This window comes from Microbacterium testaceum, assembly GCF_001476285.1.
GTDB lineage: Bacteria > Actinomycetota > Actinomycetes > Actinomycetales > Microbacteriaceae > Microbacterium > Microbacterium testaceum_B.
Genome location: NZ_LDRU01000101.1, coordinates 1 through 52,373, shown reverse-complemented (window position 1 = coordinate 52,373; position 52,373 = coordinate 1). Strand labels below are relative to the sequence as shown.

Annotated in this window: 55 protein-coding genes and 1 tRNA gene; 34 read left to right on the top strand and 22 right to left on the bottom strand. The window is 69.8% G+C overall.

The features are described 5' to 3' along the window. Positions 1 to 246 precede the first annotated feature (246 nt). From NS283_RS16000 to NS283_RS15990, 3 genes are read left to right on the top strand one after another with little or no spacing between them, the layout of a single operon-like run. Positions 247 to 903, top strand: a complete 657-nt coding sequence (locus NS283_RS16000) for a trimeric intracellular cation channel family protein (protein ID WP_058597845.1) — start codon at positions 247 to 249, stop codon at positions 901 to 903. Beyond that, entirely contained in the window at positions 900 to 1,526 is a 627-nt protein-coding gene (locus NS283_RS15995) for a trimeric intracellular cation channel family protein (protein WP_241492273.1), read from the top strand. The genes NS283_RS16000 and NS283_RS15995 overlap by 4 nt, the downstream gene beginning before the upstream one ends. Before the next feature lie 31 nt (positions 1,527 to 1,557). Then, positions 1,558 to 2,157, top strand: a complete 600-nt coding sequence (locus NS283_RS15990) for a gamma carbonic anhydrase family protein (RefSeq protein ID WP_058597844.1) — start codon at positions 1,558 to 1,560, stop codon at positions 2,155 to 2,157. 277 nt (positions 2,158 to 2,434) lie between these two features. Here NS283_RS15990 and NS283_RS15985 read toward each other — a convergent pair whose 3' ends face one another. Continuing rightward, positions 2,435 to 5,107: a phosphoenolpyruvate carboxylase gene (locus NS283_RS15985; protein WP_058597843.1), complete on the bottom strand. Its 2,673-nt coding sequence runs from the start codon at positions 5,105 to 5,107 to the stop codon at positions 2,435 to 2,437. Between the two features lie 285 nt (positions 5,108 to 5,392). Here NS283_RS15985 and NS283_RS15980 point away from each other — a divergent pair, with 285 nt between their 5' ends. Both NS283_RS15980 and hisS read left to right on the top strand, forming a co-directional pair. Continuing rightward, complete coding sequence (locus NS283_RS15980; protein ID WP_241492274.1) at positions 5,393 to 5,986, top strand: MazG family protein; 594 nt, start codon at positions 5,393 to 5,395, stop codon at positions 5,984 to 5,986. A gap of 93 nt (positions 5,987 to 6,079) precedes the next feature. Beyond that, positions 6,080 to 7,327 carry a histidine--tRNA ligase gene (gene hisS, locus NS283_RS15975; RefSeq protein ID WP_058597851.1) on the top strand — a complete coding sequence of 416 codons (1,248 nt, stop codon included), beginning with the start codon at positions 6,080 to 6,082 and terminating at the stop codon, positions 7,325 to 7,327. Between the two features lie 18 nt (positions 7,328 to 7,345). Here the strand turns inward: hisS and NS283_RS15970 are convergent, their stop codons facing one another. Next, positions 7,346 to 8,203 (bottom strand): helix-turn-helix transcriptional regulator, encoded by an 858-nt coding sequence (locus tag NS283_RS15970; RefSeq protein WP_058597841.1) that lies wholly within the window; start codon positions 8,201 to 8,203, stop codon positions 7,346 to 7,348. Between the two features lie 125 nt (positions 8,204 to 8,328). On the opposite strand from NS283_RS15970, the gene NS283_RS15965 reads away from it, so the two are divergent. From NS283_RS15965 to NS283_RS15915, 11 genes are all read left to right on the top strand, one after another. After that, positions 8,329 to 9,774, top strand: a complete 1,446-nt coding sequence (locus tag NS283_RS15965; RefSeq protein ID WP_058597840.1) for an MFS transporter — start codon at positions 8,329 to 8,331, stop codon at positions 9,772 to 9,774. Positions 9,775 to 9,985: 211 nt separating this feature from the next. After that, on the top strand, positions 9,986 to 10,798 hold the full coding sequence (locus NS283_RS15960) for an SGNH/GDSL hydrolase family protein (protein ID WP_058597839.1): 813 nt from the start codon (positions 9,986 to 9,988) through the stop codon (positions 10,796 to 10,798). Between the two features lie 207 nt (positions 10,799 to 11,005). Next, positions 11,006 to 11,797 (top strand): cytochrome c oxidase assembly protein, encoded by a 792-nt coding sequence (locus tag NS283_RS15955; RefSeq protein WP_241492272.1) that lies wholly within the window; start codon positions 11,006 to 11,008, stop codon positions 11,795 to 11,797. A gap of 31 nt (positions 11,798 to 11,828) precedes the next feature. After that, positions 11,829 to 12,506, top strand: coding sequence for an O-methyltransferase (locus tag NS283_RS15950; RefSeq protein WP_058597837.1), 678 nt, complete (start codon positions 11,829 to 11,831; stop codon positions 12,504 to 12,506). Positions 12,507 to 12,745: 239 nt separating this feature from the next. Further along, positions 12,746 to 14,026 carry a phosphopyruvate hydratase gene (gene eno, locus NS283_RS15945; protein ID WP_058597836.1) on the top strand — a complete coding sequence of 427 codons (1,281 nt, stop codon included), beginning with the start codon at positions 12,746 to 12,748 and terminating at the stop codon, positions 14,024 to 14,026. A gap of 183 nt (positions 14,027 to 14,209) precedes the next feature. Beyond that, positions 14,210 to 14,893, top strand: coding sequence for an FtsB family cell division protein (locus tag NS283_RS19270; RefSeq protein WP_241492271.1), 684 nt, complete (start codon positions 14,210 to 14,212; stop codon positions 14,891 to 14,893). Positions 14,894 to 15,162: 269 nt separating this feature from the next. Further along, entirely contained in the window at positions 15,163 to 15,681 is a 519-nt protein-coding gene (locus NS283_RS15935; RefSeq protein WP_058597835.1) for a DUF501 domain-containing protein, read from the top strand. Further along, entirely contained in the window at positions 15,678 to 16,979 is a 1,302-nt protein-coding gene (locus tag NS283_RS15930; RefSeq protein WP_058597834.1) for a S8 family serine peptidase, read from the top strand. Before NS283_RS15935 ends, NS283_RS15930 begins: the two co-directional genes overlap by 4 nt. Then, positions 16,976 to 18,373 (top strand): NAD(P)/FAD-dependent oxidoreductase, encoded by a 1,398-nt coding sequence (locus tag NS283_RS15925; protein WP_241490513.1) that lies wholly within the window; start codon positions 16,976 to 16,978, stop codon positions 18,371 to 18,373. The genes NS283_RS15930 and NS283_RS15925 overlap by 4 nt, the downstream gene beginning before the upstream one ends. 422 nt (positions 18,374 to 18,795) lie before the next feature. Continuing rightward, positions 18,796 to 18,868, top strand: a tRNA-Leu gene (locus tag NS283_RS15920). A 105-nt stretch (positions 18,869 to 18,973) separates the two neighbouring features. Further along, positions 18,974 to 19,543 (top strand): LemA family protein, encoded by a 570-nt coding sequence (locus tag NS283_RS15915; RefSeq protein WP_058597833.1) that lies wholly within the window; start codon positions 18,974 to 18,976, stop codon positions 19,541 to 19,543. Between the two features lie 36 nt (positions 19,544 to 19,579). On the opposite strand, the gene NS283_RS15910 is transcribed toward NS283_RS15915, so the two are convergent. Further along, positions 19,580 to 20,821, bottom strand: coding sequence for a winged helix-turn-helix domain-containing protein (locus tag NS283_RS15910; RefSeq protein ID WP_058597832.1), 1,242 nt, complete (start codon positions 20,819 to 20,821; stop codon positions 19,580 to 19,582). Between the two features lie 70 nt (positions 20,822 to 20,891). Here NS283_RS15910 and NS283_RS15905 point away from each other — a divergent pair, with 70 nt between their 5' ends. Beyond that, positions 20,892 to 22,082, top strand: coding sequence for an AI-2E family transporter (locus NS283_RS15905; RefSeq protein ID WP_058597831.1), 1,191 nt, complete (start codon positions 20,892 to 20,894; stop codon positions 22,080 to 22,082). Then, positions 22,079 to 23,308: a threonine ammonia-lyase gene (gene ilvA / locus NS283_RS15900; protein WP_058597830.1), complete on the top strand. Its 1,230-nt coding sequence runs from the start codon at positions 22,079 to 22,081 to the stop codon at positions 23,306 to 23,308. The genes NS283_RS15905 and ilvA overlap by 4 nt, the downstream gene beginning before the upstream one ends. Positions 23,309 to 23,481: 173 nt before the next feature. Here ilvA and greA read toward each other — a convergent pair whose 3' ends face one another. Then, the gene (greA, locus tag NS283_RS15895; RefSeq protein ID WP_058597829.1) at positions 23,482 to 23,973 is read right to left on the bottom strand and encodes a transcription elongation factor GreA; all 492 of its coding nucleotides are present in this window, start codon (positions 23,971 to 23,973) and stop codon (positions 23,482 to 23,484) included. Between the two features lie 102 nt (positions 23,974 to 24,075). Then, positions 24,076 to 24,471, bottom strand: coding sequence for a DUF4307 domain-containing protein (locus tag NS283_RS15890; protein WP_058597828.1), 396 nt, complete (start codon positions 24,469 to 24,471; stop codon positions 24,076 to 24,078). A gap of 63 nt (positions 24,472 to 24,534) precedes the next feature. On the opposite strand from NS283_RS15890, the gene NS283_RS15885 reads away from it, so the two are divergent. Further along, complete coding sequence (locus NS283_RS15885; RefSeq protein WP_058597827.1) at positions 24,535 to 24,810, top strand: hypothetical protein; 276 nt, start codon at positions 24,535 to 24,537, stop codon at positions 24,808 to 24,810. 134 nt (positions 24,811 to 24,944) lie between these two features. Here NS283_RS15885 and trhA read toward each other — a convergent pair whose 3' ends face one another. After that, a complete protein-coding gene (trhA, locus tag NS283_RS15880) occupies positions 24,945 to 25,637 on the bottom strand; it encodes a PAQR family membrane homeostasis protein TrhA (protein ID WP_058597848.1) in 693 nt (230 codons plus the stop codon). A gap of 154 nt (positions 25,638 to 25,791) precedes the next feature. Here trhA and NS283_RS15875 point away from each other — a divergent pair, with 154 nt between their 5' ends. Together NS283_RS15875 and NS283_RS15870 are read left to right on the top strand one after the other, a co-directional pair. Then, a complete protein-coding gene (locus NS283_RS15875; RefSeq protein ID WP_058597826.1) occupies positions 25,792 to 26,574 on the top strand; it encodes an isoprenyl transferase in 783 nt (260 codons plus the stop codon). Between the two features lie 212 nt (positions 26,575 to 26,786). Beyond that, complete coding sequence (locus NS283_RS15870) at positions 26,787 to 28,136, top strand: PhoH family protein (protein ID WP_058597825.1); 1,350 nt, start codon at positions 26,787 to 26,789, stop codon at positions 28,134 to 28,136. 290 nt (positions 28,137 to 28,426) lie between these two features. Here NS283_RS15870 and NS283_RS15865 read toward each other — a convergent pair whose 3' ends face one another. The 7 genes from NS283_RS15865 to xseA are packed head-to-tail and all read right to left on the bottom strand — an operon-like array spanning position 28,427 to position 34,851. Beyond that, entirely contained in the window at positions 28,427 to 29,083 is a 657-nt protein-coding gene (locus tag NS283_RS15865) for a response regulator transcription factor (protein WP_058597824.1), read from the bottom strand. Then, a complete protein-coding gene (locus tag NS283_RS15860; protein ID WP_058597823.1) occupies positions 29,080 to 30,495 on the bottom strand; it encodes a sensor histidine kinase in 1,416 nt (471 codons plus the stop codon). The genes NS283_RS15865 and NS283_RS15860 overlap by 4 nt, the downstream gene beginning before the upstream one ends. Before the next feature lie 41 nt (positions 30,496 to 30,536). Then, a complete protein-coding gene (locus NS283_RS15855) occupies positions 30,537 to 31,931 on the bottom strand; it encodes a class II fumarate hydratase (RefSeq protein ID WP_058597822.1) in 1,395 nt (464 codons plus the stop codon). Positions 31,932 to 31,963: 32 nt separating this feature from the next. Beyond that, a complete protein-coding gene (locus tag NS283_RS15850) occupies positions 31,964 to 32,611 on the bottom strand; it encodes a carbonic anhydrase (RefSeq protein WP_081317466.1) in 648 nt (215 codons plus the stop codon). Positions 32,612 to 32,646: 35 nt separating this feature from the next. After that, entirely contained in the window at positions 32,647 to 33,279 is a 633-nt protein-coding gene (locus NS283_RS15845) for a DUF4245 family protein (RefSeq protein WP_058597820.1), read from the bottom strand. Continuing rightward, positions 33,279 to 33,509 carry an exodeoxyribonuclease VII small subunit gene (locus NS283_RS15840; RefSeq protein WP_013586103.1) on the bottom strand — a complete coding sequence of 77 codons (231 nt, stop codon included), beginning with the start codon at positions 33,507 to 33,509 and terminating at the stop codon, positions 33,279 to 33,281. The genes NS283_RS15845 and NS283_RS15840 overlap by 1 nt, the downstream gene beginning before the upstream one ends. Positions 33,510 to 33,519: 10 nt before the next feature. Further along, positions 33,520 to 34,851: an exodeoxyribonuclease VII large subunit gene (gene xseA / locus NS283_RS15835; RefSeq protein WP_058597818.1), complete on the bottom strand. Its 1,332-nt coding sequence runs from the start codon at positions 34,849 to 34,851 to the stop codon at positions 33,520 to 33,522. A 57-nt stretch (positions 34,852 to 34,908) separates the two neighbouring features. On the opposite strand from xseA, the gene NS283_RS15830 reads away from it, so the two are divergent. Genes NS283_RS15830 through NS283_RS15810 form a run of 5 tightly spaced genes read left to right on the top strand, consistent with a single transcriptional unit; the run spans position 34,909 to position 38,323 of the window. Beyond that, a complete protein-coding gene (locus tag NS283_RS15830) occupies positions 34,909 to 35,970 on the top strand; it encodes a 4-hydroxy-3-methylbut-2-enyl diphosphate reductase (protein WP_193751282.1) in 1,062 nt (353 codons plus the stop codon). Further along, entirely contained in the window at positions 35,967 to 36,509 is a 543-nt protein-coding gene (locus NS283_RS15825) for a DUF6264 family protein (RefSeq protein WP_058597817.1), read from the top strand. Before NS283_RS15830 ends, NS283_RS15825 begins: the two co-directional genes overlap by 4 nt. Before the next feature lie 54 nt (positions 36,510 to 36,563). Further along, the gene (locus NS283_RS15820; protein WP_058597816.1) at positions 36,564 to 37,070 is read left to right on the top strand and encodes a sigma-70 family RNA polymerase sigma factor; all 507 of its coding nucleotides are present in this window, start codon (positions 36,564 to 36,566) and stop codon (positions 37,068 to 37,070) included. Continuing rightward, a complete protein-coding gene (locus NS283_RS15815) occupies positions 37,067 to 37,768 on the top strand; it encodes an anti-sigma factor family protein (protein WP_058597815.1) in 702 nt (233 codons plus the stop codon). The genes NS283_RS15820 and NS283_RS15815 overlap by 4 nt, the downstream gene beginning before the upstream one ends. A 9-nt stretch (positions 37,769 to 37,777) precedes the next feature. Then, entirely contained in the window at positions 37,778 to 38,323 is a 546-nt protein-coding gene (locus NS283_RS15810) for an MOSC domain-containing protein (protein WP_058597814.1), read from the top strand. Positions 38,324 to 38,415: 92 nt separating this feature from the next. Here NS283_RS15810 and fbaA read toward each other — a convergent pair whose 3' ends face one another. After that, on the bottom strand, positions 38,416 to 39,444 hold the full coding sequence (gene fbaA / locus NS283_RS15805) for a class II fructose-bisphosphate aldolase (RefSeq protein WP_058597813.1): 1,029 nt from the start codon (positions 39,442 to 39,444) through the stop codon (positions 38,416 to 38,418). Positions 39,445 to 39,620: 176 nt separating this feature from the next. Here fbaA and glpX point away from each other — a divergent pair, with 176 nt between their 5' ends. Both glpX and NS283_RS15795 read left to right on the top strand, forming a co-directional pair. After that, positions 39,621 to 40,610: a class II fructose-bisphosphatase gene (glpX, locus tag NS283_RS15800; RefSeq protein WP_058597812.1), complete on the top strand. Its 990-nt coding sequence runs from the start codon at positions 39,621 to 39,623 to the stop codon at positions 40,608 to 40,610. Between the two features lie 256 nt (positions 40,611 to 40,866). Beyond that, positions 40,867 to 41,076: a hypothetical protein gene (locus NS283_RS15795; protein ID WP_058597811.1), complete on the top strand. Its 210-nt coding sequence runs from the start codon at positions 40,867 to 40,869 to the stop codon at positions 41,074 to 41,076. Between the two features lie 34 nt (positions 41,077 to 41,110). Here the strand turns inward: NS283_RS15795 and NS283_RS15790 are convergent, their stop codons facing one another. Together NS283_RS15790 and NS283_RS15785 are read right to left on the bottom strand one after the other, a co-directional pair. After that, positions 41,111 to 42,454, bottom strand: coding sequence for a DNA recombination protein RmuC (locus NS283_RS15790; protein ID WP_058597810.1), 1,344 nt, complete (start codon positions 42,452 to 42,454; stop codon positions 41,111 to 41,113). A 53-nt stretch (positions 42,455 to 42,507) separates the two neighbouring features. Next, positions 42,508 to 43,104, bottom strand: coding sequence for an exonuclease domain-containing protein (locus tag NS283_RS15785; RefSeq protein ID WP_058597809.1), 597 nt, complete (start codon positions 43,102 to 43,104; stop codon positions 42,508 to 42,510). Positions 43,105 to 43,317: 213 nt separating this feature from the next. Here NS283_RS15785 and NS283_RS15780 point away from each other — a divergent pair, with 213 nt between their 5' ends. Continuing rightward, positions 43,318 to 44,067 (top strand): class I SAM-dependent methyltransferase, encoded by a 750-nt coding sequence (locus tag NS283_RS15780; RefSeq protein WP_058597808.1) that lies wholly within the window; start codon positions 43,318 to 43,320, stop codon positions 44,065 to 44,067. Positions 44,068 to 44,107: 40 nt separating this feature from the next. Continuing rightward, entirely contained in the window at positions 44,108 to 45,181 is a 1,074-nt protein-coding gene (ychF, locus tag NS283_RS15775; protein ID WP_058597807.1) for a redox-regulated ATPase YchF, read from the top strand. A gap of 101 nt (positions 45,182 to 45,282) precedes the next feature. On the opposite strand, the gene NS283_RS15770 is transcribed toward ychF, so the two are convergent. The 3 genes from NS283_RS15770 to NS283_RS15760 form a co-directional block, all read right to left on the bottom strand. Continuing rightward, entirely contained in the window at positions 45,283 to 45,549 is a 267-nt protein-coding gene (locus NS283_RS15770; protein ID WP_058597806.1) for a Txe/YoeB family addiction module toxin, read from the bottom strand. Continuing rightward, the gene (locus NS283_RS15765; protein ID WP_058597805.1) at positions 45,546 to 45,794 is read right to left on the bottom strand and encodes a type II toxin-antitoxin system Phd/YefM family antitoxin; all 249 of its coding nucleotides are present in this window, start codon (positions 45,792 to 45,794) and stop codon (positions 45,546 to 45,548) included. Before NS283_RS15765 ends, NS283_RS15770 begins: the two co-directional genes overlap by 4 nt. 97 nt (positions 45,795 to 45,891) lie before the next feature. Next, positions 45,892 to 46,851 carry an ADP-ribosylglycohydrolase family protein gene (locus NS283_RS15760; RefSeq protein ID WP_081317462.1) on the bottom strand — a complete coding sequence of 320 codons (960 nt, stop codon included), beginning with the start codon at positions 46,849 to 46,851 and terminating at the stop codon, positions 45,892 to 45,894. 102 nt (positions 46,852 to 46,953) lie between these two features. On the opposite strand from NS283_RS15760, the gene NS283_RS15755 reads away from it, so the two are divergent. Beyond that, positions 46,954 to 47,694: a hypothetical protein gene (locus NS283_RS15755; RefSeq protein ID WP_153003399.1), complete on the top strand. Its 741-nt coding sequence runs from the start codon at positions 46,954 to 46,956 to the stop codon at positions 47,692 to 47,694. Between the two features lie 9 nt (positions 47,695 to 47,703). Here NS283_RS15755 and NS283_RS15750 read toward each other — a convergent pair whose 3' ends face one another. Both NS283_RS15750 and NS283_RS15745 read right to left on the bottom strand, forming a co-directional pair. Continuing rightward, positions 47,704 to 49,017, bottom strand: a complete 1,314-nt coding sequence (locus tag NS283_RS15750) for a D-alanyl-D-alanine carboxypeptidase family protein (RefSeq protein WP_081317461.1) — start codon at positions 49,015 to 49,017, stop codon at positions 47,704 to 47,706. After that, entirely contained in the window at positions 49,014 to 49,652 is a 639-nt protein-coding gene (locus tag NS283_RS15745; RefSeq protein WP_058597802.1) for a hypothetical protein, read from the bottom strand. Before NS283_RS15745 ends, NS283_RS15750 begins: the two co-directional genes overlap by 4 nt. A 134-nt stretch (positions 49,653 to 49,786) precedes the next feature. Between NS283_RS15745 and NS283_RS15740 the strand changes: the two genes are divergently transcribed. Together NS283_RS15740 and NS283_RS15735 are read left to right on the top strand one after the other, a co-directional pair. Next, positions 49,787 to 49,957, top strand: a complete 171-nt coding sequence (locus tag NS283_RS15740; RefSeq protein WP_013586135.1) for a CsbD family protein — start codon at positions 49,787 to 49,789, stop codon at positions 49,955 to 49,957. Positions 49,958 to 50,042: 85 nt separating this feature from the next. Further along, on the top strand, positions 50,043 to 51,011 hold the full coding sequence (locus NS283_RS15735; RefSeq protein WP_058597801.1) for an aldose 1-epimerase family protein: 969 nt from the start codon (positions 50,043 to 50,045) through the stop codon (positions 51,009 to 51,011). A gap of 60 nt (positions 51,012 to 51,071) precedes the next feature. Here the strand turns inward: NS283_RS15735 and NS283_RS15730 are convergent, their stop codons facing one another. Next, positions 51,072 to 51,479 (bottom strand): hypothetical protein, encoded by a 408-nt coding sequence (locus NS283_RS15730; protein WP_058597800.1) that lies wholly within the window; start codon positions 51,477 to 51,479, stop codon positions 51,072 to 51,074. Between the two features lie 174 nt (positions 51,480 to 51,653). Between NS283_RS15730 and NS283_RS15725 the strand changes: the two genes are divergently transcribed. Then, the coding region (locus NS283_RS15725) for a flotillin family protein (RefSeq protein WP_193752699.1) at positions 51,654 to 52,373 on the top strand (720 nt) is incomplete at its 3' end.

The window sequence follows — 52,373 nt, the reverse complement described above, 5'->3', positions numbered from 1 at the left end:
GTGCTGCCCTGGGCGGCGTTGGCGCTGCCCGCAGCGGCGCGCGAGCCCGCGATCGCCGTCGTGGTCCTCGCCGGGATCGCCGCGCTGATCGGCTTCTCGGTGCGCGCGGGCGTCGTGGGGCAGCGCGCCGCGCGCGCCGTCAGCGAACCGCTCTGAGACACGTTCCCTCCGCGGCCGGCGCCGCATCCGAGTCCTGCCGCCGGAGGGCGAATCCGGCACCTGCCGCGCCACTGCCAGAATGAGCGCATGAACGACCTCGCGCCCCGCCGCTCGGACGCCCTCCGCCCGACGGTCGGCGCCCGAGCGTTCGATGCGCTCGACATCGCGGCGACGGCGCTGTTCGGTCTGGAGGGTGCCGCGGCCGCCGCGCACGCGGGTTTCGATCTGTTGGGCGTCGTCGTGGTGGGTCTCATCGTGGCGCTCGCGGGCGGAGTGCTCCGGGACGTCCTCCTCGGCGACCTTCCGCCCGCCGCGCTGCGTACTCCCAGTCGCATCGTCGCGGGCCTGACCGGTGCGCTGGTCGCGTTCGTGTTCATCGAGGTCGTCGACGCGTTCCCGGTTCTGCCCCTGCAGATCCTGGATGCCATCGGCCTCGCCCTCTTCGCCGTCACCGGGGCGCAGAAGGCCTCGGCATCCGGAGCGAACCTCTGGGTCGTGACGATCCTCGGAACCCTCGCGGCGACCGGTGGAGGCGTCATCCGCGACGTGCTGCTGGCGAGGACCCCGTACGTTCTGTCGGAGAGCATCTACGGCACCGCCGCCGCCGCGGGCGCCGTCGTCACCGGCATCCTGCTCAGGGCGACCCGACGTCCCCGGCTCTCGCTGGCGATCGGCTTCGCGGTGGCTCTCGCGCTCCGGCTGGGCGCGGTCATCTGGGGCTGGTCCCTCCCGAGGATCACGTGACGTCGGTTCGCCCCCTTTCCGGACGGCCCTCGCTCGGTGCCCGAGCGTTCGCGACTCTCGACCTCCTCGCGACGGCCGTGCGCGGCGTCGAGGGGGCCGCTCTCGCCGCGCACGCGGGTTTCGACCTTCTCGGCGTGCTCGTCGTCGGTTTCGTGACCGCGGTGGTCGGTGGCATCCTGCGCGACGTGCTCCTGGGAGATCTTCCGCCGGCCGCCCTTCGATCGTCGAGCCGCATCGTCGTCGCTCTCGGCGCGTCCGTCGCCACCTTCGTGCTTCTGGCGCTTGTCGACGAAGTCCCGTCGACGGTGATCCTCACCCTCGACGGCGTCGGCCTCGCCCTGTTCGCCGTGATCGGGGCGCAGAAGGCCTCGGCTCACGGGGCGAGCCTCTGGGTGGTCGTAGCGGTCGGAGTGGTCGCGGCGACCGGCGGCGGGGTCGTGCGTGACGTGCTCCTCGGGCACACGCCCGTGCTTCTCACCCAGAGCGTGTACGGCGTCGCCGCCGCGCTCGGGGCCCTGGCCACCGGCATCCTGCTCCTCGCGACGCGCCGCGCGCACCTGTCGATCGCGGTCGGGTTCGTCCTCGCGTTCGGCCTCCGCGAGGCCGTCCTGCTGATCGGCTGACGTCCGCCGCCCGCGGGTCTACGCTGACCGCATGCGCTTCGCTCACCTCGGGGCCGAGCCCCGCATCCATCCCGACGCGGTGGTCGCGCCCACGGCCGTCATCAGCGGTGACGTCACGATCGGCGCCGGATGCCAGGTGCTCCACGGCGCTGTTCTCACGTCCGAGGGCAGTCCCATCGTGCTGGGCGAGAACGTCATCGTGATGGAGAACGCCCTCGTGCGGGCCAGTTCGACCCATCCCGTGCACGTGGGGGCGCACTCCCTGGTCGGCCCGATGGCGAGCGTCGCCGGCGCCGATGTGGGCGAGGAGGTGTTCCTCGCGACGGGGACGCGCGTGTTCAACGGTGCGGAGATCGGCGACCGCAGCGAGGTGCGCATCAACGCGGTGGTCCACCTGCGCACCGTCCTCCCCGCCGAGACGGTGGTGCCGATCGGATGGGTCGCCGTTGGTGATCCGCTCCAGATCCTGTCGCCGGACCGGCACGACGAGATCTGGGCGGCGCAGAAAGAGCTCGACTTCCCCGGCTACGTCTTCGGCCTCGACCGCGAGACCCCCGACCTGATGGTGCAACTGACCGAGCGGTACGGCCGCAGCCTCGCGCGCCACCTCGGCGACCGTCGCCTCGACTGAGGCCGACCTGCCCGGGTGTGCCGTCGTGCGGAGTTGGCGGGCGACACGCCGGTTCGGTGGTGGTCGTGGCGGTGTGTCGGGGCCGATCTCCGCGTGACGGTACGGGGACCCCGGGGTGTGCCGTCCCGCGGAGTTCAGGGGCGACACGCCGGTGCGAGAATGGTCGTGGCGGTGTGTCGGGGCCGACCTCCGCCTGACGGCACGATGCCCACCCCGCACAGCGGCGCGCCGACCCCCACGAGGGGAGCCGGCGCGCCGAGGATCGAGCGGATGCCGCTCAGCCGGTGTTCTGCAGACCCGCCGCCACACCGCTCACCGACAGCAGCAGGAGGCGCTGGTGCTCGGCATCCGGGGTCTCGGACTCGGTCGAGGCGTCGCGGAGCGCGCGCAGCGCGCGCAACTGCAGCAGAGACAGGGCGTCGACGTAGGGGCTGCGCATCTTCACCGCGCGCTGCAGCACGGGCTTGTTGCCGAGCAGACCACCGCCGGTGATGCGCTCGACCCACGAGCGGGTGAGGAGCATCTCGTCCATCACGAGCTGCGCCAGGTCGTCGCGGTCGCCGAGCGCGAGGTAGCGGCGGGCGATGCGCTCGTCGGCCTTCGCGAGGCTCATCGCGACGTTGTCGATCATCGTGCGGAACAGCGGCCACTGCTCGTACGCGTCGCGCAGGCGCTGCTGGTCGCCCACGGCGTCGAGCGCGGTGCCCAGGCCGAACCACCCGGCGAGGTTGATGCGGGCCTGCGTCCACGAGAAGACCCACGGGATCGCGCGAAGGTCCTCGAGCGACTCGACCGACAGGCCCCGACGCGCGGGGCGGGAGCCGAGCGCGAGGTGACCCAGCTCTTCCATCGGGGTGACCGTGGCGAACCACGGCGCGAAGCCCGGCGCCTTCACGAGCGCGAAGAAGCGCTCCCGCGAGGCGACGTCCATGGTCTTCGCGACATCGGCGAATGCCTCGGCGGCCCCGCGGTTGCGGCGCTCGATCGAGGGAGAGGATGCCGTGAGCACGGCCGCCGCGACCTGGTCGATGTGGCGCATCGCGATGTCGGGGTCGCCGTAGCGGGCGAAGATGACCTCGCCCTGCTCGGTGAGCTTGAAGCGGCCGTCGACCGAGTGCGGCGGCTGCGCGAGGATCGCCGAGTTGGCGGGTCCACCGCCGCGACCGAGCGCGCCACCGCGGCCGTGGAAGAGCGTGAGCTCGATGCCCTCGGCCTCGGCCCACGTCGAGATCTTCGCCTGCGCCTCGTACAGGGCGAGGTTCGCGGCGACCGGCCCGACGTCCTTCGACGAGTCGGAGTAGCCCAGCATGACCTCGAGGCGTCGGCCGGTGGCATCCAGTCGGCTGACGAAGGAGGGGTGCGTGACGATCTCGGCGAGGATGCCGGGCGCCGCCTGCAGGTCGGCGAACGTCTCGAACAGCGGGATGACGTCGAGCACGGGCAGTGCCTCGCCCGGGCCCATCGCGTAGGAGGCCAGCTCGTGGACGTTCGCGAGGTCTTCGGCCGACTGCGTGAACGACACGATGTAGCGACCGGCCGCGCGGGGGCCGAAGCGCTCCTGCACGTAGGCGATCGAGCGGAAGACCTCGAGCACCTCGTCGGTCTGCTCGCTGCGCTCGCCGCCCGCGCGCAGTTCGTCGAGCACCTTGCGGTGAACGGCGGAGTGCTGGCGCACCTCGAGCTCGGTCAGGTGGAAGCCGTACGTCTCGACCTGCCAGACCAGACGCTGAAGCGCCCCGTACGCCTGACGTGCGGCGCCCGCGGCGACGAGCGAGTCCTGCACGACGCGCAGGTCGGCGAGGAGGTGCTCGGGGTCACGGTACGCGAGGTCGGCGTTGCGCGTGCGGGTCGCGGCGATCTTGCGCGCCAGGAGCAGCATGATGCGCCGGTGCGGTTCGTCCGGCGACCGCTCGGCGATCTCCTTCGCCGCGTCCTCGTCGGCGGCGCGCAGGCGGTGCCACAGGGCGACCAGCGCGTCGCTGGGCGGCGTGGTCTCGGCATCCAGGGTCAGACCGCGCCCCACGCGCTGCGTCGTGCGCTCGAGGCCGAGGAGCACGTGCTCGCTCGCGATCGCGGCAGCTTTGCGGGTGACGGATGCCGTGACGAACGGGTTGCCGTCACGGTCGCCGCCGACCCACGATCCGACGCGCACGAACGGCTTCACGATCGGCGCGCGCGATCCGGCGTTCTCGCCCTGCAGGATGTCGTCGATGCGGCGGTACACGCGCGGGACCGCGGTGTAGAGGGTCTCGTCGAACACCGACATGACCGAGCGGACCTCATCGACCGGTGACGGTTTCTCGCGGCGCAGGGGAGCGGTGCGCCAGAGCGTGTCGATCTCTTCGAGCATGCGCCGCTCGGCACGGCGGCTCTCGGTGCCGCCCTCGGCGGCGGCGTCGTGCTCGGACAGCAGCTCCGAGAGGCGACGGATGCTGGTCGAGATCGCGCGGCGGCGGGCCTCGGTGGGGTGCGCCGTGAAGACCGGGTGGAAGCGCAGGGCCTGCAGGCGAGCGAGGGCGGTGTCCGCCCCGACCTCTTCCGACAGGCGTTCGAACGCTGTCGCGATCGTGTCGGGCGTGCCCGAGCGCGAGGGACGGTCGCCGCGCTCGCGCAGGATGCGCACGCGCTGGTGCTCCTCGACGAGGTTGACGAGGTGGAAGTACGCCGTGAAGGCACGGGCCACCTCGTCGGCCCGCTCGATCGAGAAGCCGTCGGCGATCGCCGCGGCCCGCTCGAACGCCTCGGGCGTCTCGTCCGTGTAGGCCTGGATCGTCGCCGTGCGCAGCCGCTCGACGTCGTCGTACAGTCCGGGGGAGCCGCTCTCCTGAAGCACACGGCCCAAGAGCGATCCGAGCAGGCGCACGTCGGCGCGCATCTGTTCGGGCAGCTCCTGGCCGGCTTCGAAGCGGCCCACGAGGTCGATGGCCTCGGTCGGGGTCAGTTCTCGCACACGCCCCAGATTATCGGCGTCCCGTGTCGAGCAGATGACGCGCGGACACAGTGGTACACGTCCGGTTCATCGCCGCCGTGTCGAACTCCGGACTTTTCGCCGCTCGACGCACGGATGCCGCGGGTTTTTGCGGTCGCCGTCGCGTGGCATCCGAGATCTTCCGGAGTTCGGTCCGTTGTCGGTCCGCCGCATGCTCGAGCGGGGCATACTCGGGACAGCGGCGTTCTCGCCGCCGGGGAGGGAGACGCCGTGACCGACGACGCGCTGCGCCAGGCCGCCGACACCATGCGAACCGTGCGCGAGCGCTGCGCATGGACGCGGACGATCGACCACCGCGATCTCGTCCCGTATCTCGTGGAGGAGAGCGCCGAGGTCATCGACGCCGTCGAGTCGGGCACGCGCGCCGACCTGCGTGAGGAGCTCGGGGACCTGCTCTGGCAGGTGCTCTTCCACGCCGAGATCGCCGCGGGCGACCCCGACGATCCGTTCGACATCGACGACGTCGCTCGCGGGCTGACCGAGAAGATGGTGCGACGGCATCCTCACGTGTTCGCGGATGCCGTGGCCTCCACCCCCGAAGAGGTGCTCGTGCACTGGAACGCGGCGAAGGCCGCCGAGAAGAGCGACCGCACCAGCGTGCTGGACGGCGTCAGCGACCACATGCCGTCGCTCGCCCTGGCGCAGAAGATGATGGGCAAGGCGGAGCAGGTGGGCGTGTCCGCTCCGCACCACCGTCTCGCCGATCCGGCCTCCGAAGCCGAGCTGGGTGATGCCCTGCTGGCTCTGGTGCAGCTCGGGCGTGAGCGCGGGTGGGATGCCGAGCGTGCCCTGCGCGAACGTCTGCGCGCGCTGCGCGCCGACGTGCGCGCCGCCGAGTAGCCCTGATCGCCCCCGCGTGGACGAGCCTGAGCCGGGCCACCGGCGGGAGCCTGGAACAATGGACCCGTGGCATCCGTGAACCCGCCGCGCGGCATGCGCGACTTCCTCCCCGCCGACAAGGCCCGTCGCGAGCGCGTGCTCGCCGTCATCCGTGAGCGTTACCGCGCTCACGGCTTCGACGAGATCGAGACCCCCGTCATGGAGGAGTACTCGCGTTTGCACGCGGGGCTCGGCGGCGACAACGAGAAGCTGTCGTTCAGCATCCTCAAACGGGGAATGAATGCCGAGGCGATCCGCGCCGCGGCCGACGACCCCGCAGCCCTCACCGACCTCGGCCTGCGCTACGACCTGACCGTCCCGCTCGCGCGGTTCTACGCCACGAACCGCGCTCAGCTGCCGACGGTGTTCCGCGCGATCCAGATGGCGCCCGTCTGGCGGGCCGAGCGGCCGCAGAAGGGGCGCTACCGCCAGTTCATGCAGTGCGACATCGACATCATCGGCGACGCTTCGGCACGCGCCGAAGCCGAGCTGATGACCGCGAGCCTCGACGTGCTCGACGCCCTGGGACTCGAGGGCGGGTCGATCCGCGTGAACGACCGCCGCGTGCTCGACGCGATGCTCGACGTGTTCGGCTTCGTCGTCGAGGAGCGTCCGGGCGTGCTCATCACGATCGACAAGCTCGACAAGATCGGGCCGTCCGGCGTCGTCGCCGAGCTGCGCGATCGAGGTGCGACCACGGGCGCCGTCGATGCTCTCGCGGCCTACCTCGACCGCCCTTCGAGCGCCCCGTCATTCGACGAGGCCGGCATCCGCGCGGCCCTGCCGACGGGCATCCCGGACGAGGTCATCGCGCACCTCGTCGCCCTCGGCGAGACGGTTGCTGCCGCCCGGGGCGCCGACGCCCCTCTCGTGTTCGACCCCTTCCTCGTTCGCGGCATGGGCTACTACACCGGCACGATCTTCGAGCTCGCCCACCCGAGCGTCGACTACTCGCTCGGCGGCGGCGGTCGCTATGACGGCATGATCGGGCGCTTCCTCGGTCAGGACGTCCCGGCGGTCGGGTTCTCGATCGGCTTCGAGCGCATCGTCGATCTGCTTCAGGATGCCGCGGACACCGGCGAGCGATCCGTCGTCCTCGTGCACGACCGAGACGTGCCGCTCTCCACCCTGCTCGCGCTCAAGACGGCGCTGATCGCCCAGGGCGTGCGCGTGCGCGTCGAGCAGCGGGCGAAGAACATGAAGGCGCTGCTCGAGCGCTCCGCCGCCGACGGGTATGCGTCGTTCGCGAGCGTCGGGGTGGACACCACGGCCGAGTCTCTGGAGCTTCGCCCGCTGAACTGAGAGCACGCGCGGACGGGGCTAAGCGACCGCGCTGATCAACGCCTCCGTCGGGTTCTCGGCCGCGAGGCGTTCCAGACGCGCCGCCGTATCGGCATCCCGGGGTGAGAACCAGACCACCCGAGAGCCGAGGCCGTCGTCGATCCACAGGCTCGACATCTCGAGGTTCAGCTCGCCGACACGCGCGTGCACGAGGTGCTTGACGGCATTGCGCTCGCCGCCCACGTCGCCCAGACGCCAGAGCTCGGCGAACCGCGGTGACTCCTCTTCGAGCTCGGCGACGAAGCGCTGCCAGGACGGCTCCTCGTGGTGCCGTCCGTACGCTGCGCGCAGGCGCGCGGCGATCCGCCGTTGGGCGTGGTCGAGGTCGACGTGCGCGCGTTGCCACACGGAGTCGGTGAACAGCAACACGGCGCAATTGCGTCGCTCCGCGGGCATCTCGTCGAGGTCGTCGAACAGGTAGCGGTACGAGCGGTTGTACGCGCGGATGTCGAAGCGCGCGGTCTGGACTGCCGCGGGGTAGGGGAGCAGCTTCTCGAGCAGGTCGAGGTGCGTCGCTCCCACGCACAGGCGCGCCCCTCGGTCGGGTACAGGGAGATCGGCGAGGGCGAACAGGTGGTCGCGCTCGTCGTCGCTCAGGCGGAGTGCGCGCGCGATGGCTGCGACGACCTGGCTGGATGCCGCGATCGGCCGGCCCTGCTCGAGCCAGGTGTACCAGGTGAGCCCGACACCGGCGAGCTGGGCGACCTCTTCACGGCGGAGCCCTGCGACACGGCGCCGCGTGCCCTCGGGCAGCCCCACGTCTGCGGGGCGAAGACGCGCGCGCCTACTGCGCAGGAACCCCGCGAACTCGGCGCGGGCGTCATCGGATCGGGTCACGGCATCCTCCTTCTCCGGTGATCATAGGGCGGTCCGCCGGCGCCGAATCGCCGCAGGGGAGTGGTGCCAGTACCAGGATGAGTGCACTCCTGGTACCAGGATGCCGCGGTCTCCATGCTGGCACCATGACCACTTCCGCACACCCCGCCACCGGCACGGCTCCCGTGCCGATCCGTCCGGGAGCCTTCGCCGACGTTCCCACCTGGCGCTACCTCGGGTTCCTCCTCGGGCCGGGCGTGGGAACGTTCGCCTTCAACGCGGTCACCGTGATCCTGCCGACGCTGCGCGAGCGCTTCGGGGCGGGCGACGTCGCTCTCGAGCTCGTCATCGCGGGATACGGCATCCCTTTCGCGGTGCTCCTCATCCTCGGGGGCCGGCTCGGCGACCGATTCGGGCGCCACCGCCTGTACGTCGTCGGCATGGGACTCTTCCTCGTCTCGGCGATCGCGTGCGCCCTCGCGCCCTCGATCGAGACGCTCATCGCTGCCCGCATCGTGCAGGGTGTGGGCGCGGCCCTGTGCACACCCCAGGTGCTCGCCACGATCCAGGCCACGTCGCAAGGACCCGCCCGAACCCGCGCGATCGCCGCGTTCGGGGCGAGCGGCGGAATTGGTGCCGCCGTCGGCCAGGTCGCCGGCGGGGCGCTCGCCGCGCTCTCCTTCGGCCCGGTCGAGGGGTGGCGCGCGGTGTTCGTCGTCGTCGCGCTCATCGCCGTCGCGGCGATCGCGTTCGCGCCGCTGGCGCCGCGGTCCCGCGCACACGAGGTCGTCGCGATCGACCTGGTCGGCACCGCGGCGCTGGGACTCGGCATCCTGGCCGCCTCCCTCGCCCTGACCTTCGGTCCGGCGTGGAACTGGTCGTGGCCGGTCGGTGTCGCCCTCGTCATCGCGGCGGTGTCGCTCGTGGCGATGTGGAAGCACCAGAACGCGATCGAACGCTCCGGGCGGGTGCCGCTCCTGCCGCCGAGTGTCCTGCGCCTCCGGCCCCTGCAGCTCGGCCTGATCGCGGCCGGCCTCTTCTTCGCCGGGTACTCCGCTCTGCTCTACGTCTTCCCGCGCGCGGTCGAGACGGGCGGACTGACTTCCCTCCAGGCCGGCCTGGCGCTGCTGCCGTTCGCGGTCGTCTTCGCGGGCGTCTCGCTGGCCGTCGCGCGTATCCAGAGCCGACTCGGCGACTCCACGCTGATCCTCGGCGTCTCGCTGCAGATCGTCGCCCTGGTGGCGATGGCCGTGACCCTCGCGCTCGCGTGGGGCAGTGAGATCGGGCTGTGGCTGCAGCCCGCGCTCCTCGTGCTCGGCGCTGGTCAAGCGCTCATCTTCTCGCCCCTCACGCAGCTCGTGGTGCGCGAGGTCCCCGTCGAGGCCGCCGGGCTGTCGGGCGGAATGTTCAGCACCGCCCAGCAACTGGCCCTGTCGTTCGGCGTCATCGTGATCGGGGGTGTCATCACCCTGACCGGGGTCGCCGGCAGGGCTGAGCTGCTCGCGGGCCTCGCCCTCGACATCGCGCTCGCCGTGGCGGTCCTCGCCCTGGCGGTCGCCCTCCGTGCGCGGAGCCGCCGCGCGGAGGTGTGAGCCGTCCGGATGCCGGGAGCCCGTCGGTCACGGTGGGGCATCCGGCGGCCGGCCGCCGCAGCACGGCGGTGCGAGCCCCGCGGATGCCGGGAGCCCGTTCGTCACGGCGCCGCCGCACGGGCCCGAGCCCCGCGGCTGCCGGGAGTCCACCGTCGCCCTCCCGTCACGGCGCGGCCACCCGCCGTTCACCGCAGGCCGGTGTCATCGGAGGATGCGCACGCGTCGACCGGTGACCCTGGCCGCGGCCTCCGTCGTGGCGCTCGCCGGGGCGGGTGCCGTCGGTCTGCGGACGCTCCTCATCCGCCAGGCGGCGGTCGCCCGACGCCGCATCGGCAAACCGCTCGGTGAGCAGGCTCTCGATGCCGATCGCGTGTGGCGCCGGAAGAAGCACCCCGGCGAGCCGGTCGAGCTGTTGCTGCTCGGCGACTCGATCGCCGCGGGTCTCGGAGCCGCCCACCGGCGCGACACGCTCGGTGCGCGCCTCGCGAAGGGGATCGCGCGGCAGGCGGGTCGGCCGGTGCGGCTGCGCACGGCGGCGGTGGTGGGGTCGGAGACGTCCGCCCTCTCCGCCCAGGTCGCGTCGCTCCCCGCTGAGTACGTGCCGGACGCGGCGGTCATCGTTGTCGGCGGCAACGACGTCACCCACCGCATCCCCGCGGCACGCTCGGCAGATCAGCTGGCCGACATCGTCCGCGAGCTGCGGGAGCGCGGCGTGCCCGTGATCGTCGGTACGTGCCCCGACCTGGGGACGCTGCGAGCGATCCCGCAACCCCTGCGTGCGCTCGCCGCGCGCTCGTCGAGACAGTTGGCGTCGGCGCAGGCGGCGGCGGTCCACGGCGCCGGAGGGCGCGTCGTCGCGCTCGCGCAGGCCGTGGGGCCGATGTTCGCCGAGCGTCCCGACGAGATGTTCAGCATCGACCGCTTCCACCCCAGCGCCCTCGGCTACCGCCGCACGGCCGACGCGTTGCTCCCCGCCGTGCTCGCCGCGCTCGCCGAACCGGCGCGCCCCGGGCGAAACTCCTGATCGTCCCGCGCTCGCGCCGTTCCGACCCCCGATTTCACGCGGCGAGGCGTCGCATGAGCTCGCGAAACTCAGGAGTTTCGCACGGCCCCGGGTCGGTCCGCTCCTCGGCCGATCCATAGGTCGCGGCCCTACTTTTTCCCCACGCCTCCCATCGATGTCTTCCTCACCACCTGGCGCGCCGATCCGATCACGCTCGGCGTGCTCTTCGTGGCATCCGTCGCCTATCTCCTCGGCGTCCGTCGCGTGCGTCGCGGGGGCGAGCCGTGGCCGGTCCGCCGCACGATCGGCTTCTTCGCGCTCGGGCTGCTTCCCTACGCGGTCATCGAGCTCGGCTTCCTGGGCGTGTACTCCTCGGAGCTGCGCTGGGCGTTCTCGACGCGCATCGCCCTGCTGATCTTCGCCGTGCCCGCGGGAATCGCCGCCGGTCGTCCCCTCGACCTCGTCCCTTCCGCCCTCCGCGAGCGTGTTCTCGCCTCCCGCGTCACCCGCATCTTCGGCAACGCGATGGTCGCCACCGTCGTCATCGCGGCGGTGTTCTGCCTCTTCCTCACGCCGGTGGCCGGCATCCTGCGCGTGAATCCCGTGGTCGAGGCCTCGCTCGGCATCGTCGTGCCGCTCGTCGGGCTCGCGATGGTGCTGCCGATGATGGCCCTGGGCGCTGTGCACACGGGCACCTTCATCGCGATCGAGTTCCTTCTCGCGTTCGTCGAGCTGCTGATCGACTCGGTTCCGGGCTTGCTCATGCGGCTCAACGACAACGTGCTCGACCTGATCCCGGATGCCACGCGTGCGGTGTCGTGGTGGCCCTCGACGCTGCACGACCAGCACCTCGCCGGAGACTGGATCTGGTTCATCGCCGAGTTCGCCGACGTCCCGATCCTCGTGATCCTCATGATCCGGTGGATGCGCAGCGACCGCGTCGAGGCGAAGAGCTTCGACGACCTCTCCGACGAGGAGTACGACGAGATGACCCGCGCTCACCTGCGCGGGGAGCGTTGACCCGCCGCCGGCGCGCCGACAGGCTGGGGGAGTGCCCACTCACGACGACGTCGACGCGTTCCTGACCGACACCCTGGTCGGTGACGACCCCGTTCTGGATGCCGTGCTCCAGACGCAGCACGACGGTGGCCTCCCATCGATCGAGGTCGCGCCCGTCAACGCCAAGTTCCTTCACCTCCTGACCCGCATCGCGGGCGCGCGTCGGGTCCTCGAGGTCGGCACGCTGGGCGGCTACTCGAGCATCTGGTTCGCCCGGGCGGTCGGAGCGGGAGGACGCGTGATCACGATCGAGGCCGAGCCCGCCAACGCGGAGATCGCGCGCGCGAACCTCGATCGCGCCGGGGTCTCCGACCGGGTCGAGGTCCGCGTCGGTCGCGGGGCCGACGTCCTCCCCACCTTGGAGGGCGAGGAGCCCTTCGACCTCGTCTTCATCGACGCCGACAAGGAGTCGAACACCGTCTACCTCGACTGGGCGGCGCGTCTCGGGCGCCCCGGCACGGTCGTCGTGCTCGACAACGTCGTGCGCGGTGGAGAGGCGGCCGACGCCGCCACCACCGATCCCAAGGTGCGTGGCGCCCGCGCCGGCCTGGTGATGCTGGGGCAGGATCCCCGATTCGACGCCACGGCGTTGCAGACCCTCGACCGCAAGGGCTGGGACGGCGTGGCCGTGGCGATCGTGGTGGATCCCGTGGCAGGGTCCGGAGCCTGAGGGGGTCCCCGAGCGCGGTGAGGTCCCTGTGCTCGAGAGGTCCCTGAGCGCGCACAGGTCCCTGAGCCTGTCGGAGGGACCGGAACCCGCGTGCACCGGCGGCTGCGACGAGCTCAGCCACCTCGCGCTCGCGGGCCGGCCCAACCCGACCCAACGCCCGCCGAACGACATCACTAGACTCGACTGCGGACCGACGACGCTCCGCCCTCTTCCACCCAAGAACCAACGAGGAGTCCTTCGTGGCACTTATCGAGGCTGTCAACGCGCGCGAGATCCTGGATTCGCGCGGTAACCCGACCGTCGAGGTGGAGGTGCTCCTCGACGACGGCATCGTCCAGCGTGCGGCCGTCCCCTCCGGCGCGTCCACCGGCGCGTTCGAGGCCTACGAGCTGCGCGACGGCGACAAGAGCCGTTACGGCGGCAAGGGCGTGCTCAAGGCCGTCGCTGCGGTCGTCGACGAGCTCGGCCCCGCCATCGAGGGCGTCGAAGCCAGCGAGCAGCGCATCATCGACGAGATCCTCATCGAGACCGACGGCACCGAGAACAAGTCGCGTACCGGCGCCAACGCCATCCTCGGCGTCTCGCTCGCGGTCGCCAAGGCCGCCGCCGACAGCGCCGACCTGCCCCTGTTCCGCTACCTCGGCGGCCCGAACGCGCACCTTCTGCCCGTGCCGCTGTTCAACGTCATCAACGGTGGCGAGCACGCCGACAACGGCATCGACTTCCAGGAGTTCTTCCTGGCCCCCATCGGCGCCGACACCTACGGCGAGTCCCTCCGCTGGGGCACCGAGGTCTACCACGTCCTCAAGGGCGAGCTGAAGTCGGCCGGCTACAACACCGGCCTGGGCGACGAGGGCGGCTTCGCCCCCGACCTGCCGAGCAACCGCGAGGGCCTCGATTTCCTCATCCGCGCGATCGAGAAGGCCGGCTTCACCCCCGGCAAGGACATCGCGGTCGGCCTCGACGTCGCCGCCACCGAGTTCTACAAGGACGGCGTCTACACCGTCGAGGGCAAGGAGTGGAGCGTTGACACCCTGGTCGACTACTTCGCCGACCTCGTCGCGAACTTCCCGATCGTCACGATCGAGGACGCGCTCGCCGAAGACGACTGGGACGGCTGGAAGAAGCTGACGGATGCCATCGGCTCCAAGGTCCAGCTCGTCGGTGACGACCTCTTCGTCACGAACCCCAAGCGCCTGAAGCAGGGCATCGACCTCGGTGTCGCGAACTCGCTCCTGGTGAAGGTCAACCAGATCGGCACCCTGTCCGAGACCCTGGATGCCATCGCCCTGGCCACCCGCTCCGGCTACACCTCGATGCTGTCGCACCGCTCGGGTGAGACCGAGGACACCACGATCGCCGACCTCGCGGTCGCCGTGAACGCCGGCCAGATCAAGACCGGTGCTCCCGCGCGTAGCGAGCGCGTCGCGAAGTACAACCAGCTGCTCCGCATCGAGGAAGACCTCGGCGACGCCGCCGTCTTCGCCGGCCGCTCGGCGTTCCCCCGCTTCAAGGGTTGAGCGTCTGACATCGTGAGGAGGGGGAGCCGCGAGGCTCCCCCTCCTTCGCCGTTTCCGCGATCCTCACGCGTTCGCTGAGACCCTCGACCGTCCGCGGCGCGTCCCCGGGGCACCGTGAACCGGCGACGTAGACTCGGCTCGGCCCGTTGAAGGAACACGCGGGCGAGAACGAGAGGGGATGCCGTGGACCGACCGACACTGCCTCCCCGGGGCTCGGCATCCGAAGGCCCTTCGGGTGCGAAGGGCAAGGCGGCTTCGGGCAAAGCTGCGAAGCCCAAGGGCGCGAAGACGCCCACCTCGAAGACCGCCGCGGCGAAGCCCGCTCGGACCAAAGCCCCGGCCGCGAGACCGCAGGCCGTCTCGCCGAAGCGTCCGGTCGCCGCGCAGCGCCGGGTCGACGTGCGGGGGTGGCTCGGCGGCATCCGCGTGTCGGGGTTCGTCGTCATCATGCTCGGCCTCGTCGTTCTCGGGACGTTCGTGCTCGTCCCCACGGTCGGGACGTACATGGATCAGCGTCAGCAGATCCAGGCGCTGAAGAGCGCGGTGGCTCTGAGCCAGTCCCAGGTCGCCGACCTGCAGGCCCAGCGCGAGCGGTGGTCGGACCCGGCCTACATCACGACCCAAGCGCGCGAGCGCTTGTACTACACGATGCCCGGCGAGGTCGTGTACCTCATCGACGACGATCTGCCCGCCTCGACCGCTCTGCAGGAGCAGCCCGACGTGAGCGAGGACGTCGGTCAGACCCGTACCGACTGGATGTCGCAGTTCATGCGCTCGCTCACGTCCGCGGGTGCCGCTCAGGTGGTCGTTCCGACCGTCGGTGTTCCCGACCCGACGCCCGCCCCCGACTCGACGCCCGCGCCCTGATCGGGCCTGCCGCCGCCCCCGCGCTCGTGGCGTGACGCTCGGACGCGGTACTCCGCCCACGTCCCGTGATTGCCCGCGCGGGCGGCATCGTCGCGCATAAACGCTCTCTGCTCACGGAAACGCGAGCACAGCGTGTTTCCGTGAGCGGATGGCGTTTATGCGAGGGCCCAGGCGCGCGGCGTCGCGCCCCGCGCCGCCGCGACCACGCGAAACCACAGCCCGCACCGCTATCCCGCAGGCCGGCAACACCGCCGGGTACCCTGGAAGCGATGACTTCTCCGCAGCTTCCCCCCGCCTCCGACGCCGACCTCGCCGTTCTGCAGACGCAGCTCGGCCGTGTGCCGCGCGGCGTCGTGGGCATTGCGGCGCGCTGCGTCTGCGGCAACCCCACCGTGGTTGCGACGTCTCCACGGCTCGACGACGGCAGCCCGTTCCCCACGTTCTACTACCTGACGCATCCAGCGGCGACGGCCGCGATGTCGGTGCTCGAGGCCGGGCACGTCATGAAGGAGTTCCAGGACGAGCTCGCCGAGAACGACGACCTGCGCGCCGCGTACCTCGCCGCGCACGAGGCTTATCTGCGCGACCGAGCGGCGTACGGCGAGCCCGACGAGATCGCGGGGATCTCCGCCGGGGGGATGCCGACGCGCGTCAAGTGCCTGCACGCTCTGGCCGGCCATTCCCTCGCCGCCGGTCCCGGCGTCAACCCGATCGGCGACCGCGCCCTCGCCCGGGGAACCTGGTCGCCCGAGCGGTGCGTCTGCGAGACGCCCGGAGCCGGAGGATGAGACGCGTCGTCGCCGCGGCGGCATCCCTCGTCCTCGCGGTGATGCTCAGCGGGGCGACGACTGCTCCCGTGCCCGAAGACCCCACCGACAGCGTCCGCGCTTCCGAGTACTGGCTCGATCAGTACGGCATCCGGGATGCGTGGAAGACCACCCGCGGTGCGGGGCAGACGATCGCCATCATCGACACGGGAATCGGACGCGGGCCGACCGAGTTCAACGGCGCCGTCGCCGGCGGAACGGACGTGTCGGGCGCCGGCTCGTCCGATGGCCGCACTCCGGTGGGCGCGGTGGACTCCAACCACGGAAGCTGGGTCGCCTCTCTCGCGGCTTCTCGCGGCACCGGGAACGGCCGCGGGATGATCGGTGTCGCCCCAGAAGCGGAACTGCTGTCGATCTCGATCGGGTTCGGGGCCTCGGCATCCGTTCCCTTCACCGAACAGATCGCGAAGGCCATGCGGTGGGCCGTCGACAATGGAGCGACCGTCATCAACCTCTCGCTCACGACGAACACGCTCGACTGGGATCCCAGCTGGGACGACGCTTTCATGTACGCGTTCGACCATGACGTGGTCGTCGTCGTCGCCGCCGGCAACCGGGGGAGTGGCACCGACCGTGTGGGCGCACCCGCGACCATCCCCGGTGTGCTCGCGGTGGGCGGCGTCGACCCGTCCGGACGCGCGAGCAGCGACGCGTCCACCCAGGGCATCACGATCGGCATCTCGGCTCCGAGCGAGCGCCTCCTGGGCGTGTCGGCCGACGGCACGCTCGCGCAATGGAACGGCACGAGCGGCGCAGCGCCGATCGTGGCGGGCATCGCCGCGCTCGTGCGTGCCGCGCATCCGGGAATGGATGCCGACAACGTGCTGAACCGTCTCATCTCCACCGCGAAGCCGGCCCCGGGCACCTCACCCGGGCTCGACCTCCTCTACGGATACGGCCTCGTCGACGCATCGCGTGCCGTCACGGCGGATGTCGACTCGGTGTCGGAGAACCCGCTCGGCAGTCTCGAGGACTGGATCCGCGTCTACCGCCGCGCCGACAGCGAGCCGAGCCCGACACCCACTTCCGCGCCCGTCTCGATCCCGCCGCTCCCTCCGGTCGAGGGGCCGCCCTCCGCGAGTTCGCCTCTGCTGCCGTCCCGCGATAGCGTGCTGTACGGGTCGCTGCCGCTCGCGGGTGCCACGCTCGCCGCTATAATGATTGCGCTCGGCGTCAGTGCTGCTGCCCGGCGAATTCGAAAGGCGCGCATTCATCGCGAGCCGAGCCGCACCACAAACCAGGAGTCTCTCCCATCGTGACCAGCACCGTGCCCAGGATCCTCATTGTCGGCGGAGGCTACGCGGGTTTCTACACCGCGTGGAAGCTCGAGAAGCTGCTCAGCCGCGGCGAGGCCGAGGTCACCATCGTCGACCCGCTGCCCTACATGACCTACCAGCCGTTCCTCCCCGAGGTCGCGGCCGGTGAGATCGAGCCGCGCCACGTCGTCGTCGGCCTCCGTCGCCACCTCAAGCGCACCACGGTCATCGCGGGCAAGGTCACGGGCATCAACCACGCGACCAAGACCGCGACGATCACCCCCATCGCGGGCGACGAGACCTGGCAGCACGAGTACGACCAGATCGTCGTGACCGCCGGGGCCGTCTCGCGCACCTTCCCGATCCCCGGCATCGCCGAGAACGCGATCGGCCTCAAGACGATCGAAGAAGCCGTCGCGATCCGCGACCGCCTGACCTCGAACTTCGACAAGGCGTCGGTGCTTCCCGCCGGTCCCGAGCGTGACCGTCTGCTGACCGTCGTGGTCGTCGGCGGCGGCTTCGCCGGCATCGAGGTCTTCGCCGAGCTGCGTGCCTACGCGTCGTCGCTGCTGAAGTCCTACCCCCAGCTGTCGTTCGACGACACGCACTTCCACCTCATCGAGGCCATGGGCCGCATCATGCCCGAGGTGTCGCAGAAGACGAGCGAGTGGGTGCTCGCCGACCTCGCGAAGAAGGGTGCCTTCGTGCACCTCGATACGCAGGTCAAGGGTGCCGTCGACGGCGTCATCGAGCTCTCCACGGGTGAGCAGCTGCCGACCGACCTCATCATCTGGACCGCCGGTGTCATGGCCAATCCCACCGTCGTTCGCGGCAGCGACCTCCCCGTCGAGGAGCGTGGTCGCATCCGCACGCGCCCCGACCTGCGCGTTGGCACCGACGAAGAGTTCGTCGAGGGCGCCTGGGCCGCTGGTGACGTTTCGGCCGTTCCCGACCTCTCGGGTGGCGGCGTCGGCGGCTTCTGCGTGCCGAACGCTCAGCATGCCGTCCGCCAGGGCAAGCTCATGGCGAAGAACATCGTGGCGGTGCTGCGCGGCGAGGAGCCCAAGCAGTACTTCCACAAGAACCTCGGTGCCGTCGCCGGTCTCGGCCTCTACAACGGCGCCTTCCAGTCGGGCAAGATCGCGCTGACCGGCTTCATCGCCTGGCTCGCCCACCGCGGTTACCACGGCCTGGCCATGCCGACGTGGGAGCGCAAGTTCCGCGTGATCGGCGATTGGGTGCAGAACTTCGTCCACGGTCGCGAGACCGTCAACCTCGAGGCCGTGCAGAACCCGCGCGCGACCTTCGAGGAGTTCGCGGCTCGCCCCCGCCCGGCGGCCCCGGCCGCCGAGGCGCCCGCGGCCGAGAAGAAGCCCGAGCCCGTCTCCGCGAAGTAGTCGTCGCCTCCCGAGACCCCCGTGCCCTTTCCGGGTGCGGGGGTCTCGTCGTTTCCGGATGCCGCCGTCCCCGGCGTTCCGGCATCCGGTGCCGTCGTGCGGAGTTCATGGCCGACGCGCCGCTCCGGCACGCCCGTCGCCGGCGTGTCGTCGCCCGTTTCCGCCTGACGGTCCGCTGTGGCGGCGTCGGAATCTTCGGGTCGATGCCACTGTCGGGTCTCGTCGTTTCCGGATGCCACGCCCCGGCTCCGCGGCATCCGGTGCCGTCGTGCGGAGTTCATGGCCGACGCGCCGCTCGGCCTCGTCGTGCGCCGGCGTGTCGCGACCGAAGTCCGCCTAACGGCCCGCCGTGCGCATGCCCGAACCCCGCGGCGTTCCTCATGCCGGTACCCGGGGCCACCCGCGATACGGTTGAGACTCGGGCCCCCGTAGCCCAATGGCAGAGGCAGGCGACTTAAAATCGCTTCAGTGTGGGTTCGAGTCCCACCGGGGGTACTGGCCCTGATCCACATCCGCTGAGAGTCCCCGCCACACCCCGGTTCCGTGCCCCGGGCCACGGTTACACTGAAGGGCAATCTTCCGAACGGAGTGTGGGGACTTATGTGGGAGTGGCTCGTACCGGTCTTGGTGATCGTCGGCATCGTGGTGATCGCCGGCATCTACCTGTGGGCCACCTACAACTCGCTTGTCGCGCTGAACGTGCGCGTCGACGAGGCGTGGAGTGACATCACGGTCCAGCTGAAGCGCCGCGCCGACCTGCTCCCGAATCTCATCGAGACGGTGAAGGGGTACGCGGCCCACGAGAAGGCCGTGTTCGAGAACGTCACGCGCGCTCGTGCCGAGACGCTCTCGGCCGAGAGTCCCGCGGCGGCCGGCGTCGCCGAGGGCCACATGCAACAGGCCCTGAAGTCGCTGTTCGCCGTCGCCGAGGCGTACCCGCAGTTGCAGGCGAGCCAGAATTTCCTGCAGTTGCAGCACTCGATCGTCGACACCGAAGACAAGATCCAGGCCTCGCGTCGCTTCTACAACGGGGGTGTCCGCGAGCTCAACACGAAGATCAAGGTCTTCCCGAACAACCTGTTCGCCCGGCAGCTCGGCTTCAGCGAGCGGGAGTTCTTCGAGGTCGTCGACGGCGCGGCCATCGCCGAACCACCTCGCGTCCAGTTCTGACCGAACGCGCCCTCTCCGGATCGGAGGGGGCGCGTTTCAGGTGGAGCGCCCGTCGGGATGCTCATGGCGTTCTGCGCGGAGCGCGCCCGCCAGGGCATCCGCGGCGTCGCCCCATCGGGAAACGGTCACGCGATCGAGACCCTGCCAGCGCGCAGCCGTGAGCAACTCGGCCGCGAGTCGCTCGGCGGCATCCGGGGGCGCGCCGTGCTCCCACCACGCCGACTGCACGCGGAGGGCGCTGGACATGCGGTCGGCCTTGAGGTCGACGCGACCCACGACGTCGTCGCCGACGATCACCGGGAGCGAGTAGTAGCCGAACCGACGCTGGGGAGCCGGCGTGTAGATCTCAATGCGATAGTCGAAATCGAACAGCCGCTCCGCGCGGTCGCGGAACCAGACCACCGGGTCGAAGGGCGTGAGGATCGCCGCCGCATCGAGGCGGCGCGGGCGCGCGGCATCCCGGTGCAGCCATGCTTTCGCGGGTCGCCCAGCCACCTGCCACCCCTCCACCTGCACGGGGATCAGCTCGCCGGCGTCGACCAGGTCGTGCACGGCGGCCATCACCGCCGGCCGGTCGCGGACGCGCCAGTAGTCGGCGAGGTCGGCGGCCGTCGCCACGCCGTACGCCACCGCAGCCCGCCGCACGAGCTCGGCGATGGCCATCTGACGCGGCACGGTGGTCTCGAGCGCGGACGGAGGGAGGACATCGGATGCCAGCGCATACCGCCGCTCGAACCCCCGTCGCCCCGCGATCGCGACGTCGCCGAAGAGCCACAGCCGCTCGAGGCCGTTCTTGACGTCGTCCCAGCCCCACCACGACCCCCGTGAGCCGCTGCGAGCATCGTGCTCGATCTCGGCCGGACGCAGCGGGCCGCGCGCGGCGAGCTCGTCGCGCAGCCACTGCAACAGCGGCTGGTTGGCAGCCGCCCAGTCGTCGTTGCCGTACTTGTCGCGCAGGGCGTCGCGACGGAACTGCAGCAGCGGCCAGTCGTCGACGGGGACGAGGGATGCCACGTGCGCCCACGATTCCGCCCATTTCGGCCGGCGCGAGAACGCGAGCTTGTCGAGAAGGGTTGTGTCGTACGCACCGAGGCGCGCGAAGAGCGGCATGTAGTGCGAGCGCGAGAAGACGTTGACCGAGTCGATCTGCAGGATGCGCATGCGGTGCAGCGCACCCGTGATCTGACGCGTGCCGACCGTCTCGGGGCGAGGGCGGGCAAAGCCCTGGGCGGCCAGGGCGATGCGGCGTGCGTCGGCGCGGCGGAGCGTCGTGATCATGCGTCTCACCGTAGCCACAGCCTCCGACATCACGGCGATCCCGCAGGGAGCGCGGCGGTAGGCTGACAGGATGACCGGACCCGATCCCGAGCCTCGCGGATCGTTCTTCGACGCCCTCCGACGGCGCACGGTTTCGAGCGATCTTCAGCCTGCGATACCCCCGGCGCTCCGGCAGACCACGGCGTACGCGTGGCGGCTGCTCGTGATCGCCGCCGCCGTCGGCGTGGTCATCTGGGTCGTCATCCAGCTGAAGCTGCTGGTGATCCCTCTCCTGGTCGCGATCCTCATCACGGCGCTCGTCTGGCCGGCGTTCTCGTTCCTTCAGCGTCACCGCTGGCCCAAGTGGCTCGCCATCGTCGTGACGGTGCTCGGGACCATCGCGATCATCTCGGGCCTCGTCTGGCTCGCGGTCTGGCAGATCTCGCGCGAGTTCGCCTCGGTCCAGAACCGCACGGTGCTCGCGGTCGAACAGTTCCGCCAGTACCTCATCGACGGCCCCCTGCACCTCAGTGCGCAGCAGATCGACGACGGACTGACCCAGGCCGGGACCTTCCTGCAACAGCAGGCGGAGCTCCTGTGGACGGGTGCCCTCGCCATCGGAACGACTCTCGGCCACGTCGGCACCGGGGTGCTGCTGACGCTCTTCATCCTGCTGTGCCTGCTCGCCGACGGTGGCGGCATCTGGCGCTGGACCACGCGCCTGTTCCCGCGCGTCGCGCGCCCGGCCGTCGACGGCGCCGGTCGTGCGGGCTGGCGCACGGTCAAGAGCTACGCGCGGACGCAGCTGCTCGTCGCGACGATCGACGCGATCGGTATCGGCCTCGGCGCTTTCCTTCTCGGAGTGCCGCTGTCCATCCCGATCGGGGTATTGGTCTTCCTCGGGGCGTTCATCCCGTTCGTCGGAGCCGTGGCCACCGGCGCTCTTGCCGTCTTCATCGCGCTCGTCTACAACGGCCCGCTCATTGCGCTGTTCATGCTCATCGTCGTCCTGGGTGTGCAGCAGGTCGAGAGTCACATCCTCCAGCCGATCCTGATGGGGTCGGCGGTCAAGGTGCACCCGCTCGCCGTCGTCCTGGTCGTCGCCGGAGGCGCCATGATCGGTGGGATCGCCGGTGCGCTGTTCGCCGTGCCGCTCGCGGCGTTCGTCAACGTGGTCGCGGTGTACCTCAGTTCCAAGGCCTGGGAGCACGAGGGGCAGCCGCTGGCGTCCCGCGATCTCATCTGGCAGACCGTCCCGCGCGAGCGCGGAAGGAGATCATGAACGACACTCCCACCCTGGCCGAGTTCGAGGATGCCGCGCAGGCTCTGCGCGGCATCATCACGCGGACCCCGCTCGACGAGTCGCTGCACCTCACCGAGCTGCTCGGCGTTCCCGTCAACCTCAAACTCGAGAACCTGCAACGGACCGGCTCGTTCAAGATCCGCGGCGCCACCTACCGTCTGTCGCGCCTGACGGCGGAGGAGCGCGCGCGGGGAGTTGTCGCCGCCTCCGCCGGCAACCACGCGCAGGGCGTCGCGCTGGCGGCTCAGCAGCTCGGCATCCCGGCCACGATCTTTATGCCGCTCGGCGTCCCCGTGCCGAAGCTCTTGGCCACGCGTGGGTACGGTGCCGAGGTGATCCTCGAGGGCGCCACCGTCGAGACGCCGCTGCGCCTCGCCGCCGAGTTCGCCGAGCGCACGGGGGCCGTACTGATCCACCCGTTCGACCACCGCGACATCGTCGTGGGGCAGGGGACGCTCGGGCTCGAGCTCGTCGAAGACATGCCCGACCTCGAGACGATCATCGTGGGCATCGGTGGAGGCGGTCTGGCCGCCGGCGTCGCCGCCGCCGTCAAGGCCCGCGCCGCGGCCGAAGGCCGTCACGTGCGCATCATCGGCGTGCAGGCGCACAACTCCGCCGCCTACCCGTCGTCGCTCGCCGCCGGGTACCCGATGCAGGTCGAGACGACCCCGACGATCGCCGACGGCATCGCGGTCGCCCGCCCCGGCGATCTGCCGTTCGAACTCATCCGGCAGTACATCGACGAGGTCGTCACCGTCACCGAGGACGACATCGCGCGCGCTCTGCTCGTGCTCCTCGAGCGGGCGAAGCAGGTCGTCGAGCCCGCCGGTGCCGTGGGCGTCGCCGCGATCCTCGCGGGCAAGATCCAGGCGACCGGCCCCACCGTGACGATCCTGTCCGGCGGGAACATCGACCCCCTGCTGCTGCAGCGCGTCGTGGCGCACGGTCTCTCGGCATCCGGTCGATACATGTCGCTGCGTATCCCGCTGCCCGACCGTCCCGGCCAGCTCGCGCGCGTCTCGGAGCTTCTCGCGCAGGTGGGCGCGAACGTCATCGAGGTGCTCCACACGCGTCACGGGCAGGGCTTGCAGATCAGCGAGGTGATCCTGCAGCTGAGCGTCGAGACCCGCGGTGCCGAGCACCGCGCGCTAGTGATCAAGACGCTCGAGGACGCGGGCTTCATCGCGACCGTCGTCCCCGACTGACTCGCCGGTCCCCGAGCCGCCCCGTCGGCTCGGGGTCGTGTACGCACCCAGTCTCGAACGGTGGGCGCGCAGGCGCCCCTGACGCGCAGCACGGCCCGGAGCCGTGGCATCCTGACCCCGAAACGCCACGAGCCGCTCACCCCGAACGGGGGAGCGGCTCGTGATCGTGGGGCTTACTGGCCGGAGTAGGTCTCGACCTTGAGGATCTCGACCGAGATCTCCTTGCCGTTGGGGGCGGTGTAGGAGCCCTTCTCGCCCTCCTTGAGGCCGATGATCGCCGCACCCAGCGGGGAGGCCTCGCTGTAGACGTCGAGCTCGGAGTTCGCCGCGATCTCGCGGTTGCCGAGCAGGAACTTCTCTTCGCCGCCAGCGACGACGGCGGTCACGACCGTGCCCGACTCGACCACGCCGTGGCTCTCGGGCGCCTCGCCGACCTTGGCGTCCTTCAGGAGCTGCTGCAGCGTGCGGATACGCGCCTCCTGCTTGCCCTGCTCGTCCTTCGCGGCGTGGTAGCCGCCGTTCTCTTTCAGGTCGCCCTCTTCGCGGGCGGCTTCGATGCGCTTCGCGATCTCTTCACGGCCGGTGGTCGAGAGGTGCTCGAGCTCCTGAGCCAGACGGTCGTAGGCGTCCTGGGTGAGGAACGTCACCTGAGCGTCGTTGGACACGGTTACTCCTTCGTCGAGGGCGAGCGGCGTTCATCGCGTGTGCCGCCGGGGTATATGTCGAACGCCCCGGCATCGAGCCGGGGCGCGTCATCTGAGGCTATTTTACGGCACCCAGCAGGAGTTGACAAAACCCGTGGTCGCCAGCGCGAGGGTCGGAATCTCTTCGGTGAACGCCCGGCTGTGATCTTCGGATGCCGGGTATTCGACCACCCGCCATCCGACGGTTCCGTGGTCCTCGTCCTGCGCCTCGATCGCGCACGCCACGGGTTCACCGACGGGGGCCGTGAACTGGAAGGAGATCGTGACGGCGCTCGCATCCGTGACGGTGAAGCCCGTGTCGGTCGCTGTGACCGACCGCAGGGTGTTCGACACGGTGGTCCACCCGAGCAGCGCGGTGAGCGTCAGCGCGACGACGCCGACGATGCTCCACAGCACGATCCGGCGGCGGGGCGACGTGCGCCGACCGTAGCGCTCATCGAGCATCTCCTGCGTCGTCATGGTCTCTCCGGGCTTTAGGCTGGAGTTCCAGGCTACGCGCTTCCGCCCGGACCGAAGGACTCCATGCTTCCCGTGCTCGTCGCTCTCGCGACCACGCCCACCCCGGCCAACACCCCCGACGACTCCCTCGTCACGCCCGGACCGTTCGGCTTCGGCGCGATCGCGTTCATCGGTGTCGCGGTGTTCCTCCTCGTCTGGGACATGCTGCGTCGCATCCGTCGCGGGCGCTACCGCGAAGAGGTCAACGCCGAGCTCGACGCCGAGGAGCAGGCGCGCGCCGCTCGGACGGCCGCCGTACCGGACGACGACGACACCGACCCCGCCGCTCCCCGCCGCTGAGCGCGGCCTCGAGGCCGCGGCATCCGTAATCCGGAGCGTCGCAGAATCGGAGAGGTCGACCGAATTCGGAAAGCCTGGGGCATGCCGTCCGATTCTGGCGCTCTGGTCCGAATCTGCGCGACCAGGCGGGTCGCTCAGCCGCCGTGGTACGCCGGAGCGAGAGCGATCAGCAGGCACGCCGTCCAGTGGCACAGGAACGCCAGCACGGTGCACACGTGGAAGATCTCGTGGAAACCGAAGTGCCCCGGCCACGGGTTCGGCCGCTTGAGCGCGTAGACGATCGCTCCGGCGGTGTAGAGCAGGCCGCCCACGACGACGAGCACCATCATCGCGGGATTCGCCTTGAAGAGGTCGACGATGTACATCACCGCGGCCCAGCCCAGGGCGAGGTACAGCGCCACGTACAGCCAGCGCGGGGCGTTGATCCAGAACACGCGGAACAGGATGCCGAGCAGCGCACCGCCCCACACGATCGAGAGCAGCAGGACCGTCTGCGGGGTATCGAGGGCCAGGACCGCGAGAGGCGTGTACGTGCCCGCGATCAACAGCAGGATGTTGGCGTGGTCGATGCGCTTGAGGACGGCCTTGGTCTTCGGCTTCCAGTGGAAGCGGTGATAGAGCGCTGAGTTGCCGAAGAGGAGGAGCGAGGATGCCGCGAACACGGCGGATGCCCACTTGGCCGGGGCGCCGTGCGCGAGGACGATTAGAACGATGCCGGCCGCGATTGCGACGGGAAAGGTGCCCGCGTGGATCCATCCGCGCCAGGTCGGCTTGACCTCGTCTTGGGCGCTGACGGCGGATGCCTCGAGCAGGGGAAGCTGGGGCATCTCCACACCGTCATCAGGGATCGTCGGGGTCACGGGAAAACCCTACGCGTCCGCCCATGCCGCAGATGGAACGCGGAGAGATGCTCACCTTTTCCGCAGGTGGAAGCCGCCCACGCGAAACGGCGAACCGCCCTGCGCGCGGTAGCGTAGGCGGGTGGCGCGGAGGCGAAGGAACGAGGGGCGTGGCCCCCTGTATCGTCTGTACGCCTCGCGATTGCGTCGACGGATGCCCGCGACCGTTCCGCACCACGTCGCCATGATGATCGACGGCAACCGCCGATGGGCGCGTCAGCTCGGCTACGACAGCGCGGCGCACGGGCACCGCGCGGGCGCGGCGAAGATGCACGAGTTCCTGCGGTGGTGCGACGACCTGGGCATCGGCGTCGTGTCGCTGTACCTGCTGTCGAACGACAACCTGCTCAAGCGTGACAGCCGCGAACTGGGTGACCTGCTCGAGATCATCGCCGAGCTCGCCCGTGAACTGTCGCTTGAACCCGACTGGCGCGTCCAGCACGTGGGTCGGGCCGAAGGGCTCCCGCCCGAGCTCGCCGAGGTTCTGCGCGAGGTCACCGAGCGGACGCGCTCGCACACCGGCCTGCACGTCAACCTCGCGGTGGGGTACGGGGGTCGGAGCGAGATCGTGGACGCCGTGCGCAGCATCATCGCGAAGCACGACGCGTCGGGCGGTTCTCTCGAGGAGCTCGCAGCCAGTCTGACGCCCGAGCAGATCGGCGAGCATCTGTACACGGGCGGCCAGGCGGACCCCGACCTCGTCATCCGCACCTCGGGCGAGCAGCGCCTCAGCGATTTCCTCCTGTGGCAGTCCGCTCATTCCGAGTTCTACTTCGTGGAGGCGCTGGGTCCGGATCTGCGAGAGGTCGACTTCCTCCGGGCCATCCGCGACTTCTCCGCCCGGGATCGGCGTTTCGGTCAGTAAGGCTCACGGGCCGACAACCCTCACCACGAGAGTGAAACTTGTTCACACACTTGTCATTTTGGTGGTGTGTTAACGACCCTCGGATGCCGCTGGGCATCGTACGGTGATCACATCGGGCACGGAGCCCGATCGAGTCGGCCTTCGGATTGCGACTCGTGACCCACAGGTCGACTCGTGACAGCCGGGTGAGACACCCGGGTCGGGAGTGGGTTGTGACTGCACGAGCACCATTCGACCAGCGTCACGTCGACGAGAGCAGCGTCTCCGAACAGGATCTGCGCACCTATGTTCTGGACACGTCTGTCCTTCTGAGCGATCCGCGGGCATTCTTCCGCTTCGCGGAGCATTCGGTCGTGATACCCGTGGTGGTGATCACCGAGCTCGAGGGCAAGCGCCACGACCCCGAAATCGGGTACTTCGCTCGGCAGGCGCTCCGTCATCTCGACGAGCTCCGGATCGAGCACGGCCGCCTCGACTTCCCCGTCCCCGTCGGCAACGACGGGACTCTCCGTGTGGAGCTGAACAACACCGACCAGATGGTCCTGCCCTCGGGCATGCGCACGGGCGGCAACGACAGCCGCATCCTCGCTGTCGCGATGAACATCGCGAAGGACGGCGCCGAGGTCACCGTCGTGTCGAAGGATCTGCCGATGCGCGTGAAGGCCGCGTCCCTCGGCCTGACGGCGGAGGAGTACCTGGCCGAGCAGGCGATGGACTCGGGATGGACGGGAATCGCGTCTCTCGACATCTCGGGCGACGATCTCAGCGACCTGTATGAGAGCGAAGTGGCCACGAGCGACGAGGTCGTCGGTCTGCCGGTGAACACGGGGCTGATCATCCACTCCGAGCGCGGTTCGGCGCTCGGCCGTGTCACGGGCGACGGCGAGTTCCGGCTCGTCCGCGGAGACCGCGACGCCTTCGGGTTGCACGGTCGATCGGCCGAGCAACGCATCGCCCTCGATCTGCTGCTCGACCCCGAGGTGGGCATCGTGTCGCTCGGCGGGCGGGCGGGCACCGGCAAGTCAGCGCTGGCGCTGTGCGCCGCGCTCGAGTCGGTACTCGAACGGCAGCAGCAGAAGAAGATCATCGTCTTCCGGCCGCTGTTCGCCGTCGGCGGGCAGGAGCTGGGGTATCTGCCCGGCGACCAGGCCGAGAAGATGGGGCCCTGGGGGCAGGCGGTCTTCGACACGCTGGGCTCGGTCGTCTCGGGCAACGTCCTCGAGGAAGTGCTGGCACGTGGTCTTCTGGAGGTGCTGCCGCTCACGCACATCCGCGGTCGTTCCCTCCACGATGCCTTCGTGATCGTCGACGAAGCCCAGTCTCTCGAGCGGAATGTGCTGCTCACGGTGCTGAGCCGCATCGGGCAGAACTCCCGCGTCGTGCTCACGCACGACGTGGCGCAGCGTGACAATCTGCGCGTGGGGCGCCACGACGGCGTCGCCTCGGTGATCGAGACGCTGAAGGGCCACGCGCTCTTCGGCCATGTCACCCTGACGCGTTCGGAGCGTTCGGCGATCGCCGCTCTCGTGACCGATCTCCTGGAGGCCGGCGAACTTTCCTGACCGAATCTCCGACGAGGGCTCGAGCGGACCGCTCGAGCCCTCTGTCGTTGCGCAGATGAGAGCATTCTCATCCTCGGCTCCTGTGGCTTTCATATGCAGGCGGCAGACTGGAGCCATCGACGAGGGAACAGTCTCGTCACCGCCCCCGGCGGTTCCCCCTGAGAAATGAACATGAGATCCGCTCTCAACGGGCTGGTCGCTGCATTTCGGGTAAGTCAGCAGACCCCCGGAGCAGGATCTCCCCACAGCCCCCGGTTTCCCCCCGCCGGGGGCTTTCGGGTTAACGGCGACTACTCCCAGCGGTAGCCGGCTCCGCGCACGGTCGCGATGCGGCTGGCGCCGAACTTCGCGCGAAGGTATCTCACGTACACGTCGACGACGTTGGAGCCGGGGTCGAAGTCCATGCCCCAGACGCGGCTGAGGAGCTGCTCGCGGCTGAGGACCTGCCCCGCGTGGCGGAGGAACTCCTCGGCGAGGGCGAACTCGCGCGCGCTCAGGTCGACGTCGCGCCCGTCGATGCTCGCCCGTCGCCCGCGCACGTCGAGCGTGATGTCGCCGTGCGAGATCGAGATGGTGTGCGCCGTGAGCGGTTCACGCAGTCTCGACCTGACGCGCGCGAGCAGCTCATCGAACTTGAAGGGCTTCGCCATGTAGTCGTTCGCTCCCGCGTCGAGACCGTCCACGGTGTCGCGCGTGCTGGTCCGCGCGGTGAGCATGATCACGGGGATCGCGGACCCCTGTCCCCGGAGGGTGCGAAGCACCTCGAAGCCATCGAGTGTGGGCAGTCCGACGTCGAGCAGCACCAGGTCGATGTCGCCGGACAAAGCGGCGCTCAGGGCTTCGGCACCGTCGTCGACGGTCGCGGTCTGGTAGCCGGCCGCCTCCAATCCTTTCGCGACGAACGCGGCGATGCGCTCTTCGTCCTCGGCGATGAGGATGCGAGTCATCCGGTGGCCTCTCTCTGCATCACGACGTCTCCGGCGCGCACGGGGGTGGGGAGGTCGGCGGCGGAGTGCGACCGACCGAGAGGGAGATGCAACGTGACGGTCGCGCCGCCACCGGGCGTGTCGCTGACGCTGCAGTAGCCCTCGTGGGCTTTGGCGATGGCATCCACGATCGACAGTCCGAGTCCGGATCCCTCGACCCCGCGACGCGTCGAGATGCGGTCGAACCGGCGGAAGACGCGGTGGCGCGCAGCGGGAGGGATGCCGGGACCGTGGTCGCGCACCCACAGATCGGCGCTGCTGTCACCGACGCTGCTGCCGATCTCGATCGGCGTCCCCGGTGGGGTGTACTTCGCGGCGTTGTCCGCGAGCTGCAGCCATGCTTGAACGAGGCGGTCGTGGTCGCCGTGGATCGCTCCGCGACCGCGGGACTCGACCGTCCAGGTGTGGTGGGGGATCGCGCTGACCAGCTCGCCGACGCGGTCCGTCAGAGCCGCGACCTGGATGACCTCGGTGGTCAGAGAACCGGCCTCGACCACGGCCAGGGCATCGATGTCGTCGACCAGACGCGAAAGGCGGTCCAGTTCGGCGATTCCGAGGTCGCGCGTCTCGGAGACGTCGTGCGGGTCGACGGGGTCCATCATCTCGAGGTGCCCACGCACGATCGTGATCGGCGTCTTGAGCTCATGACGCACGTCGTCGAGCAGCTGTCGCTGGGCTTCGACGGACATCGCGAGACGATCCAGCATCGAGTTGACGGAGGAGGTGAGGTCGGCGATCTCATCGTTGCCCTGCGGCGGCAGACGCGTGCCCAGATCCGCCAGGGTGATGGCATCCGTCGTGTCGCGGAGCCGCCGCAGGGGCGAGAAGAGCAGGCCGGTCACGAACCAGCCCGCGACGGCCACCGCGAGCAGGACCACGGTGCCCGCGATGGCGAACGTGGTGGTCGAGAGGGTGACCAGCTCCATCCGTTGGTCGATCGAGATCGCCTGGACGACCGAAGCCCCGTCGAGCGGGACGGCGGCGTACAGAACCGGTCCGTGCTCGCTGTCGACGCGCCCGCGCAGTTCTCCGCGCGCGATCGCGTCGCTGACGGCCGAGACGAAGCGCGTGTCGTCCGAGAGGGAGAGCCCCGGCGGCGACGGTGTACCCGCGAGCACCGTCGTGCCCGACAGGGCGACGGTGCCGTCGGTGCGTCCGGGGATGGTCGCACCGACGAGCTCGACGGCATCCGTTCCGCTGGATGGGGCCGTGCTCGAGAAGCCGTCGAGCTGACGTTCCGCGTTGGCGATGACACGCTCGCTCTGCACGAGGAAGGTGACCCCTCCCGCGATGATGAGTCCCAACAGCAGAACGCCGAGGATCGCGCCGAGGAGTCGCGCGCGCACCGAGACGGGTCTCGGTGCGCGGCTCATCCTTCGATTATGGCGCGCCTCGGCGTTCGATCTTGCGGGGCTCAGCCCGGGTGAGTCATCGAGAGCAGGTCGAGCTTGGCGTCCAGCACCTCTTCGGTGATCTCGCCGCGCTCGACGTAGCCCAGGTCGATGACGGCCTCGCGCACGGTGATGCCCTTGGCGACGGCGTGCTTCGCGATCTTCGCAGCCGCCTCGTAGCCGATGACCTTGTTCAGGGGTGTGACGATCGACGGGGACATGCCGGCGAAGGCCTCGGCGCGAGCAACGTTGGCTTCGAGACCGTCGATGGTCTTGTCGGCGAGCACGCGCACGGCATTGGAGAGCAGGCGGATCGACTCCAGCAGGGCCGTCCCCATGACGGGGATGGCGACGTTCAGCTCGAACGATCCCGATGCGCCGGCCCAGGCGACCGTGGCGTCGTTGCCGATGACGCGCGCGCAGACCATGAGGGTGGCCTCGGGGACGACGGGGTTGACCTTGCCGGGCATGATCGACGAGCCGGGCTGCAGGTCGGGGATGTGGAGTTCGCCGAGACCCGTGTTCGGGCCCGAACCCATCCAGCGGATGTCGTTGTTGATCTTGGTGAGCGAGACCGCGATCGTGCGGAGGGCCCCGGATGCCTCGACGAGACCGTCGCGGTTGGCCTGAGCCTCGAAGTGGTCCTTGGCCTCGGTGATCGGGAGCTGCGTCTCGGCGGCGAGGATCTCGATGACCTTCTGCGGGAAGCCGAGCGGCGTGTTGATGCCGGTGCCGACGGCCGTCCCGCCGAGGGGGACCTCGGCGACGCGGGGGAGGACGGCCTCCACGCGCTCGATGCCGAGGCGCATCTGGCGGGCGTAGCCGCCGAATTCCTGACCGAGCGTGACGGGCGTCGCGTCCATGAGGTGCGTGCGGCCCGACTTCACGATGCCCTTCCAGGCATCGGCCTTGGCCTCGAGGGCGACCGCGAGGTGGTCGAGCGCGGGGATGAGGTCGGTGATGAGCGCCTGGGTCACGGCGATGTGCACGGACGTCGGGAAGACGTCGTTCGACGACTGCGAGGCGTTGACGTGGTCGTTGGGGTGCACCGTCGAACCGAGGATGCGCGTCGCGAGGGTCGCGAGCACTTCGTTCATGTTCATGTTCGACGACGTGCCGCTGCCGGTCTGGTACGTGTCGACGGGGAAGTGGGCGTCGTGCACCCCGGTGACGACCTCATCCGCAGCCTGGGCGATGGCATCCGCGATCCGACCGTCGAGAGTGCCGAGATCCTTGTTCGCGAGGGCCGCGGCCTTCTTGATCCGGGCCAGTGCCGCGATCTGCGTCGACTCGAGACCCGAGCCCGAGATCGGGAAGTTCTCGACCGCGCGCTGCGTCTGCGCCGCGTACAGGGCGTCCTTCGGCACGCGCACTTCACCCATGGTGTCGTGCTCGATGCGGTACTCGGTGTCGGTCACGTCGTCGTTCCTCCAGGTCGTTCGTTCGGTTCTCAGATGCGGGTGTCCGCGAAGCGGGGGTCGTCGACCCGGGGGTCGTCGACGTCGCCCACGATGACGACGGGGAACGCTTCCCCCTCGTCGAGTCGGTAGTTGGCCCCGACGACTGCGGTGCGGCCCTCGGCGACGGCTTCGCTGATGAGCTCGGATGCGCGGAGCAGCTCGCCCACGGTGTGGCGCAGATGCTCGCGCCCGACGAGTTCGGGGTCGACATGGTCGGGCAGGTGTCCGTCCACCGCGGTCTGGCGCTGCACGCGACGCACCGCGGGCACGATCGGCGCGATCTGACGCCAGATGTACGCGGGGAGGGTCGGCGCGTCGACGCCGGTGCTCTCGATCGCGGCACCGACAGCGCCGCACGCGTCGTGGGCGAGGACGACGATGAGGGGCACTTCGAGGACGCCGACGGCGTACTCGAGGCTGCCGATCACTGAATCCGAGATGACCTGGCCGGCGTTACGGACCACGAAGAGGTCGCCGAGTCCCTCGTCGAAGATGATCTCGGCGGCCAGGCGCGAGTCGGAGCACCCGAACAGGGCGGCGGTCGGATGTTGCGAACCGGCGAGCTCGGCGCGGCGCTCGACGTCTTGACGCGGGTGCGCGGGTGCTCCGGTCACGAACCGGCGGTTGCCTTCGACCATCTGCTGCCAGACCTGGCCGGGGGTCAGGGGTGCGCTCACGGGATCTCTTTCAGCTGCTTCACCTGCGCGGACACCGACGCCGCCGCGAGTGCCGCGGTCTCGGGCGCGGCGTCACCGTAGACGAGCACGTAGTCGGGGCCGGCGGGGGTCGCCAGCGCATAGTCGATGTTGCCGGTGCCGGACGGGTTGGCCGGGCGGTAGACGTTCCAGGTGATCCCGTCGATCTCGGTGGTCTCGGTGCTCCGTGTTCCGTCGAGGACCTGAGCGACCCAGGCCTCGTCGGTGTCGAAGCCCTGGGCGACACGGAGGAATCCGGACTCGCCCGACCGGACGTAGACCATCGTCCAGGCCTCGGTGCCTCCGACGCCTTCGACCGTGGCCTGGTTGACCCGCCAGCCCTCGCCGAGCGAGGGTGTCAGCACGGGGCGGCCGCGATCGGTCTCGAGGTCGGCGGCCAGTGCGGGGACATCCGGCTCGGGGCGGGGGACCGGCTCGCCGCGCGGGACCGCGGCGACGACGACGAAGACGACCGCGACGGTCACCAGCAGCGCCGCGATCAGGTTGCGGAAGGTCTTGCTCGAGCGATAGCGGCGGGACGACTCGGCCTTGCGGGCTGCGGTCTCCTCCGGAGTCTCGGGACGGCCGAGCTCGGCGACGACGCGGGCCATCAGGCGTCCTCGCCCTCGCCGCGGGCGGCGTCGAGACGGCGCTTGGCCCCGAGGAGCCACTCTTCGCAGCGCGCGTAGAGCTGTTCGCCGCGCTCCCAGAGGGCCAGCGACTCCTCGAGCGTGGGTGCGCCCTGCTCGAGCTCGGACACGACACGCACGAGTTCATCGCGTGCCTGTTCGAAAGAGAGGGTCGCGACGTCTGCCGAGGGTCCGGGAGTCGTCGCGGTCATGGCATCCATCTTAGGCGGGACCCACCGACACGCCGTCGCCCGATGCCTCGCCGTCGAGCGGAGCGACGGGCGTCTCATCGATCTCGCCTTCCGAGCGGGCCGTCAGCGATCCGCGCGCGACCGTGACGGTGAGCGCGGTTCCGGCGGGGGCTTGGCTCGCGTCGCGGACGATCGCACCGCCCTCGACCTGGGCGATCGCATAACCGCGTGCGAGTGTCGCGAGAGGCGAGAGCGCGCGCAGGGACGCGCTCAGCTCGCGTGTCCGGCGCTGTTCACTCTCGAGTCGGCGATCGACGATGTCACGGCCGCGGTTCGAGAGCATCCACAGCTCCTGCGCCCGTGAGGTGAGCATGGCGTGCGGGGTGCGCAGCGACGGACGCGAACGGATCTGCTCGAGCTGGGCGATGTCGTGCAGCACGCGCTGCGTGAGGCGTCCGGTCAGCCGTGCGCGCAGCTGCGCGACGAGAGCCCGCTGTTCGGCGACGTCGGGAACCACGCGTTTTGCGGCGTCGGTGGGAGTGGAGGCGCGGAGGTCGGCGACCTCGTCGAGCAGGGGTCGGTCGTTCTCGTGGCCGATCGCGCTGACGACCGGCGTGGATGCCGCGGCCACCGCGCGCAATAGGCGCTCGTCGCTGAAGCCGAGAAGGGTCTGCGGATCGCCGCCCCCACGGGCGATGATGATGACGTCGACCTCGGGGTCGGCATCCAGAGCCTTCAACGCGGCCAGGGTCTCCGGGACGCAGCGGTCGCCCTGGACCGCGGCGTACTTCGTGCGGAAGTTCACCCGCGGCCAACGCAGCTCGGCGTTGCGGTGCACGTCTTTCTCGGCGTCCGAGTTCTCACCCGTGATGAGGCCGATGCAGTGGGGGAGGAAGGGCAGCTTCTTCTTGCGCACGGGGTCGAACAGACCCTCGGAACGCAGCTGCACGCGCAGTCGCTCGAGCCGCTCGAGCTGTTCGCCGAGGCCGACGTGACGCATGGCGGAGATCGCGAACGAGAAGTCGCCCGTGCGGGGGAAGTAGTCCGCCTTGACGCACGCCACGACGTGGTCGCCCACCTGGAAGTCCTTGGGGAGGCGCGCGAGCGTGCTCGACCAGATGCGGAACGCCACCGTGGACTCGGTGTTGAGGTCTTTCAAGCGACCGAAGACGTTGCCACCCCGGCGGTTGAACGAGGTGATCTCGCCCTCGACCCAGACCGAGCCCCAGCGTTCGATGAAGCCGCGGATCGTGTCGTTCAGGCGCGACACCGACGTGGGGGTGTCGGTTCGCGAGTCGCGAGGGTGGACCGAGTCGGCGGGGGGCGCCTCGCCGGGTACCGTCTCGGGATGGAACGAGGTCATGGGCTCCAGTCTGCGGGGTTCGGCCGTCGTCCAGGGGCGCCCCGGTAGAATCGAGGGGTGAGCACACCTGTCGTCCAACTGCCCGTTCCCCGGATTCCGGGTCGACGTGGGCGGCTCCAGGATATCCCGGTCAAAGGCCAGAAGAAGGTGCTGCTGGCGGCACCGCGCGGATACTGCGCCGGTGTGGACCGCGCCGTCGTCGCCGTCGAGAAGGCCCTCGACCGCTACGGTGCCCCCGTGTACGTGCGCAAGCAGATCGTGCACAACATCCACGTGGTGACCGAGCTCGAGAAGAAGGGCGCGATCTTCGTCGAAGAGGTCGACGAGGTCCCCGAGGGCTCGCACGTCGTCTTCAGCGCGCACGGCGTTTCTCCCGCCGTCGTCTCCGCGGCGTCCGACCGCGGCCTGCAGGCCATCGACGCCACGTGCCCCCTCGTCACCAAGGTGCACCGCGAGGCCGTGCGCTTCGCGCGCGATGACTACGAGATCCTGCTGATCGGCCACGACGGCCATGAAGAGGTCGAGGGGACCGCCGGCGAGGCTCCCGAGCACGTCACCGTCGTCAACTCGCCCGAGCACGCCGACACCGTCGAGGTGCGCGACCCGTCGAAGGTGGTGTGGCTCTCGCAGACGACGCTGTCGGTCGACGAGACGATGGAGACGGTTCGCCGACTCCGCCTGCGCTTCCCGCACCTGCAGGACCCGCCCTCCGACGACATCTGCTACGCCACCCAGAACCGTCAGGTCGCGATCAAGAAGGTCGCCGTCGGCGCCGACCTCGTCATCGTCGTGGGCTCCGCGAACTCCTCCAATAGCGTGCGCCTCGTCGAGGTCGCGCTCGAGCACGGTGCCAAGGCCGCCTACCGGGTCGACTACGTCGACGAGGTCAAGCAGGAGTGGCTCGACGGCGTCGAGACGGTCGGCGTCACCAGCGGCGCGTCGGTGCCCGAGGTGCTCGTGACCGAGGTGCTCGAGGAGCTCGCCGGCGCGGGCTACCGCGACGTCGAAGAAGTACGGACCGCCGAGGAAGACCTGATCTTCTCGCTCCCGAAGGAGCTGCGTCAGGATGCCGCCGGCCAGCGCGACCAGCGGGCGCTGGGCGGCCGGGGTCGTTCGTGAGCGACGTCGACCCGCGGCCGCGTCCGCAGTTCGGGGAGTACGCGACGCCCGAGGAGCAGCAGGCTCGCATCCAGCGTCCGGAGGTCACGGAGTCGCTCGACGCGGGCGTCGCCCCGCAGCCGGCCGCTCCGGCGTCGTCCACCGTCGCACCGGCGCCGGCCCGCGGGCCCCTAGTCGACCGCGTCATCACGCTCATGCTGCTCGTCTACGGGCTGTTCTCGGTCGTCACGACGATCGTGCAGGTGCTGGACTTCCCTCACTATGCCGAGCAGGCGGCGAAGGTCCTCAACGTCGACGCGACCTACTCGAACCTGGCCGCCGGTTTCGTCTGGGGTGCGGTGGCCGCCGTGGTCTACGGCGTCGTCTACCTCGTCACCGCTCTGCTGACCTGGCGTCGGCTCAAGCGCGGCCGCATCGCCTTCTGGATCCCTCTCGTCGGCTTCGCCGTGGCCGCCCTCGTGGGCGGCACCTGCATCGCGATCGCCATCGTCAGCGACCCCGCCTACCTCTCCGCGCTGATGGACGGCATCTCGAAGTGAACCGACGGGGCCGGCATCCCGTGTTCTTCTGAGAACCCGAGAGAGGAGCCGGCCGTGGTGCGAGAAGATCACGCGCGTCTGACCGCGCTCTACGACGCCCACGCGGCGCCCGTCTGGCGGTACGTGGTCAGTCTCACGGGCGACCACGCGGGAGCGGACGACGTCGTGCAGGAGACGCTGCTGCGGGCGTGGCGGTCGCCGCGCATCATGAACGATGACCCGGGATCGCTGCGGTCGTGGATGTTCACGGTCGCCCGCAACCTCGTCATCGACGAGGCGCGCAGCGCCCGTCGCCGCCACGAACTTGCCGTCGACGAGGTGCCGGACGCGGGACGCGACGACGACACGGATGCCATGTTCGACGCGTTGCTCGTCGAGGAGGCGCTCTCGACCCTGACGCCCGATCACCGCGCGGTGATCGTGAGCGCGTACTACGGCGGTCGGAGCGTCGCGCAGACGGCCGAGGAGCTCGGGATCCCGGCGGGGACCGTCAAGTCGCGACTGCACTACGCGGTGCGAGCACTGCGGCTCGCCCTGCAGGAGAGGGGGGTGACGCGATGAACGCCGATCACTCACGGATGTCCGAGTGGGACGGTGCCTACGTTCTGGGTGCCCTGTCGGCGGCGGATCGCGCGGAGTACGAGGGGCATCTCGCGATCTGCGCGGAGTGCCGGACGGCTGTGGCGGAGCTCGCGCCCACGGCGGGCCTGCTCTCGCGACTGTCGGCTGACCGTGCCCGGGCGATCGATGCGTCGAGCGGTCCGGTCCCCATCGCCCTGCCCCATCCCTCGCTCCGGACCCGCGTCGTGCAGACCGCGCGTCGGCGTCGCGCCCGGCGGATCACGGCGTGGACCCTGGCGGCATCCCTCGCCGTGGTCGCCGTGGGCGTGCCGACCGTCGTCACGATCGCCAACGCCTCTTCGTCGTCGGGGACGACCTACGCCCTCGACGAGGTCGGCGGAGCTCCGCTCGAGGCGTCGGTCAAACTGACCCCGGTTGCGTGGGGCACCCGGATCGACCTCGTGTGCCAATACACGGGCGAGGTGCTCGATGCCCCGCCCGGTGGCTGGCCCTACGCTCTGGCGGTGACCGACGACTCCGGCTCGACCTCGGTGCTCTCGACCTGGCGCGCCGGCCCCGGGGCCACGACCGAGCTCAGTGCCGGGACCGACCTCGAAGCGTCAAGTATCGGCTCGATCGAGATCCGTTCCGTCGACGGCGATCGCGTCGTCATGCGGAGAGACTTCTCCACCCCGTAGCATCGACGGATGCCACGCCTCGTCGCCGTCTGCGCCGTCCACCAGCTCCACCCGGACGCGGGGTCCGTCGGGGTGACCGCGATCGACAAGCGCGCGCTCGACGGTCCCGTTCGTCTGGGCCCGCTCGGCGTACGCGCGGATGTCCAGGCGAGCCGCAAACACCACGGCGGGCGCGACAAGGCGGTGTACGCATACTCCGAGGCGGACGCGGCGTACTGGGAGAACCAGTTGGGCCGCGATCTGCACCCGGGGTGGTTCGGTGAGAACCTCCGGGTGGACGGCATCGATGTCAACGCGGCGCGCATCGGCGAGATCTGGCGCATCGGCGACACCGTCGAGGTCGAGGTCACCATGCCGCGCACGCCGTGCGCGACGTTCGCGCGCTGGGTCGGCGGACGCGACGCCCGAGGGTGGGTGAAGCGCTTCTCCGACGAGGGACGCCTCGGCGCGTACCTCCGGGTCCGGCGCGCGGGAGATGTCCGGGCGGGGGATGCCATCGAGGTGCTGTCGTCCCCCGAGGGCGCGCCCACGGTGCTCGAGGTCTACCGCGCCTGAGCCCGCGCCCGCACGCTCACGGACGTGGCATCCGGTGTCGGAAACGACGAATGCCCCGGCCGGAGCCGGGGCATTCGCGAGAGAGGGTCGGGTCAGCTCTTGGACTGGCCGTACGAACCCAGCTGCTTGGTGGCTTCGACCACGCGGACGGCCATGGCCGACTCGGCGACCTTGCCCCAGGCGCGGGGGTCGTACTGCTTCTTGTTGCCGACCTCGCCGTCGATCTTCAGCACGCCCTCGTAGTTCGAGAACATGTAGCCCGCGATCGAACGGGTGAAGGCGTACTGCGTGTCGGTGTCGATGTTCATCTTGACGACGCCGTTCGCGACCGCGAGGGCGATCTCTTCGTCGCTCGAGCCGCTGCCGCCGTGGAAGACGAGGTCGAGGGGCTTCGGGCCGGTGCCGAACTTCGCGGCGATGCCCTCCTGGATCTCGCCGAGCAGCTCGGGGCGGAGCTTGACGCCGCCGGGCTTGTACACGCCGTGGACGTTTCCGAACGTGAGGGCCGAGATGTAGCGGCCGTTCTCGCCGAGGCCGAGACGCTCGACGGCCTTGGTCACGTCGGCGACGGTCGTGTAGAGAGCCTCGTTCGAGCCCTCGTGCTGAACGCCGTCCTCTTCGCCGCCGACGACGCCGACCTCGATCTCGAGGATGGCGTTGATGTTCTTCATGCGGGGGAGGAGCTCGGCGGCGATGTCGATGTTCTCGTCGAGGGGAACGGCCGAGCCGTCCCACATGTGCGACTGGAAGATCGGGTTGCGGCCGGCCTTGACCTCTTCCTCGGATGCCTCGAGGAGGGGGAGCACGAACCCGGGGAGCGCGTCCTTGGGGCAGTGGTCGGTGTGGAGCGCGACCGTTACGGGATAGTTCTTGGCGACCTCGGTGACGTACTTGGCGAAGGCGAGCGCGCCGGTGGCGCGGGCCTTGACCGTGTGGCCGGCGAAGTAGTCGGCGCCGCCGGTGGTGACCTGCAGGATGCCGTCAGAACCGGCCTCGGTCAGGCCCTGGAGCACCGAGTTGATGGTCTGCGAGCTCGAGACGTTGATCGCGGGGTACGCGAAGCTGCCGGCCTTGGCGCGGTCCAGCATCTCGGCGTACTGCTCAGGGGTGGCGACGGGCATTGTGCTCCTTGTGTCGTTGCGGGGACACCGTCAGCCTAGCGAAGGTGCTGGATCGTGCTGAGGCTGTCGGGGGAGGAAGTGGCGGAGTATGCGCCAGCGATAAAAATCGAGATTCCTTCGTCGGCGGGCGCCGGAAATTGGCCGATTGTCACATCTCGCGTGGCTACAGTGGCCACATGGTGAGCCTGACATCCGATATGAGTCCGTTGCACCCCGATCGGAACCTGGCTCTCGAGCTGGTTCGCGCGACCGAGGCGGCATCCATCCGGGCAGTCCCCTTCATCGGTCGTGGTGACAAGGAAGCGGCGGACGGTGCGGCCGTCGACGCCATGCGCGCGTTCTTCAGCACGGTCAACTTCGACGGCACGATCGTCATCGGCGAGGGCGAGAAGGACAACGCCCCGATGCTCTACAACGGCGAGCGTGTCGGAAGCGGGCGCGGACCGCGGTGCGACGTCGCGGTCGACCCGATCGACGGCACCTCGCTCACGGCGGCGGGGCGTCAGAACGCCCTCTCGGTGATCGCCGTGTCCGACCAGGGAACGATGCTCGACGCATCGAGCGTCTTCTACATGGACAAGCTGGTCACCGGACCTGCCGGCGTCGGGGTCGTCGACATCCGGCTTCCCATCGGCGAGAACATCCGCTTGCTCGCGAAAGCCCTCGGCAAGCCCGTCGACGAGATCGTCGTGTCGGTGTTGAACCGTCCGCGTCACGAACAGCTCATCGCCGACATCCGCGCGGCCGGTGCGGGCACCCGCCTCATGAGCGACGGCGACGTCGCCGGCGGGATCAACGCCGCCCGTCACAATGCCCGTACCGACATGTGCGTCGGTATCGGAGGCAGCCCGGAAGGCATCGTCACCGCGTGCGCGATCAAGGCGCTCGGTGGACACATTCAGGGTGTTCTTGCTCCCCGCAACGACGAGGAGAAGCAGAAGGGCGTCGACGCCGGTCTGAAGGTCGACGGCACGGTTTACGAGGCCGACGACCTCGTCAAGGGAAAGAACACGATCTTCGTCGCCACCGGTGTGACCGACGGCCAGCTGGTGCAGGGTGTGCGCCGCGACGGCGACTTCATCTACACCGAGAGCGTCGTGCTCCGTGGCGCGTCGGGAACGCTTCGTCGCATCTCGTCTGAGCACTTGACGTCGAAGTGGCTCTGAATCGGTAGCGCTCCGTCTCGCTGAGCACAGCCGCCGCCCGGCCGCGCTCAGCGAGACGGCACTGACCCGGTAGCGCGTCGCCCTTGCTCCGCGGTGGAGCTCCGGTGGGAGGCGCGGCGACGGACGCGGAACGCACACCTACAGCCGGGCGTGTCGTGACGCAAGCGTGACCGGTGTCGCGGGGGTGGTCTGGCAGAATCGTGTGCAGTGTCAACGGCGACGCTGTGTTCTTCCGAGACCCGAAGGGGGATCGTCCATGGCAACTCCCACGAACCAAACCGCACCCCAGACCGGGGCGCAGGCGGTCATCGCCGACGCTGTTGACCCTGCGCGCCGCCCCGATGTGCTGCTTCGCGTTCGCCGCGACGACGGCCACGAGATCAGCGCCTGGTGGATGGTCGGCGCGTTCGTCGGCGTATCCGCCGCTGTCGTCAGTCTCTTGAGTTGGGTCCCCGGCGGCTCTTGAGCCACCCCGCAGCCTCTCTCTCCGTCGATTCCGCTTAGCGCTCCTCCGACTCGAGGCCCGCGCGGATCCGCACGTCGCCCAGATCGGCTGATGCGACACTCCGGTGGTCTCCCTCCACCGCGCTGTCCGCCGTCGAGCCGTCATCGATCGGTGTCGTCGCGGAGTCGATGAACTCGGGGGCCGCCCAGCGCCGCGGCGTCGCCTCGATCGAAGCGGGAGGGGAGACGGAATCGAGCTTCGTCTCGTCGATCCCTGGGAACTTCCGCGCCGTCACCAGCACGCGCGACTCGAGTGATCCGGCGAACTTGTTGTAACTGTCGACCGTGCGCTCGATCGCCCGGCGGAGGTCGCCGGCGTGCCCGGCGAGGACGCCGACACGCTCGTACAGCTCCGAGCCGAGGGTGAAAAGCGCGCGCGCTTCGTCGGACACGTCTTGCTGGGTCCAGGTGAACGCGACGGTCTTCAGAACCGCCCATAGGTTCACCGGTGAAGCAAGAGCCACCCGTCGGGAGAACGCGTAGTCGAGAAGCGTCGGGTCTTCGTCGAGAGCCGAGGCCAAGAGCGATTCGCTCGGGATGAAGCACACCACGAACTCCGGGCTGCTCTCGAGGCCCGCCCAGTAGGTCTTTCGCGCGAGAGCGTCGACGTGACCCCGGACCGCCTTGGCGTGACGGGCGAGCAGCGTCGCACGGCGAGCGCCCTCGTCGCCCTGCGCGGTCACCGGGATCGCGCTGGCCTGGAGATAGGCGTCGAGGGGGACCTTGGCATCCACCGCCAGAGCTTTGCCACCCGGGAGCCGGACGACCATGTCGGGTCGACCCGCACCCGCGTCGGAGGTGATGGAGGCCTGCAGGTCGAAATCGACGTATCGCGTGAGTCCGGCGGCTTCGACGACCCGACGCAGCTGCGTCTCTCCCCAGACGCCGCGCGTGCTCCCGGACCGCATCGCCGACGCGAGGGCTTCGGTGGTGGCACGCAGAGCCTCGTCGGCCTCACGCGACATCCGCAACTGCTCGCCCAGGGCGGAGTACTGCTCGACGCGGTCGCGCTCGAGCCCGTCGACCTTGCGCTGCATCGCCTCGAGGGTCTCGCGCACGGGGTCGAGGGCGCGCAGCACCGTCTGGTCGCGACGTTCGCGTTCTTCGCGAGCGGCCTGGTCGGTGCGGGATTGACCGACGGCCTCTCTGTAGAGGGCCGTCTGATGGTCGAGCTGCGCCTGGAGTCCCGCGCGCGCGGCATCGGAGGCGGCGACCCGGGCGAGGAGATCAGCTTGTTCGGTGGCGGCGCTCGCAGAGGCCCGCGCGGATCCGAGGAACCACCCGCCGGCGACGCCGAGCGCGAGGGCGAGGATCACGAGAACGAGGGCGATGGCATCCATGAGGTCAGCATGCACCAGACCTCCGACATCGCCGGAAAGACGGGCCGCGAGCGTCAGGCGACGGCGCGCTCCGCGACGGGCTCGACGGCGATCTGCGACACGCGGACGCCCAGGTGCGCCGCGAGGGCGTGGACGTCGCCGACCCCGGCGCGGCGCGCGCAGTCGATCGTGATCTCGGCGCACGCGACCGCGTCGGCCAACGCGTCGTGGTGGGCGAAGGGCGAGCATCCCGCCTCCTCGGCCACGAGGGGGAGGCGGTACGACGGGAGCGTGTAGGTCTTCCGCGACATCTGCACGCTGCAGAGGTAGCGATAGGGCGGACACTCGTCACCCGTCGCGGCACACGCGCGACGCAGAACCGACATGTCGAAGCCGGCGTTGTGGGCCACCAGCACGTCGGCGCCGGCGAACGCGGTGAGGCGCGCGAGCTGGGCGCTCCAGTCGGGCGCGTTCACGACATCGGCCGCCTGGATCCCGTGGATGCCCACGTTGATCGGAGCGAAGTGGTCGTGTCCGGGCGGGGGTTTGATGAGCCACGCGGCGGTGGCGACGACGCGACCGTCGCGCACGCGGGCCAGACCGACCGCGCAGGCCGACGCGCTGCTGGAATTCGCCGTCTCGAAGTCGATCGCCGTGAAGTCCAGTCCCACGTGTCCACTCTCACCCGCCGCGGCGACGACCCGAAGAGGCGCGCCGAGGGGCTCGGCATCCGGTGTCGGAGCCCCGCGCGGCATGTCGTGCCGTCACGCGGAGTCCGTGTGCGACACGCCGGCGGCACGTGTGCGACACGCCGAGGTGGTTCGGCGAACTCCGCAGGACGGCGTGGGGCTGCTCGTGTCGGAGGCGCGGCGTAGGGTCGGAACATGAGCGCCCAGCACAAGTCGAGGTCGTTCGGACAGGCAGCGGCCGCTTACGAATCGGGGCGGCCGGGCTACCCGCCCGAGGCGGTGGCCTGGCTGCTGGATCCCGTGCGGGAGCCGGGCCGGGCGCTCCGCGTCGCCGATGTCGGCGCCGGAACCGGCAAGCTGACGCGCGCCGTGGTCGAGCTCGGCGCCGATGTGGTGGCGGTGGATCCGGATGCCGACATGCTCGCGACCCTGCGAGAGAACGCGCGCGGTGTGCCCACCTTCGTCGGCACGGCCGAGCAGTTGCCGCTGCCGGATTCGGGTCTCGACGCCGTGGTGATGGGCCAGGCCTGGCACTGGGTCGACGTCGAGGCGGCCTCGCGCGAGACGGCACGGGTCGTGCGCAGCGGGGGAGTGCTCGGGCTGATCTGGAACATCCGTGACGACGCTGTGGACTGGGTGCGGAGGCTCACCGAGGCCATGGGCGGCTCGAATGCCGAGGTGCTCCTCGCCACGACCGGTCCACGCGTCGCCGAGCCGTACGAGAGCCTGGAACACCACGAGTGGCGCTGGGAGCGACGCATCACTCTGCCCCAACTGCGCGACCTCGTCGTCTCGCGGAGCGACATCATCACGGCCAGCGCCGAGCGCCGCGCGGCCATCGACGCGGCGGTCGACGGGGTGCTGGCATCCGTTCCCGGACTCGCCGACGGAGGTTCGGTCGCGCTCCCGTACGTGACCCACTCGTTCCGGGCACGACGACCCTGACGCGGGTGAGCGGGCTCCGGGCCGGGTAACCTGGACTCCCGTGGCTCTTACCATCGGAATCGTCGGCCTTCCCAACGTCGGAAAGTCGACCCTCTTCAACGCCCTGACCAAGAACTCGGTGCTCGCGGCAAACTACCCATTCGCGACCATCGAGCCGAACGTCGGGGTCGTGAACCTTCCCGATGTGCGCCTTCAGCAGCTCGCCGATGTCTTCGGCAGCGAGCGGCTCGTTCCCGCCGCGGTGTCGTTCGTCGACATCGCCGGGATCGTGCGCGGCGCCAGCGAGGGTGAGGGCCTCGGCAACCAGTTCCTCGCGAACATCCGGGAAGCGGATGCCATCGCCCAGGTCGTCCGCGGATTCGCCGACGACGACGTGGTCCACGTCGACGGAGCGGTGAATCCCGCGAGCGACATGGAGACGATCAACGCCGAGCTGCAGCTCGCCGACCTCCAGACCCTCGAGAAGGCGATCACCCGGTACGAGAAAGAGGTCAAGGGCAAGAAGCTCGATCCCTCGGTGCTCGACGCCGCCAAGGCCGCACAGGACGCCCTCCAGCGCGGCGTCCTGCTCTCGGCATCCGGTCTCGACCTCTCGCCCATCCGTGAGCTGGGTCTCCTGACCGCCAAGCCCTTCATCTTCGTGTTCAACGTCGACGAGGCCGTGCTCACCGATCAGGCGAAGAAGGACGAGCTCGCTGCGCTGGTCGCTCCCGCGAAGGCCGTCTTCCTGGATGCCAAGATCGAGTCCGAGCTGATCGACCTCGACCCGGAGGATGCCGCCGAGCTGCTGGCATCCACCGGTCAGGACGAGTCGGGTCTCGACCAGCTCGCCCGCATCGGCTTCGACACGCTCGGTCTTCAGACCTACCTCACGGCGGGTCCGAAGGAAGCGCGCGCCTGGACGATCCCGCAGGGTGCGAAGGCGCCGCAGGCAGCCGGCGTCATCCACACCGACTTCGAGAAGGGCTTCATCAAGGCGGAGGTCATCTCGTTCGACGACCTCATCGAGCTCGGCTCGGTCGCCGAGGCCCGCGCGAAGGGCAAGGCCCGCCTCGAGGGCAAGGACTACGTGATGCAGGACGGCGACGTGGTGGAGTTCCGCTTCAACAACTGACACGAACGTCGATCTCGGGTCGTCCGCACGAGCGGGATCCTTCCGCCCAGCGTTCATCCGCCTGTTCCCGGATTCCGGTCGAGGCTACCCGTTCGTCGAGATCAGTAGTGGTACCGCGCCTGCAAGATCGTGATGTGGGTGTCGTTCGCGACGTAGACGAGGCGGTTCGCCTCATCGATTCGCCGTGACCAGGCGCCGGCCAGGGCGTGTTTGAGGGCTTCGGGCTTGCCGATTCCCTCGAACGGGTCGTCGCGGAGGATGTCGGCGATCAGCTGGTTGATGCGGCGCAGGGTTTTGCGGTCCTGTGTCTGCCAGTACAGGTAGTCGTCCCACCCCTCGGCTGTCCAGGCCAGCTTGCGGCCGCTCACGGCTCGACGAGGTCGTGTTCTTCGATCGCGTTGTCGCGCGCGCTTGCCAGGGCGCTCAGCAGGCGTCGGGCGTTCTCGGGGGAGCGGAGCAGGTAGCTCGTCTCGACGAGCGAGTCGTACTCGTCCTTCGACATGAGAACGGCGGAACCGCGCTTCGAGGTGATCTCGACCTCCGTGTGGTCGAGATTGACGCGCTCGATGAGGCCGAAAAGGTCGCGGCGTGCTTCGCTCGTCGTGATGGCCATGAGTCCTCCAAAGTCGTACCAGAAATGGTACCACTCAGGGGTTGGTGGTGGCCGCTGGGGTGCGCCGTGGAGCGCGACGATCCGGGGGAGAGACCCGCTAGCCCCACGCCGACACGGCCGACGCCCCCACCGCGAGCCGCGCGCGCCGCGCGAGCTCCGCCGCGTCGATACCCGGCCACCCGTGCAGAACGGTCGTGTGCGAGTCGGGGAGTGCGTCCGCGCCCCAGACGGCACCGGCGAGGGAGCCGGCGATGGCCGCGACGGTGTCGGTGTCGTTCCCGCCGCGGACCGCGCGCTCGATGGCATCCAGGGGTCCGGTGGCTCCGGAGACCGCGGCCAGCGCACCCTGGAATGCCCGCACGACCCAGCCGTTCGCATCCCGGAAGTCGCGTGGGTGACGGCCGGAAACCAGGGCTTCGTCGATCAGCGCCGCCCACCGGTCGCGACGGTCCTGCGGCACGACGTCGAGCTGTCCGCACATGTCGAGTTCGCCGGTCAGGATGCCATGACGGATGGCCGCGCACCACAGGGCGCAGGCGTCGACGTTGTCGTCTTCCCAGTGCGTGAGCTGCGCGACTGCCGCAGCCGCGGCGGCGAGATCGGGACGGTCGAGGTAGCCGAGGGCGACGGGACCGGTGCGCATCAGCGAGCCGTTGCCGCCGCTTCGCCCGGTCTCGTCATGCACGGCGCGCGCGGCTGTGCGGATGGCATCCATCATCGGGGGCGACGGGATACGGCCGAGGACGTGCCGTGTCTGCGCACCCACGTCGAGGGCGCTCTGAGCCCACCCCTGCCACGCCGCCACGATGCGCTCGAGAGCGGCGGGGTCGGTGAGCCGGCGCCCCGCGGCCAGCTCGTCGAGCACCGGGATCGCCATGCTCGTGTCGTCGGTCCACTCTCCGGCTCCGTGGCCGAAGTGCCCCACGCCGAACTCGGGGGTGACCTCGTCGGGGAGTGCCGGGCCGAACTCGTACGCCGAGCCGAGAGCGTCGCCCGCGGCCGACACGATGACGGTTCCGACGGCGCGATCCATCTGGGCGGGGGAGAGGTGTGCCATCCTCCCAGCGTACGAGCACCTCCGCGCTCGAGCGCTGCGGCCGAACGGACACGTTGTCCAGCCCCGCCGACAACCCGTCCGCGCTTTCGTAAACTGGCCGCCGTGAACGCGCCGAATCCCCGCACCGCCTTCATTCCGCCCGGGTGGGCGACGCCCTTCGCCTCTCGAAAGCGCCTGCGGTTGCTTCCGGCGGAGATGTTCAACCGCACCTTCGAGCGCGCGCCGGACGACTGGTTGCACGTCGCGCCCTTGCGGCGGCCGCCGCTGATCCTCACGATCGCGTTCGGCCTCATCACCCTCATGTGCGGGTGGATCGTGTGGGGCGTGCTCGCGCAGGCGGGGACGACACCCTCGATGCAGGGGCCCATGCCCTACGTGATCGCCGTGATGTTCGGCATCCTGGGGCTGTTCGCCGTGCTCGTGTTCCTGAATCTGATCGCGGCCTCGCGCAGCCGCGCCTCGTGGGGCAACCGTCAGTGCATCGCGGTCGGACGCAGCGGAATCGCGGTGCGCTTCCAGGGTGCGGCGGTGAACATCCCGTGGGACGAGGTGACGGGGATCTGGGCCACGACGACCAACTCGACCGGGGCGTCGCAGGCGCGCCTCGTCAAGACGCCGGTCCTGCGCATTGAGCGGGATACGGGCGACGGCACGGAGGGCGTGCTCGGTTCCTGGAACATCGCGCCTTTCGCTCTGGATGCCGCGCCCCAGGCGACCTACGCGGCCGTGCACTTCTACTGGGTCACGCCCGCCGCGCGTCACGAGCTCGGGACGACCCTCGGCCAGCAGAGGATCGACGGCTTCGCGGGCTACGCACCCACCACGGTCGCGCCACGGGGATAGCCTCGAGCGTCAGCCGCCGAGCTCGGAGGGATGAGTCAGCCGCCACCACAGCGTCGGCTCCTCGATCGCCCCCGAGATCTTCACGTCGGCCGAGGCGGTGTTCGGCCCCGCCGTCCAGGTGATCGTGCCGACCTTCTCTCCGTCGGCGTACTTCTCTGGCGTCGTCGTGTCGAGCGAGGTGGCCACGGGCGTGTCCGACCACGTCATGATCGAGGCGTTCTGCGCCACGACGACCTTCGCCGACGATCCCCAGGGGGTCGTGATCTCGCCCACCTCGGCGCCGACCGTCCCCACCTGAAGAGTGTGGAATCCATCCCGGATGCTCTCGAGAAGAACGACGACATCCTGGTTCGCGCTCGCTCGGGTCTCGCCGCCGAGACGGACGCCGAGGACGTGCAGCGGCGCACCGATCCCGACGTCGAGAACGGACGTGAAGAGCAGGTTGAAGGTGCCGTCACCGAGGTTGCCCGTCTTCAACCCCGTGATCCCGGAGGTGCCGAGGAGGGCGTTGGTGTTCTCGATGTTCCCCGGGCCCGCGGGGAGGTCGGCCCACTGCGTCGCGGCGATCGCGGCAATCGTGGGATTGGCCGCGGCGATCCGGCCGAGCGCGAGGAGGTCGCTCGGCGTGCTCGTGTTGCGGTCGTCGATGCCCGTGGCATCCACGATCCGGGTCGAGTTCAGCCCGTTCCTGCTCAGCCAGGAGCGCGCGACGTCGACATAGGCGCCATCCGAGCCGTAGGCCCAGCGGGCGATCGCCGTGGCGTAGTTGCTCGCCGACGGCAGGAGCATGGTCTCGAGCGAGTCGTGCAACGACAGCTTGAGCCCATCGGGCATCCGCGCGATCGTCGCGCCGCGGACGTAGTACTGGTCGTAGAGGTCGGTATCGGCTTCGGTGTAGGCGATCGTCGGCCCGGGATCGTTCGCGTCTGCCAGCGGGTGAGCGTCGAGTACGACGAGCGCGGTGACGAGTTTCGCGATGCTCGCGATGGGTCGCGCATCGTCGCCCCCCGACGACAACCATGCGCCGGCGGCATCCGGTCCGAGGTAGGACTCACCACCCGCGACACTGACGAGCATCGAGCCGGAGGCGGGGAGCCTGACCTCGGCCTTCGCGCCGGGGGCGACGCTCGGCGCGGAAGACGTGACCGTCGGGGCAGCCAACGGCGCCGCCGAAGCCCACCAGACGTATCCGCCGCTTCCGCCGAAGACCACCAGCACGAGGACGAGGAAGACGATCAGGGCGATGCGTCCACCGCGTCCGCTCGGGCGTTCGACCTCATTCGCGCCGTCGAGCAGATCGCCGAACGGACTGTCCTCGCTCATCGCTCGCCGAAATCGTTCGCCGGGACGCGAATGGATGCCACGGTGTCGCCGTTCATCTCGAGGGCGATGAACTCCGTTCCCACGCTGTCCGGTCGCTCCGCAGAGGACGTGCCCGGGACCTCGCGAACGTCGATGCGCAGCTCGTGCCCGGAACCCGGGAGGGCCCCAGCGGCCATCGCCTCCGCGCGCGTCGACCCGACGGCCAGGCCGTGGGCGGTGCGAACGGGGTGCCCGTTCACCTCGGCTGCGGTGATCGAGACCGAGCCTTCGTCGTCGTCGGCCAGGAGCAGCCGTAGTCCGGGCCAGTCATGGGCGACGACCCCGTCGGCCGAGGGGGAACCCGAACTCGCCGAGTCGGAGCCGAGGGCCGACCGCCAACCGTCCACGGCGTCAGCTCGATAGCCCAGAGGTTCCTGCGCGGTGCCGCCCTCCACGGTGGCGTGCTCGAGGCTGACGACGATCGCAGATGCCACCGAGACGACCTCTACGGCGGGGAGCGCCTCCGATTGAGCGGTGGGGAGGGTGGCGACATCCATCAAGCCGGAGGAGGTCGGTGCCGAGGTGCACGAGACGAGCGTGAACGTCAAACCGAGGAGCGCGGTGGCGCCGGCGAGAGCGGTTCGAAGGGGACCCACAATGTCGAACCTAGTCGTGCACCGCCGTCTGTTCCCCACTCGATCCCGAAATTCAACCCCCCTGAAACATGACATTCAGCGACATAGCGTGGCCTCATCGGGAAAGACCCGAGCATGACGCGGGAGGAGCCGACATGGGACTCGACGACAAGATCAAGAACGCCGCTGAAGACCTCACCGGCAAGGCGAAGGAAGCCTGGGGCAAGGCCACGGACAACGAGCGACTCGAAGCCGAGGGCCAGGCCGAGCAGAGCAAGGCCAACGTCAAGAAGGCCGGCGAGAACGTCAAGGACGCCTTCAAGTAAGTCGCCCTCCCCGAATGCCCCGACCCTGGCGGTCGGGGCATTCGTCGTTTCCGCCGCGCGTCGTTTCCCCCGCGATAATGGCGGAATGACCGATGCTGTTCCCACCGAGACCCCCACTCCGGTCTCGGGTACCCCCGTCGTCCTACGTGCCCACGGTTACGAGGCCGCGATTGCGAGCGTCGGGGCCTCGTTGCGCTCCCTCACGTTCGACGGTCGCGATCTCGTCGTCCCCTTCGCTGAGGACGAGGTCCGCCCCGCCTACCGGGGAACGACGCTCGCTCCCTGGCCCAACCGCGTGGTCGACGGCATCCACCGTTTCGGCGGTGAGGAGCACCAGCTCGCCCTGACCGAACCCAACCGGGCACACGCTCTGCACGGGCTCCTGTCGTGGGTGAGCTGGAACATCCTCGACGCCTCGGACGACGCCGTGACGCTCACCGCGACCGTTCCGGCCCAGGCCGGATACCCCTGGTGGCTCGTCGTCTCGACGACGTACCGCCTGGATGCCGACGGCCTGGCGCAGACGGTCCGGGCGACGAACCTCTCGGACACGCCTGCTCCGTGGGGGACCGGTCCGCATCCCTACCTCGTCGCCGGGCCCGCGACGCTGAACGAGTGGACCCTCGAGCTTCCCGCCGACACCGTCCTGGAGGTGACGCCGGACCGCCTCGCGCCGGTGGGACTGGCATCCGTCACCGTCGACGCGGAGCGCTTCGACTTCCGCGAACCTCGCGTGCTCGGCGCGGTCGAGATCGACCACGCGTACACGGGATTGATCCGGGATGCCGGCGCTCGCGCGACCGTCACGCTCACCGATCCCTTGGGAACCGGCGTGGCGATGACGTGGGACGAGTCCTGCCCGTGGGTACAGATCCACACTGCCGACCTTCCCGCGGGCCCCGGAACTCCGGGACACCGCGCGGGACTCGCCGTCGAGCCCATGACCTGCGCTCCGGACGCCTTCAACGACGGCTCCTACGACTACGACACCGGGGTGATCGCCCTGGCTCCGGGCGCTTCGTCCGAGGCCGGGTGGACGATCTCGGCGCGCTGAGCCGCTCACACGAAGAACCGCCCCGATGCTCAGGCGACGGGGCGGTTCTTCGTGTGCGTGTCAGACGACCTGTGCGCCGCACATGCCGCAGTCGCCGCCGGCCGAGACCTCGACGAAGCAGTCGGGGCACATGGTCCGCATCGGGCGATCGGTGACAGCGACGGCCTTCGGGCTGCTCGGGCGCCGTTCCGCGCGGGGCGCCGCGGTGCGTGCGCGCTTGACCGCGACGGGCGCCGGCGGCGGGGGAGCGGCGGCGGGCTTGTGGGTCTCGCAATAGAAGCGGACGAAACCGCCGTGGTGCTTCGGGTGACGGTGCTTGACCGCCCACAGTTCGGTGCGCTCGAACAGCTCGCCGGCCGTGCCGCACGCCACGCAGCGAGTGGGTTCGCCGGGGACCACGTCGGCGACGAGGACCGGAACGTCGAACGCGATGGCATCCCGCCAGTCGGAGGAGGACACGATCTTCATGGGGGGACCTTTCCGGAGGCGGTTCGGGCCGCCTTCCTCTTAACGGTACGCCCCGGCCGGGCGGCGTGCGACGGTTTCTCCCCCCTGAGGGGGTGGACACCGCCTCGGAGGCGGCCGATAGGTTGGAAAGAATTCCCCCGTACCGCTTCGTGCGGTGCCTGTCGAAGGAGAACCATGGAAATTGCTGCTCTGGGGGCGATCGGCATCGTCGTGGTCATCGCACTCGTCGTCGTCATCGTCGTCTTCCTGATCATCGCGGGGCTGATCCGCGGCTGGTATCGCGTCGCCAAGGCCGATGAAGCCCTGGTCATCGTCGGTAAGCGACAGAGAGGCGCGGACGGCGAATCATCGCGGATCACCGTCATCACCGGTGGTGGCGCGATCGTCAACCCGCTCACGCAGCGCGGCGAGATGATCTCGCTGCGGGCTCGCCAGATCAAGATGGAGCCGACCGCTCAGTCGTCCAACGGCGTCACCGTCAACGTCAGCGGCGTCGCCCTCGTGAAGATCGGCTCGGACCCCGAATCGGTGCGTCGTGCGGCCGAGCGTTTCGCTTCGCAGGACAAGGCCATCGAGCAGTTCACCACCGAGCAGCTCGAGGGTGCGCTCCGCGGCGTCGTCGCCACGCTGACGGTCGAGGAGCTCATGCGCGACCGGCAGCGCCTGTCGGATCAGATCGCCGAGGGCATCAAGGGCGACCTCTCGTCGCAGGGTCTGATTCTCGACTCGTTCCAGATCCAGGGCGTCACCGACGGCAACGGCTACATCGCCGCGCTCGGTGCGACGGAGGTCGAGCGCGTGAAGCGCGAGGCCGAGGTCGCCCGCATCAACGCGGTGCGCGAGATCCGGGCGCGTCAGATCGCGACCGACGAGGCGAACCTCATCGAGCAGACC

Excerpts from the sequence above, each read along its gene's own strand:
- NS283_RS15905 (WP_058597831.1), top strand. The coding sequence starts at position 20,892 with ATGACCGGACCCGATCCCGAGCCTCGCGGATCGTTCTTCGACGCCCTC.
- NS283_RS15930 (WP_058597834.1), top strand. The coding sequence starts at position 15,678 with ATGAGACGCGTCGTCGCCGCGGCGGCATCCCTCGTCCTCGCGGTGATG.
- NS283_RS15740 (WP_013586135.1), top strand. The coding sequence starts at position 49,787 with ATGGGACTCGACGACAAGATCAAGAACGCCGCTGAAGACCTCACCGGC.
- NS283_RS15965 (WP_058597840.1), top strand. The coding sequence starts at position 8,329 with ATGACCACTTCCGCACACCCCGCCACCGGCACGGCTCCCGTGCCGATC.
- NS283_RS15850 (WP_081317466.1), bottom strand. The coding sequence starts at position 32,611 with ATGGTCGAAGGCAACCGCCGGTTCGTGACCGGAGCACCCGCGCACCCG.
- NS283_RS15815 (WP_058597815.1), top strand. The coding sequence starts at position 37,067 with ATGAACGCCGATCACTCACGGATGTCCGAGTGGGACGGTGCCTACGTT.
- NS283_RS15860 (WP_058597823.1), bottom strand. The coding sequence starts at position 30,495 with ATGAGCCGCGCACCGAGACCCGTCTCGGTGCGCGCGCGACTCCTCGGC.
- NS283_RS15750 (WP_081317461.1), bottom strand. The coding sequence starts at position 49,017 with ATGAGCGAGGACAGTCCGTTCGGCGATCTGCTCGACGGCGCGAATGAG.
- NS283_RS16000 (WP_058597845.1), top strand. The coding sequence starts at position 247 with ATGAACGACCTCGCGCCCCGCCGCTCGGACGCCCTCCGCCCGACGGTC.
- NS283_RS15890 (WP_058597828.1), bottom strand. The coding sequence starts at position 24,471 with ATGACGACGCAGGAGATGCTCGATGAGCGCTACGGTCGGCGCACGTCG.
- NS283_RS15780 (WP_058597808.1), top strand. The coding sequence starts at position 43,318 with ATGAGCGCCCAGCACAAGTCGAGGTCGTTCGGACAGGCAGCGGCCGCT.
- NS283_RS15760 (WP_081317462.1), bottom strand. The coding sequence starts at position 46,851 with ATGGCACACCTCTCCCCCGCCCAGATGGATCGCGCCGTCGGAACCGTC.
- ilvA (WP_058597830.1), top strand. The coding sequence starts at position 22,079 with ATGAACGACACTCCCACCCTGGCCGAGTTCGAGGATGCCGCGCAGGCT.
- NS283_RS15765 (WP_058597805.1), bottom strand. The coding sequence starts at position 45,794 with ATGGCCATCACGACGAGCGAAGCACGCCGCGACCTTTTCGGCCTCATC.
- NS283_RS15960 (WP_058597839.1), top strand. The coding sequence starts at position 9,986 with ATGCGCACGCGTCGACCGGTGACCCTGGCCGCGGCCTCCGTCGTGGCG.
- NS283_RS15865 (WP_058597824.1), bottom strand. The coding sequence starts at position 29,083 with ATGACTCGCATCCTCATCGCCGAGGACGAAGAGCGCATCGCCGCGTTC.
- NS283_RS15910 (WP_058597832.1), bottom strand. The coding sequence starts at position 20,821 with ATGATCACGACGCTCCGCCGCGCCGACGCACGCCGCATCGCCCTGGCC.
- xseA (WP_058597818.1), bottom strand. The coding sequence starts at position 34,851 with ATGACCTCGTTCCATCCCGAGACGGTACCCGGCGAGGCGCCCCCCGCC.
- glpX (WP_058597812.1), top strand. The coding sequence starts at position 39,621 with ATGGTGAGCCTGACATCCGATATGAGTCCGTTGCACCCCGATCGGAAC.
- hisS (WP_058597851.1), top strand. The coding sequence starts at position 6,080 with ATGCGCGACTTCCTCCCCGCCGACAAGGCCCGTCGCGAGCGCGTGCTC.
- NS283_RS15885 (WP_058597827.1), top strand. The coding sequence starts at position 24,535 with ATGCTTCCCGTGCTCGTCGCTCTCGCGACCACGCCCACCCCGGCCAAC.
- NS283_RS15795 (WP_058597811.1), top strand. The coding sequence starts at position 40,867 with ATGGCAACTCCCACGAACCAAACCGCACCCCAGACCGGGGCGCAGGCG.
- NS283_RS15735 (WP_058597801.1), top strand. The coding sequence starts at position 50,043 with ATGACCGATGCTGTTCCCACCGAGACCCCCACTCCGGTCTCGGGTACC.
- NS283_RS15935 (WP_058597835.1), top strand. The coding sequence starts at position 15,163 with ATGACTTCTCCGCAGCTTCCCCCCGCCTCCGACGCCGACCTCGCCGTT.
- NS283_RS15990 (WP_058597844.1), top strand. The coding sequence starts at position 1,558 with ATGCGCTTCGCTCACCTCGGGGCCGAGCCCCGCATCCATCCCGACGCG.
- NS283_RS15840 (WP_013586103.1), bottom strand. The coding sequence starts at position 33,509 with ATGACCGCGACGACTCCCGGACCCTCGGCAGACGTCGCGACCCTCTCT.
- NS283_RS15845 (WP_058597820.1), bottom strand. The coding sequence starts at position 33,279 with ATGGCCCGCGTCGTCGCCGAGCTCGGCCGTCCCGAGACTCCGGAGGAG.
- NS283_RS15790 (WP_058597810.1), bottom strand. The coding sequence starts at position 42,454 with ATGGATGCCATCGCCCTCGTTCTCGTGATCCTCGCCCTCGCGCTCGGC.
- NS283_RS15980 (WP_241492274.1), top strand. The coding sequence starts at position 5,393 with ATGCGAACCGTGCGCGAGCGCTGCGCATGGACGCGGACGATCGACCAC.
- trhA (WP_058597848.1), bottom strand. The coding sequence starts at position 25,637 with ATGCCCCAGCTTCCCCTGCTCGAGGCATCCGCCGTCAGCGCCCAAGAC.
- NS283_RS15915 (WP_058597833.1), top strand. The coding sequence starts at position 18,974 with ATGTGGGAGTGGCTCGTACCGGTCTTGGTGATCGTCGGCATCGTGGTG.
- NS283_RS15810 (WP_058597814.1), top strand. The coding sequence starts at position 37,778 with ATGCCACGCCTCGTCGCCGTCTGCGCCGTCCACCAGCTCCACCCGGAC.
- NS283_RS15730 (WP_058597800.1), bottom strand. The coding sequence starts at position 51,479 with ATGAAGATCGTGTCCTCCTCCGACTGGCGGGATGCCATCGCGTTCGAC.
- fbaA (WP_058597813.1), bottom strand. The coding sequence starts at position 39,444 with ATGCCCGTCGCCACCCCTGAGCAGTACGCCGAGATGCTGGACCGCGCC.